The 57,671-nt window shown below is 32.9% G+C and carries 54 protein-coding genes (2 of these 54 cut by a window edge); 23 read left to right on the top strand and 31 right to left on the bottom strand.

Annotated elements, in window-relative coordinates; all coding sequences use genetic code 11:
- The 9 genes from rpsS to rpsL form a co-directional block, all read right to left on the bottom strand.
- A protein-coding gene (gene rpsS / locus ACFWU4_RS15500; RefSeq protein ID WP_008269180.1) for a 30S ribosomal protein S19 crosses the window boundary here: on the bottom strand, positions 1 to 208 show its 5' portion. Its footprint begins 71 nt before the window's first position; the window shows 208 of its 279 coding nt (coding positions 1-208); the start codon lies at positions 206 to 208; its stop codon lies beyond the left edge, outside the window.
- Between the two features lie 10 nt (positions 209 to 218).
- Positions 219 to 1,046 carry a 50S ribosomal protein L2 gene (gene rplB, locus ACFWU4_RS15495; protein WP_411129518.1) on the bottom strand — a complete coding sequence of 276 codons (828 nt, stop codon included), beginning with the start codon at positions 1,044 to 1,046 and terminating at the stop codon, positions 219 to 221.
- Positions 1,047 to 1,054: 8 nt separating this feature from the next.
- A complete protein-coding gene (rplW, locus tag ACFWU4_RS15490; RefSeq protein ID WP_411129516.1) occupies positions 1,055 to 1,345 on the bottom strand; it encodes a 50S ribosomal protein L23 in 291 nt (96 codons plus the stop codon).
- Positions 1,346 to 1,350: 5 nt separating this feature from the next.
- A complete protein-coding gene (rplD, locus tag ACFWU4_RS15485) occupies positions 1,351 to 1,980 on the bottom strand; it encodes a 50S ribosomal protein L4 (RefSeq protein WP_411129514.1) in 630 nt (209 codons plus the stop codon).
- Complete coding sequence (rplC, locus tag ACFWU4_RS15480; RefSeq protein ID WP_411129512.1) at positions 1,980 to 2,597, bottom strand: 50S ribosomal protein L3; 618 nt, start codon at positions 2,595 to 2,597, stop codon at positions 1,980 to 1,982. Before rplC ends, rplD begins: the two co-directional genes overlap by 1 nt.
- 121 nt (positions 2,598 to 2,718) lie before the next feature.
- A complete protein-coding gene (gene rpsJ, locus ACFWU4_RS15475) occupies positions 2,719 to 3,024 on the bottom strand; it encodes a 30S ribosomal protein S10 (protein ID WP_007650482.1) in 306 nt (101 codons plus the stop codon).
- A gap of 13 nt (positions 3,025 to 3,037) precedes the next feature.
- Positions 3,038 to 5,164 (bottom strand): elongation factor G, encoded by a 2,127-nt coding sequence (fusA, locus tag ACFWU4_RS15470; RefSeq protein WP_411129509.1) that lies wholly within the window; start codon positions 5,162 to 5,164, stop codon positions 3,038 to 3,040.
- A gap of 6 nt (positions 5,165 to 5,170) precedes the next feature.
- Positions 5,171 to 5,647 (bottom strand): 30S ribosomal protein S7, encoded by a 477-nt coding sequence (gene rpsG, locus ACFWU4_RS15465; RefSeq protein WP_186846742.1) that lies wholly within the window; start codon positions 5,645 to 5,647, stop codon positions 5,171 to 5,173.
- 22 nt (positions 5,648 to 5,669) lie between these two features.
- Positions 5,670 to 6,044 (bottom strand): 30S ribosomal protein S12, encoded by a 375-nt coding sequence (gene rpsL / locus ACFWU4_RS15460; RefSeq protein WP_008269190.1) that lies wholly within the window; start codon positions 6,042 to 6,044, stop codon positions 5,670 to 5,672.
- Positions 6,045 to 6,275: 231 nt separating this feature from the next.
- Between rpsL and ACFWU4_RS15455 the strand changes: the two genes are divergently transcribed.
- Both ACFWU4_RS15455 and rlmB read left to right on the top strand, forming a co-directional pair.
- Entirely contained in the window at positions 6,276 to 7,907 is a 1,632-nt protein-coding gene (locus ACFWU4_RS15455) for a POTRA domain-containing protein (protein WP_411129506.1), read from the top strand.
- Positions 7,908 to 7,932: 25 nt separating this feature from the next.
- Positions 7,933 to 8,667 (top strand): 23S rRNA (guanosine(2251)-2'-O)-methyltransferase RlmB, encoded by a 735-nt coding sequence (rlmB, locus tag ACFWU4_RS15450; RefSeq protein WP_411129504.1) that lies wholly within the window; start codon positions 7,933 to 7,935, stop codon positions 8,665 to 8,667.
- Positions 8,668 to 8,688: 21 nt separating this feature from the next.
- On the opposite strand, the gene ACFWU4_RS15445 is transcribed toward rlmB, so the two are convergent.
- Positions 8,689 to 9,441 (bottom strand): rhomboid family intramembrane serine protease, encoded by a 753-nt coding sequence (locus ACFWU4_RS15445; RefSeq protein ID WP_411129502.1) that lies wholly within the window; start codon positions 9,439 to 9,441, stop codon positions 8,689 to 8,691.
- A gap of 117 nt (positions 9,442 to 9,558) precedes the next feature.
- Between ACFWU4_RS15445 and ACFWU4_RS15440 the strand changes: the two genes are divergently transcribed.
- Positions 9,559 to 10,836 (top strand): replication-associated recombination protein A, encoded by a 1,278-nt coding sequence (locus ACFWU4_RS15440; RefSeq protein ID WP_411129500.1) that lies wholly within the window; start codon positions 9,559 to 9,561, stop codon positions 10,834 to 10,836.
- Positions 10,837 to 10,845: 9 nt separating this feature from the next.
- On the opposite strand, the gene ACFWU4_RS15435 is transcribed toward ACFWU4_RS15440, so the two are convergent.
- From ACFWU4_RS15435 to radC, 4 genes are read right to left on the bottom strand one after another with little or no spacing between them, the layout of a single operon-like run.
- The gene (locus ACFWU4_RS15435) at positions 10,846 to 11,673 is read right to left on the bottom strand and encodes a hypothetical protein (RefSeq protein WP_411129498.1); all 828 of its coding nucleotides are present in this window, start codon (positions 11,671 to 11,673) and stop codon (positions 10,846 to 10,848) included.
- A gap of 10 nt (positions 11,674 to 11,683) precedes the next feature.
- A complete protein-coding gene (locus ACFWU4_RS15430; RefSeq protein WP_411129496.1) occupies positions 11,684 to 12,367 on the bottom strand; it encodes a YjjG family noncanonical pyrimidine nucleotidase in 684 nt (227 codons plus the stop codon).
- Positions 12,367 to 13,662 (bottom strand): polysaccharide deacetylase family protein, encoded by a 1,296-nt coding sequence (locus ACFWU4_RS15425; RefSeq protein ID WP_411129494.1) that lies wholly within the window; start codon positions 13,660 to 13,662, stop codon positions 12,367 to 12,369. Before ACFWU4_RS15425 ends, ACFWU4_RS15430 begins: the two co-directional genes overlap by 1 nt.
- Positions 13,662 to 14,360 carry a RadC family protein gene (radC, locus tag ACFWU4_RS15420; protein ID WP_411129492.1) on the bottom strand — a complete coding sequence of 233 codons (699 nt, stop codon included), beginning with the start codon at positions 14,358 to 14,360 and terminating at the stop codon, positions 13,662 to 13,664. The genes ACFWU4_RS15425 and radC overlap by 1 nt, the downstream gene beginning before the upstream one ends.
- A gap of 62 nt (positions 14,361 to 14,422) precedes the next feature.
- Between radC and ACFWU4_RS15415 the strand changes: the two genes are divergently transcribed.
- From ACFWU4_RS15415 to ACFWU4_RS15365, 11 genes are all read left to right on the top strand, one after another.
- The gene (locus ACFWU4_RS15415; protein WP_411129490.1) at positions 14,423 to 14,866 is read left to right on the top strand and encodes a DUF1569 domain-containing protein; all 444 of its coding nucleotides are present in this window, start codon (positions 14,423 to 14,425) and stop codon (positions 14,864 to 14,866) included.
- On the top strand, positions 14,866 to 15,456 hold the full coding sequence (locus ACFWU4_RS15410; protein ID WP_411129488.1) for an FMN-binding negative transcriptional regulator: 591 nt from the start codon (positions 14,866 to 14,868) through the stop codon (positions 15,454 to 15,456). Before ACFWU4_RS15415 ends, ACFWU4_RS15410 begins: the two co-directional genes overlap by 1 nt.
- A 33-nt stretch (positions 15,457 to 15,489) precedes the next feature.
- Positions 15,490 to 16,377, top strand: a complete 888-nt coding sequence (locus tag ACFWU4_RS15405; RefSeq protein ID WP_411129486.1) for a dienelactone hydrolase family protein — start codon at positions 15,490 to 15,492, stop codon at positions 16,375 to 16,377.
- Between the two features lie 82 nt (positions 16,378 to 16,459).
- Positions 16,460 to 18,304, top strand: a complete 1,845-nt coding sequence (locus ACFWU4_RS15400) for a cystathionine beta-synthase (protein WP_411129485.1) — start codon at positions 16,460 to 16,462, stop codon at positions 18,302 to 18,304.
- 16 nt (positions 18,305 to 18,320) lie between these two features.
- Positions 18,321 to 19,526 (top strand): WG repeat-containing protein, encoded by a 1,206-nt coding sequence (locus ACFWU4_RS15395; protein ID WP_411129483.1) that lies wholly within the window; start codon positions 18,321 to 18,323, stop codon positions 19,524 to 19,526.
- Between the two features lie 71 nt (positions 19,527 to 19,597).
- Positions 19,598 to 21,433 carry a T9SS type A sorting domain-containing protein gene (locus ACFWU4_RS15390; RefSeq protein ID WP_411129481.1) on the top strand — a complete coding sequence of 612 codons (1,836 nt, stop codon included), beginning with the start codon at positions 19,598 to 19,600 and terminating at the stop codon, positions 21,431 to 21,433.
- Between the two features lie 46 nt (positions 21,434 to 21,479).
- A complete protein-coding gene (locus ACFWU4_RS15385; protein ID WP_411129479.1) occupies positions 21,480 to 21,782 on the top strand; it encodes an immunity 53 family protein in 303 nt (100 codons plus the stop codon).
- A gap of 39 nt (positions 21,783 to 21,821) precedes the next feature.
- Positions 21,822 to 22,211: a helix-turn-helix domain-containing protein gene (locus ACFWU4_RS15380; RefSeq protein ID WP_411129477.1), complete on the top strand. Its 390-nt coding sequence runs from the start codon at positions 21,822 to 21,824 to the stop codon at positions 22,209 to 22,211.
- A gap of 47 nt (positions 22,212 to 22,258) precedes the next feature.
- Positions 22,259 to 22,654, top strand: coding sequence for a VOC family protein (locus tag ACFWU4_RS15375; RefSeq protein ID WP_411129475.1), 396 nt, complete (start codon positions 22,259 to 22,261; stop codon positions 22,652 to 22,654).
- 12 nt (positions 22,655 to 22,666) lie between these two features.
- Positions 22,667 to 23,194: a VOC family protein gene (locus ACFWU4_RS15370; RefSeq protein WP_411129473.1), complete on the top strand. Its 528-nt coding sequence runs from the start codon at positions 22,667 to 22,669 to the stop codon at positions 23,192 to 23,194.
- Positions 23,195 to 23,325: 131 nt separating this feature from the next.
- Positions 23,326 to 24,354, top strand: a complete 1,029-nt coding sequence (locus tag ACFWU4_RS15365) for an N-acetylmuramoyl-L-alanine amidase family protein (protein WP_411129471.1) — start codon at positions 23,326 to 23,328, stop codon at positions 24,352 to 24,354.
- A 10-nt stretch (positions 24,355 to 24,364) separates the two neighbouring features.
- Here ACFWU4_RS15365 and ACFWU4_RS15360 read toward each other — a convergent pair whose 3' ends face one another.
- The 7 genes from ACFWU4_RS15360 to ACFWU4_RS15330 all read right to left on the bottom strand — a co-directional run bounded on the left by ACFWU4_RS15360 (position 24,365) and on the right by ACFWU4_RS15330 (position 32,981).
- The gene (locus ACFWU4_RS15360; protein WP_411129470.1) at positions 24,365 to 25,720 is read right to left on the bottom strand and encodes a UDP-N-acetylmuramate--L-alanine ligase; all 1,356 of its coding nucleotides are present in this window, start codon (positions 25,718 to 25,720) and stop codon (positions 24,365 to 24,367) included.
- Positions 25,721 to 25,913: 193 nt separating this feature from the next.
- Entirely contained in the window at positions 25,914 to 26,678 is a 765-nt protein-coding gene (locus tag ACFWU4_RS15355; RefSeq protein WP_411129468.1) for a carbonic anhydrase family protein, read from the bottom strand.
- Positions 26,679 to 26,795: 117 nt separating this feature from the next.
- On the bottom strand, positions 26,796 to 28,199 hold the full coding sequence (locus ACFWU4_RS15350; RefSeq protein ID WP_411129666.1) for a TolC family protein: 1,404 nt from the start codon (positions 28,197 to 28,199) through the stop codon (positions 26,796 to 26,798).
- A gap of 3 nt (positions 28,200 to 28,202) precedes the next feature.
- Positions 28,203 to 29,561 (bottom strand): HlyD family secretion protein, encoded by a 1,359-nt coding sequence (locus tag ACFWU4_RS15345; protein ID WP_411129466.1) that lies wholly within the window; start codon positions 29,559 to 29,561, stop codon positions 28,203 to 28,205.
- An 11-nt stretch (positions 29,562 to 29,572) separates the two neighbouring features.
- The gene (locus ACFWU4_RS15340; protein ID WP_411129464.1) at positions 29,573 to 31,231 is read right to left on the bottom strand and encodes a peptidase domain-containing ABC transporter; all 1,659 of its coding nucleotides are present in this window, start codon (positions 31,229 to 31,231) and stop codon (positions 29,573 to 29,575) included.
- Between the two features lie 5 nt (positions 31,232 to 31,236).
- Entirely contained in the window at positions 31,237 to 31,911 is a 675-nt protein-coding gene (locus tag ACFWU4_RS15335) for a TetR/AcrR family transcriptional regulator (RefSeq protein WP_411129462.1), read from the bottom strand.
- Between the two features lie 116 nt (positions 31,912 to 32,027).
- A complete protein-coding gene (locus ACFWU4_RS15330) occupies positions 32,028 to 32,981 on the bottom strand; it encodes a tetratricopeptide repeat protein (protein WP_411129460.1) in 954 nt (317 codons plus the stop codon).
- Positions 32,982 to 33,217: 236 nt separating this feature from the next.
- Between ACFWU4_RS15330 and ACFWU4_RS15325 the strand changes: the two genes are divergently transcribed.
- Both ACFWU4_RS15325 and ACFWU4_RS15320 read left to right on the top strand, forming a co-directional pair.
- Positions 33,218 to 39,283 carry an alpha-2-macroglobulin family protein gene (locus ACFWU4_RS15325; protein ID WP_411129458.1) on the top strand — a complete coding sequence of 2,022 codons (6,066 nt, stop codon included), beginning with the start codon at positions 33,218 to 33,220 and terminating at the stop codon, positions 39,281 to 39,283.
- A 98-nt stretch (positions 39,284 to 39,381) separates the two neighbouring features.
- Positions 39,382 to 39,753 carry a DoxX family membrane protein gene (locus tag ACFWU4_RS15320; RefSeq protein WP_411129456.1) on the top strand — a complete coding sequence of 124 codons (372 nt, stop codon included), beginning with the start codon at positions 39,382 to 39,384 and terminating at the stop codon, positions 39,751 to 39,753.
- A 64-nt stretch (positions 39,754 to 39,817) separates the two neighbouring features.
- On the opposite strand, the gene ACFWU4_RS15315 is transcribed toward ACFWU4_RS15320, so the two are convergent.
- From ACFWU4_RS15315 to ACFWU4_RS15285, 7 genes are all read right to left on the bottom strand, one after another.
- On the bottom strand, positions 39,818 to 41,779 hold the full coding sequence (locus ACFWU4_RS15315) for a hypothetical protein (protein WP_411129454.1): 1,962 nt from the start codon (positions 41,777 to 41,779) through the stop codon (positions 39,818 to 39,820).
- Positions 41,780 to 41,817: 38 nt separating this feature from the next.
- Positions 41,818 to 42,420, bottom strand: coding sequence for a DUF664 domain-containing protein (locus ACFWU4_RS15310; protein WP_411129452.1), 603 nt, complete (start codon positions 42,418 to 42,420; stop codon positions 41,818 to 41,820).
- 72 nt (positions 42,421 to 42,492) lie between these two features.
- Positions 42,493 to 43,014, bottom strand: a complete 522-nt coding sequence (locus ACFWU4_RS15305; RefSeq protein ID WP_411129450.1) for a DUF4136 domain-containing protein — start codon at positions 43,012 to 43,014, stop codon at positions 42,493 to 42,495.
- A 50-nt stretch (positions 43,015 to 43,064) separates the two neighbouring features.
- The gene (locus ACFWU4_RS15300) at positions 43,065 to 43,778 is read right to left on the bottom strand and encodes an ion transporter (RefSeq protein WP_411129448.1); all 714 of its coding nucleotides are present in this window, start codon (positions 43,776 to 43,778) and stop codon (positions 43,065 to 43,067) included.
- Positions 43,779 to 43,792: 14 nt separating this feature from the next.
- Positions 43,793 to 44,791, bottom strand: a complete 999-nt coding sequence (obgE, locus tag ACFWU4_RS15295) for a GTPase ObgE (protein WP_411129446.1) — start codon at positions 44,789 to 44,791, stop codon at positions 43,793 to 43,795.
- A 30-nt stretch (positions 44,792 to 44,821) separates the two neighbouring features.
- Positions 44,822 to 45,040 (bottom strand): PLDc N-terminal domain-containing protein, encoded by a 219-nt coding sequence (locus ACFWU4_RS15290; protein WP_411129444.1) that lies wholly within the window; start codon positions 45,038 to 45,040, stop codon positions 44,822 to 44,824.
- Positions 45,040 to 46,152, bottom strand: coding sequence for an adenylate kinase (locus tag ACFWU4_RS15285; RefSeq protein ID WP_411129442.1), 1,113 nt, complete (start codon positions 46,150 to 46,152; stop codon positions 45,040 to 45,042). The genes ACFWU4_RS15290 and ACFWU4_RS15285 overlap by 1 nt, the downstream gene beginning before the upstream one ends.
- 165 nt (positions 46,153 to 46,317) lie before the next feature.
- Between ACFWU4_RS15285 and ACFWU4_RS15280 the strand changes: the two genes are divergently transcribed.
- The 7 genes from ACFWU4_RS15280 to ACFWU4_RS15250 all read left to right on the top strand — a co-directional run bounded on the left by ACFWU4_RS15280 (position 46,318) and on the right by ACFWU4_RS15250 (position 53,707).
- On the top strand, positions 46,318 to 47,472 hold the full coding sequence (locus tag ACFWU4_RS15280) for a 5-(carboxyamino)imidazole ribonucleotide synthase (protein ID WP_411129440.1): 1,155 nt from the start codon (positions 46,318 to 46,320) through the stop codon (positions 47,470 to 47,472).
- A 3-nt stretch (positions 47,473 to 47,475) separates the two neighbouring features.
- On the top strand, positions 47,476 to 47,955 hold the full coding sequence (gene purE, locus ACFWU4_RS15275) for a 5-(carboxyamino)imidazole ribonucleotide mutase (protein ID WP_411129438.1): 480 nt from the start codon (positions 47,476 to 47,478) through the stop codon (positions 47,953 to 47,955).
- 182 nt (positions 47,956 to 48,137) lie between these two features.
- On the top strand, positions 48,138 to 50,171 hold the full coding sequence (locus ACFWU4_RS15270) for a M3 family metallopeptidase (RefSeq protein ID WP_411129436.1): 2,034 nt from the start codon (positions 48,138 to 48,140) through the stop codon (positions 50,169 to 50,171).
- Between the two features lie 95 nt (positions 50,172 to 50,266).
- The gene (locus ACFWU4_RS15265; RefSeq protein ID WP_411129434.1) at positions 50,267 to 50,770 is read left to right on the top strand and encodes a GbsR/MarR family transcriptional regulator; all 504 of its coding nucleotides are present in this window, start codon (positions 50,267 to 50,269) and stop codon (positions 50,768 to 50,770) included.
- A gap of 380 nt (positions 50,771 to 51,150) precedes the next feature.
- Complete coding sequence (locus ACFWU4_RS15260; RefSeq protein ID WP_411129432.1) at positions 51,151 to 51,585, top strand: hypothetical protein; 435 nt, start codon at positions 51,151 to 51,153, stop codon at positions 51,583 to 51,585.
- Positions 51,586 to 51,595: 10 nt separating this feature from the next.
- Positions 51,596 to 52,486 (top strand): SAM-dependent methyltransferase, encoded by an 891-nt coding sequence (locus ACFWU4_RS15255; protein ID WP_411129431.1) that lies wholly within the window; start codon positions 51,596 to 51,598, stop codon positions 52,484 to 52,486.
- A 51-nt stretch (positions 52,487 to 52,537) separates the two neighbouring features.
- Positions 52,538 to 53,707 (top strand): hypothetical protein, encoded by a 1,170-nt coding sequence (locus ACFWU4_RS15250; RefSeq protein ID WP_411129430.1) that lies wholly within the window; start codon positions 52,538 to 52,540, stop codon positions 53,705 to 53,707.
- Here the strand turns inward: ACFWU4_RS15250 and ACFWU4_RS15245 are convergent.
- The 3 genes in view from ACFWU4_RS15245 to ACFWU4_RS15235 are tightly spaced (at most 1 nt apart) and all read right to left on the bottom strand, a layout consistent with a single transcriptional unit that may run on beyond the window.
- The gene (locus tag ACFWU4_RS15245) at positions 53,704 to 55,461 is read right to left on the bottom strand and encodes a hypothetical protein (RefSeq protein WP_411129428.1); all 1,758 of its coding nucleotides are present in this window, start codon (positions 55,459 to 55,461) and stop codon (positions 53,704 to 53,706) included. The genes ACFWU4_RS15250 and ACFWU4_RS15245 overlap by 4 nt on opposite strands.
- Positions 55,454 to 56,692, bottom strand: coding sequence for a DUF4249 domain-containing protein (locus ACFWU4_RS15240; RefSeq protein WP_411129427.1), 1,239 nt, complete (start codon positions 56,690 to 56,692; stop codon positions 55,454 to 55,456). Before ACFWU4_RS15240 ends, ACFWU4_RS15245 begins: the two co-directional genes overlap by 8 nt.
- A 1-nt stretch (position 56,693) precedes the next feature.
- Positions 56,694 to 57,671: the end of a carboxypeptidase-like regulatory domain-containing protein gene (locus ACFWU4_RS15235; protein WP_411129425.1), read on the bottom strand. 1,797 nt of this gene lie beyond the right edge of the window; 978 of the gene's 2,775 nt are visible here — the last part of the coding sequence; its start codon lies off the right edge, out of view; it ends in the stop codon at positions 56,694 to 56,696.

Below are 57,671 nucleotides of genomic sequence, written 5' to 3'. Positions count from 1 at the left end.
TGTGACCTACCATGTTTTCAGTTACATAAACTGGAACAAACTGACGACCATTATGAACTGCTATAGTCTGACCAACGAAATCTGGAGAAATCATTGATGCCCTAGACCAAGTTTTAATAACTGTCTTTTTGTTTGAAGCTACATTTTCTGCAACTTTCTTCTCTAATTTATAATGGATATAAGGTCCTTTTTTTAATGAACGTGCCATACTATCTTAATTATTTCTTTCTACGTTCTACAATATACTTATTACTCGCTTTCGTCTTAGAACGTGTTCTATAACCTTTAGCAGGAATACCGTTTCTAGATCTTGGATGACCACCTGAAGATTTACCTTCACCACCACCCATTGGGTGATCAACTGGATTCATCACTACTGGTCTTACTCTTGGACGTCTTCCTAACCATCTACTTCTACCAGCTTTACCTGACACCAATAATTGGTGATCTGAATTAGAAATAACACCTATTGTAGCCATACATGTTACTAATACCAATCTAGTTTCACCAGATGGTAATTTAACCGTAGCAAACTTACCATCTCTTGCCATTAATTGAGCAAATGCCCCAGCACTACGCGCCATAACAGCACCTTGACCTGGACGTAACTCTATACAAGAAATAATAGTACCTAAAGGTATTTCACTTAATGGCATTGCATTTCCTATTTCTGGGGCAACACCACTTTCACCAGACACTATCGTTTGCCCTACTTGTAAACCATTCTGAGCGATAACGTAACGTTTCTCACCATCTTGGTAATTTAGTAGTGCAATAAATGCTGTTCTGTTTGGATCATATTCAATTGTCTTAACTTCCGCTGGAATCCCAGTTTTGTTACGTTTGAAATCGATAATACGATACTTCTTTTTATGACCTCCACCTAAATGGCGCATAGTCATTTTTCCTCGATTGTTTCTACCACCAGATCGTTTTTTCGGAACAAGTAAACTCTTTTCCGGCTTATCAGTAGTGATGGCATCGAATCCATTTACTACTCTAAATCGCTGAGCTGATGTGATTGGTTTTAATTTTCTTACTGACATAAGTCGAATTACATGTTAGCGTATAAATCTATTGTTTCACCTTCCGCCAGTTGTACAATTGCCTTTTTAACAGCATTTGTTTTACCATGTTGAACACCAGTTTTTGTAAACTTAGTCTTTCTATCTGGACGGACATTTATCGTACGAACTTTAGCTACAGAAACTCCATAAGCAGCCTCAACTGCCTTCTTGATTTCTACCTTGTTCGCCTTTGTATTCACTTCAAATGCATACGCATTTAACAACTCACTTTGCATCGTTGCCTTTTCAGTGATTATAGGTTTTATTAAGATACTCATCTGTTCTATTTACTTAAATTCGATTCAATTCCTTCTAATGCACTCTCAATAAGAATCACTTTATTAGCATTCATTATTTTGTAAGTACTTAATTCTGAAGCTGTTACAACTTCAGAACCTTTAAAATTGCGTGATGACAAATATACATTATTATTTGAGCCACCCAACACAATCAGAGATTTTTTGTTTTCTACTTCTAAAGCCTTTAAAACATTGATAAAATTTTTGGTTTTTGGAGCATCAAAATTGAAGTCTTCCAATACCATTATCGATTTATCATTTGCTTTAATACTTAGTGCAGATTTACGCGCTAATCGTTTTACGTTTTTATTTAATTTAAATCCGTAGTTTCTTGGTCTAGGACCAAACATACGACCACCACCTTTAAATACACCTGATTTAATAGAACCAGCACGTGCCGTACCTGTTCCTTTTTGTTTCTTAATCTTTCGTGTACTACCTGCGATCTCCGCTCTTTCTTTAGCCTTATGTGTTCCCTGTCTTTGATTTGCTAAGTATTGCTTAACATCTAAATAGACAGCATGATTATTAGGCTCTATAGCGTATACGTCTTTAGAAAGCTCTGCTTTTCTACCCGTATCTTTTCCGTTTATATCTAAAACTGCTACCTTCATTACTTCTCAATAATTACATAAGAGTTTTTGTGACCAGGAACGCATCCTTTAACAACAAGTAAGTTCTTTTCAGCAACTACTTTATATACTCTTAAATTTTGAACTTTTACAGTGTCACCACCCATTCTTCCTGCCATTTTCATTCCTTTAAAAACTCTTGCAGGATATGAAGCAGCACCAATAGAACCAGGAGCTCTTAAACGGTTATGTTGACCGTGCGTTGCTTGGCCTACACCGGCAAACCCATGACGTTTTACAACACCTTGAAAACCTTTACCTTTTGACGTTCCAACAATATCCACAAATTCTCCTTGCGTAAATTGCTCTACTGTGATTGCATCACCTAATTTGTACTCCGCATCAAAACCTTTAAATTCAACAACTTTGCGTTTTACAGAAGTTCCCGCTTTTTTAGCATGACCTAGATCAGCTTTAGTAGCGCTTTTTTCTGTCGCGTCATCGAAACCTAATTGAAGGGCAGAATAACCATCCACTTCTTCAGTTCTGACTTGGGTAACGATACATGGCCCAGCTTCGATTACTGTACAAGGAATATTCTTCCCGTTTTCATCGAAAATGCTGGTCATACCGATTTTTTTTCCAATTAACCCAGACATATTATTATTTATTGATTATTATTTATTGTTTAAAATTCAAGGCTGAAAATACATTTCAGCCTTGAATCGTATTTTTTCCGCTTTTCCCTCGACCGCATCGGTGGGACATGTTATGTTTTAATTACACCTTTATCTCAACTTCAACTCCACTTGGTAATTCAAGCTTCATTAATGCATCAATCGTCTTAGATGACGAAGAGTAAATATCTAGCAACCTCTTATAAGAGCTTAATTGAAATTGTTCTCTTGACTTCTTGTTTACGTGTGGTGAACGTAATACAGTGAAAATTTTCTTGTGAGTTGGTAATGGAATTGGCCCTGTTACAACTGCACCTGTACTCTTTACTGTTTTTACAATCTTATCAGCAGACTTATCAACTAAATTGTGATCGTAAGACTTTAATTTTATTCTAATTTTTTGACTCATTTTCTATTTAGTTTTAAGCTTCTACGCCTTTAGCTGCTGCAATTACTTCCTCAGAAATATTCTTAGGTGTCTCAGCATAATGTGAAAATTCCATTGTTGATGTTGCTCTACCAGATGATAATGTTCTTAATGTTGTTACATAACCAAACATTTCAGATAATGGAACAGTAGCTTTTACAGTTTTTGCACCAGCTCTATCACCCATGTCACTTACTTGACCTCTTCTTCTATTTAAATCACCAACGATATCACCCATATTTTCCTCAGGTGTAATAACCTCAAGTTTCATTATCGGCTCCATAATTACGGCTTTAGCTGCTTTTGCAACATTCTTAAAACCTAATTTAGCTGCTAATTCGAAAGATAATTGATCAGAATCCACATCATGATATGATCCATCTTTTAAAGTTATCTTCATAGCATCTACTTCGAAGCCAGCTAATGGTCCATTTACCATAGCCATCTTAAACCCTTTCTCTATTGAAGGAATAAATTCCTTAGGAACATTACCACCTTTAATAACAGATTCAAACTGAAGTCCTATTTGACCTTCATCTGCCGGTTCAATTGTAAATACAATATCTGCAAATTTACCACGACCACCAGATTGTTTTTTATAAACTTCTCTATGATCTGCTGAAGCTGTAATTGCTTCTTTATACTCAACTTGTGGTTGACCTTGGTTAACCTCAACTTTAAATTCTCTTTTAAGACGATCAACAATTACATCTAGGTGCAACTCACCCATTCCAGAAATAATAGTCTGGCCTGAAGCTTCGTCCGAACGTACAGTAAATGTAGGATCTTCCTCAGCTAATTTAGCTAAGCCCATACCCAATTTATCAACGTCTGCTTTTGTCTTAGGCTCAACCGCAATACCAATTACTGGATCAGGGAAGTCCATAGATTCTAAAACTATCGGATGCTTTTCAGATGTTAATGTATCCCCCGTCTTAATAGATTTAAATCCAACAGCAGCTCCAATATCACCAGCTTCAATAAAATCAATTGCATTTTGCTTATTAGCATGCATTTGGTAAATACGTGAAATACGCTCTTTTTTACCAGAACGATTATTCAACACGTACGAGCCTGCATCTAAACGACCAGAATAAGCTCTAAAGAATGCTAAACGCCCTACGAAAGGATCAGTAGCAATTTTAAATGCTAAAGCAGCGAAAGGCTCCTTTACATCTGGCTTACGAATTTCTTCTTGCTCTGTATCTGGATTCATACCTACGATACCTTCCTTATCTACTGGAGAAGGTAAGTAACGACATACAGCATCTAATAAAAATTGTACACCTTTATTTTTGAAAGCAGAACCACAAATCATAGGAATGATTGCCATATCCATTACAGCAGCTCTAAGTGCAGCGTGCACTTCTTCTTCTGTAATAGAATCCTCATCTTCCATGAACTTTTCTAATAAGTTCTCATCGTAACTTGCGACTTCTTCAATTAATAAAGCTCTATACTTTCTTGCTTCTTCCTTAAGCTCTTCAGGAATTTCTACAACATCAAAAGTCGCCCCTTGAGTTTCGTCATGCCATACAATAGCTCTATTCTTAACTAAATCTATAATACCTTTAAAATCTATCTCATCACCAATATTTAAAACGATTGGTACCGCGTTAGACTTTAACATGTCTTTCACTTGTTGACAAACACCTAAAAAGTTAGATCCTTGACGGTCCATTTTATTAACGAAACCAATTCTTGGTACTTTATAGTTATCAGCTAGTCTCCAGTTAGTCTCAGATTGTGGCTCAACACCATCAACTGCACTAAATAAAAATACTAAACCATCTAGTACACGTAATGAACGGTTTACCTCAACGGTAAAATCAACGTGACCAGGAGTATCAATAATATTAAAGTGGTATCCTTTAGTATCCTCAGTTGGTTTTCCATTTTCAATTGGAAACTCCCATGTACAAGTTGTCGCAGCAGAAGTAATAGTAATACCTCTTTCTTGTTCTTGCTCCATCCAATCCATTGTTGCAGCACCATCATGCACTTCACCAATTTTGTGAGAAACACCTGTATAATAAAGAATACGTTCTGTAGTAGTGGTTTTTCCTGCATCAATATGAGCAGCAATACCTATATTTCTTGTGAATTTTAAATCTCTTGCCATTTCTTATTAAAATCTAAAGTGAGAGAATGCTTTATTTGCTTCAGCCATTTTGTGAGTATCAACTCTTTTCTTAACGGCTGCACCTTCTTCTTTAGCAGCAGCTAATACTTCTGCAGCTAAACGTTGTGCCATAGATTTTTCATTTCTTTTACGTGAATAGCTAATTAACCATTTCATCGCAGTTGAAACCTTACGATCTGGACGAATTTGCATTGGAATTTGGAATGTAGCACCACCAACACGACGACTACGTACTTCTACGTGAGGCATCACATTAGATAAAGCATCTTTCCATACTTCTAACGCCGTTTTTTCTTCGTCATTCTTTTTCTCTTCAACAATATCAATTGCATCATAGAATACTTTAAAAGCTACAGACTTCTTACCATCCCACATCATCATGTTAACAAAACGTGTTACTAACTGATCATTAAATTTTGGATCTGGTAAAAGTGGTCTCTTTTTTGCTGCTCTTTTTCTCATGTCTTCTTCTTAAAGTTTTAAATTACTTCTTAGGGCGTTTTGCACCATACTTAGATCTACGTTGTGTGCGACCAGCAACACCTGCTGTATCTAATGCACCACGAACGATGTGATATCTAACTCCTGGTAAATCTTTTACCCTTCCACCTCTAACCAATACTATCGAGTGCTCTTGTAAATTGTGACCCTCTCCGCCAATGTATGCATTCACCTCGTTTCCGTTTGTTAAACGAACCCTTGCTACCTTACGCATTGCTGAGTTTGGTTTCTTAGGCGTCGTTGTATAAACACGAGTACATACACCACGTCTCTGAGGACACGAATCTAAAGCAGCCGATTTACTCTTCTTGGTTATTTTGGCTCTTCCTTTTCGTACTAATTGTGAAATTGTTGGCATATATTTCTATATAAAATTTTATTAACCCTCACTTTTGAGGGCTGCAAAGGTAGGAATTAATCTTAATTATTCAAATAGTTAAGAATTTATTTTTCAAAGAAATATAACTATTCATTTTATACATATATATATTGACCTATTTTTACGTTATCAATTGAGATTCTATATACAGATTTAATGCTTTTTTTTAAACGTTTTTTTTTCATCTCACTTTTGGTTTTTTGCAACCAATTGATTGGGCAATCACTAAACCTCAGCATAAAAGGCGAATCTGTTGGAAAAACAACTATTATCGATTCTATTAATTATTTAAAAGTATTTGATAATTATAAGAACCTAGAAACAGAATTAAAAACTATTCAAAATAAACTAACAAGACTAGGTTATATAGACACAAAAATAGAGCGTGTCGAAAAACAAAATGACTCCACATATAATGCACAATTGTTTTTAGGGGATAAAATTAATTCTATTCGAATTAATTATAATGATAACTTTAATTTGGAATTACTCAATTTTATTACTCACAAAAAAGGCAAAAACTTTTTTGAATTAGATATTTCGCAACTTGAAAATTCTCTAAACTCATTAAACTCTATGATAGCAGAACAAGGTGATCCTTTTTCTTCACTACAATTAATTAATATTTCTAAACTAAACTCTGATTTCATTTCGGCCGATTTAAAAATCACAGCTAACCAAAAAAGACGTATTGATAAAATTATTGTTAAGGGGTACGAGAAGTTTCCTAAATCTTATATTAAACGATTTATGAAACTGAAAACCGAAAAATCATTTAACTTAAATGCAATAAAAGATAAGGTTGAGTTATTGGAAGACGTACGTTTTGCAAATAAAATTAAAGACCCTGAAGTACTCTTTACAAAAGACTCTACCACACTATATTTATATTTAGAAAAGACAAAAACAAACAACTTTGATGGCTTTTTAGGTTTTGGAACAAATGAAAACACCAACAAGATCGATTTTGATGGCTATTTAGATTTAAGACTCATTAATAATCTCAATTTTGGAGAAACTTTAAATTTATTCTATAAAAGCGATGAGATTGATCAACAAACCTTCAGAGTAGATGCTGATTTACCTTATTTATTTAGTTCACCTATAGGACTTCAAGTTGGATTAAATATTTTTAGAAAGGATACAACATTTTCTAACGCAAGACAATACGTGAAAATAAATTATCAAATAAATGCTCAGAATAAAATCGGAATAGGCATTAATGCTACCACTTCTACAAATCTTTTAGAAAATGATACTGACATACTAAATGACTATACAACCAATTATTTTACTTTAAATTACAACTATATTAAAGCACAATTTTACGACCCTTTATTTCCAATAAACTTTTGGTTTAACTTATCATCAGGTTTTGGAGAGAGAGAAAATACTTTAGGTAATCAAAACCAAACAGTTTTTAATTTAGACACATACAAAATATTTAATCTCAATAATAAAAATAGTATTTACACAAGATTTAATGGAGCTATTTTAACTTCCGATAACTACCTCGACAACGAACTTTTTAGGTTTGGTGGTATCAATTCTATTAGAGGTTTTGAAGAAAACAGTTTAGTGGCCAATCTTTATGGCGTTATCAATACGGAGTATCGTTATCGCTTAAGCAATAGTATCTATATACATTCAGTTTTAGATGCTGCTTATTTTGAGAATCAAATTAATGATACCAAGGAAAAGCTTTTTGGCTTCGGTTTTGGCTTAGGGCTATTAACCAACGCAGGACTATTTAGACTTAATTATTCTAGCGGTAAAAGTGAAAATCGTCAATTTAAATTATCTGACTCCAAAGTTCATGTAAGTTTAACCGCTACTTTTTAATTCTGTTTCAATACCTTTGCCATATATGAAAAATGAGACCACAATTTTTGGAATACGCGCCATAATAGAGGCTATAAAATCTGGAGAAACTATAGATAAAATTTTTATGCAGAAAGGACTTTATGGTGAACTCTATAAGGAGTTAGAGCACCTTATAAGATCTGAAGGGGTTAATTCTTCTTATGTACCTGTCGAAAAATTGAATCGATTAACGCGCGGAAATCACCAAGGTGCTGTTGCCCAGATTTCACCAATAGAATTTCATAATATTGATGATTTAGTAATGCAAGTCATTGAATCTGGAAAAACCCCATTATTTCTTCTCTTAGATCAGTTAAGTGATGTTAGAAATTTTGGCGCTATTGTCCGTACTGCGGAATGTACTGGCGTTAATGGCATAATTATTCAGAAAAAAGGAGGAGCTCCGATTAATGGAGATACAATTAAAACTAGTGCAGGCGCTATTTTTAAATTACCCATATGTAAAGTAGACCATATTAAAGATGCTGTTTTTCATATGCAAGCATCTGGCATAAAAGTTGTTGCAGCTACAGAAAAGGCAAAAGACTTTGTTTACAATGTCTCTTTTAAAGAACCATGCGCTATAATTATGGGCTCAGAAGGAAGAGGTATAAATCCTTCGGTTTTAAAAGTTGTAGACGACCAAGCTAAACTTCCTATTTTAGGCGAGATTGAATCTTTAAATGTATCGGTTGCTTGTGGTGCATTTTTATATGAAGCTGTTAGACAACGTTCTTAATTTTGGATTAACTACTTTAAGTTAATCTTCATTCTTTTTAAATATATATTTGACTTTTGGCGTGATTAATTCTTCTATTTCAATTTCAGAATCTATATCGTCTTCCAATTCAGGGTCTAACTCTATAAAATTTCCATTTTCATCAAAATGTCGCATAAAAGGGTCGTCTTCTTCATTATACTCTGGTTGCTCCCATTTATAGCGTTCTGGTTGAGCTACTTGTTTTCTAAATATTAAAGCGAATACCAATCCGGTTATTAAGCCACCTAAATGTCCTTCCCAAGACATGCCTTCCTTAACTGGGAAAACATACCAAATTAAACTTCCATATAAAAATATCACCATTAATGAAAGGGCAATCAACCTATAGTGTTTAGCAAAAATACCTTTAAAGAATATAAAACTAACAAGAACGTATATTAACCCACTAGCTCCGATATGATTACCACTTCTTCCTATTATCCACGTTAGCACTCCTGATAATAAAATACCATAAATAATAACCTTCCATGCTATCTTATTATAAAAATAAAACAGTGCCAACGAGAGCACTAAAAGTGGAATAGAATTATTATATAAGTGATCAATGTCACCATGTAAAAACGGACTTGTAAAGATACCTAAAAGACCCTCTATTTTTTGAGGTCTAATACCAAAAGACTTTATTCCGTAATCTACCTCAACCTGATACCAAAATACAATCCATATGAAAAGTACCATCATCAATGGATAGATGATAATACGATTTGAATATTTGAATTGTTCTGTGGACATCTTTAAATTTAAAAAAGTTACTTCAAATTTATAACCAAAACCTAATATCATGAAATATTGTCATAAGTGCTTAAGAAAAGTCTAATCATTTTCATTATCGTTTTGTAATTTTAAACCATGAATATACCACTAGCAGAAAGACTGCGTCCAAAAACCCTTAATGACTATTTAAGTCAGCAACATTTAGTTGGTAAGGATGGAATGTTATATCAACAAATTAAGAGTGGAGTTATTCCATCTCTTATTCTTTGGGGACCGCCAGGAATAGGTAAGACTACCTTAGCAAACATTATAGCAAATGAATCTGAACGTCCTTTCTTTAAACTCAGCGCTATTAATTCTGGTGTTAAAGACATAAGAGATGTTATTGATAAAGCTAAAAAAAGTGGAGGCTTATTTACTGCTAAAAACCCTATTCTGTTTATAGATGAAATTCATCGTTTCAGTAAATCACAACAAGATTCTTTATTAGAGGCCGTAGAAAAGGGTTGGGTTACATTAATTGGTGCGACAACGGAAAACCCGAGTTTTGAAGTGATCTCCGCACTACTCTCAAGGTGCCAAGTCTATACTTTAAATGCATTTACTAAAGATGACTTAGAAGCGCTATTGCAGCGCGCTATGAGTGAGGACCGTGTTTTGTCAAAACTAAAAATTAAACTTAAAGAAACTGATGCACTACTAAGATTTTCAGGTGGAGATGCAAGAAAATTACTAAATATATTTGAATTACTTGTTACCTCTAATAATAAAGAACCAATAGTTATTACTAATGAACTTGTAACAAAACAAGTACAAAGCAACGCAGCCAGATATGACAAAACGGGTGAGCAACACTATGATATTATTTCTGCTTTCATAAAATCTATACGCGGAAGCGATCCGAATGCCGCAGTTTATTACTTAGCCCGTATGATTGAAGGTGGTGAAGATGTGAAATTTATTGCCAGACGTCTCCTTATTTTAGCGAGCGAAGATATTGGCAATGCCAACCCAACTGCCTTAGTGATTGCCACTAACACATTTCAAGCCGTGTCTGTAATCGGAAATCCAGAATCTCGTATTATCTTAAGTCAATGCTCAACTTATCTCGCAAGCTCACCAAAAAGCAACGCAGCTTATGAAGCCATTAATAAAGCTCAACAAATCGTTAAAGATACTGGTGATTTATCGGTGCCGTTAGCGATTAGAAACGCGCCAACGAAATTAATGAAAGAGTTAGGCTACGGTGATAAATATAAATATTCGCATAGTTATGAAAACAATTTTGCTGAACAAGAATTTCTACCAGACGAGATAGCAAACACCAAAATATACAATCCTGGAAATAATGCTAGAGAGCAAGCTCAGAGGAATTATCTAAAAGCATTATGGAAAAAGAAATACGGCTACTAACTTTTAGTATTAAAATTTAATATTTAGCCTCTTTTTGGTTGAAGAATCAGCATTGTTTTCTGAATAATACCAAATACCATCCTCCTTGAAAACTATTGCATTCTCTCCTTTTACTATATATACATCCTTAGCGCCAGATTTAAGTAAAACCATAACGATTTTTGGCTCAGAATCTACTATTTGATAACCATTAGAAATGGCCTGAGCATAATAAAGTTCTATGTCTCCATCTGAGGGTTTTTCTGTCTTCTTTATAAGAGTTTTTTTGTTTTCTGTATTTGCCGTCTTCTTATTTACGTCATCTTTTACACCGTCTAAAGCTTTGATATTAGAAATTGTTAGCTCTTTTTCGCCTTCTTTTTTTTGCTTTACCTGCTCCACAACCCCATTTTCTTTCAATGGAGCGTAATTGTAATTCATAAATTTAAAACTATCAAATGCCTTTCTTAAAGCTTCATTATATGCACTACTATAATTCTTAAATTTTGAATCACCTACTTTAGACGTCATAACAATATCACCAAAGCAATCTTCTAATGAGATTTCTAATTTTGTTTTTAAAAGTCCCCCTTTAGCATCTACTACATTTGCTCTTAGCGCTAAGCATTTGTTATTAATTAATTCTTCTGGGTAATCATCACCAATAAAATATGCTTCAAACCCATATTTATTAAATAGAAACTTGGTTATTGAATTTAATTGATAACGATCTTCACCTTTTGTGAAATCATAGTTTTTAGGTACAAGAACATACTTATAGTTATTTATATTTTTTTGCGCTAATCCATATAAACTTATTAGAATAAATGAAACTGTGAATACTATTTTTTTTAGCATGATTTATGATTTAAAGGTAATTTTCTAATGATTTCAATTTTGTAATTCTCTTGTAGTTATGTGAACTGTGTTCGTCTTTGTAATCAAAGTGTATTGCATCAATTCCCAAATTATCCGCACCCTCTATATCGGCCTCAAGACTATCACCTATCATAATACTTTCATTTGCATTCGCATTTGCTAAACTTAAAGCAAAGTTAAAGATTTTCGGATTTGGTTTCTTTACACCTACCATTTCAGAATTTGTAATGGTTTTGAAATAATGTATAATTTTAGAACTCTTCATTTTCTTTTCTTGAATCTCATCAAAGCCATTAGTTATAATATGCAAGCTATATTTTGATTTTAAGTAATCTAAAACCTCAAATGTATCTTCAAATAAATGATTAAAACTAGATAAATATTCTATATAATCTTCAGATAATCTATTTATCATACTATCCTCAACATTTATATTTAAAACATCAAAAGCTTTTTTCAACCTTCCATAACGTAATTCGGACTTAGTTACTTTTTCCTCACGATACAGTCTCCAATATTTTAAGTTTATAGGTTCATATACATTTAGAAATTCTCTTAAATCAATAGTCATACCATTTAATTCAAAAATCTTTTTAAAAGTTAATCCAGAGTTTTTATCAAAATCCCATAATGTATGGTCTAAATCAAAAAATACATGTTTTATTTTAGTCATTATTCAGCGGATTCTAATATTTGATTAAATAGTGTTCTAAAGCCTGTCCAATTATTAGAATCACTAAAAGTATAATTATGAAATATCGGAGTAAATGTACCATTTACTGCTTTTATTTCGTCAATTAGTTTTTGTAAATGTTCAGTTTTATCTAGCTCAGATTCATATTTTAACAAAGCAAAATCTAAACAGTGGTAAGGGTTAATTTTTAATGGGGTTTGCACTTCATAATCTAAATCATAAAATTGAAATGGGGTACACGTACCTGCTCTAAAACCTAAGGTATCAATATAGCCCATAGTAAAGTCTTGGTTAATTTCTAATTCAACCAAATTACGATAAGATTGTGGTAAATTTAATTTAGAAAATGAATGCCTAACCGCTTTTAGATCTGTATTTATTATTGCCTCCATTTTAACCTTTTCTTTCTTTAAAATAAAAATATCATCTAATGCAAAATAAGACGCCTTAATACCTACATTACAATAATCGGCTATTGATTTTATTAAAGACACAAATTGCTTTTTGTTTGTGTTTATATTTTTATCATATGTAGAATAATCTCCAATTAAAAATAACACTGTAAACTTAAAATTACTTTGTTTTTGCTTGGTGATTATCCATTTAAAAGTATCATATGGATCTCTTTTAAAACCCATTAAAACCGAATAACGCTGATACAATTGTCTTAATTTAAAACGTCTAAGATCATTTAAAGTTCCACCAATTGTGCGTAACAATCCTTTTTGTCTAAAATAGAAAGCCGTCGGCACATCAATTACAGGTTGTATTGCATATTTTCTTTTTGGGAAATCAAAATCGGGAAAACGCGCCTTTAAGACATCTCGAAGCTTAAAAGCCCAAATATCCACAACTGGCTGGTTTAAAAACTGATGATTATATGCTAAACTTTCTTTTGCTAAAAATCTACCATAATCGTCTTTAACATGAGGCATGTATTCCTCGTAACGACTCAATAGATAAAAAGAAGCGGCAAAAATATCAAATGGTAAATCACTACGATCTCCCGTAGCAAAAAAGCCCTTGGTGTTATCCCATTTTTGAACATTAATATCTATATCAGACAAACCATTCTCAAACAATAGTTCATTACTTCTTACGAACAACTCATTACTAAGAGGTTGTTTTGCATAAGACATCTTAAGACTATTGTGAGCAATAAAATCCTCTACCTTAGATGTAAAAGTTACATCTAAGTTTAAAATACGTCTACAAATATGCCTAAAGGTATATTTTAAACGCGGTGTAATTTTATGACTGTAGACTAATAGCATTATAAGATTTCTTGATCAGCAAAACTAAAATAAGTTTTCTCGGTTACAATAAGGTGATCTAAAACTTTAATATCTAAACTTTCCGCAGCAGATTTTAATTTCTGAGTGATATCTTTATCAGCCTGGCTCGGATTTAAGGTTCCTGACGGATGGTTATGACAAAGCACTAAAGCTGTGGCTCCAAACTCTAAGGCAGTTTTTAAAACCAATCTCACATCTACTAATGTACCTGTAATCCCACCTTTACTGAGTTGATTTTTTCTTATAACTTTATTTGAGTTATTAAGGTACAAAATCCAGAATTCTTCATGAGGTAATTCACCTAGAAGAGGTTGCATAATATCATAAACCGAGCGACTTGATGTAATTTTTTCTAAATCTAAACTTTCTTCCAATCGACGTCGTCTTCCTAACTCTAAAGCTGCTGTAATTGTAATTGCTTTAGCTTCACCTATACCCTTAAATGCCATAAGCTGTTTAATCGATAATTTTCCTAAAGCATTAAGATTATTATTAGCACTAGCCAAAATTCGTTTACTCAAATCCACAGCACTTTCTTCTCTATTACCCGAACCTATTAAAATGGCTACAAGTTCTGCATCACTTAATACAGACTTTCCTTTATCTCTAAGTTTTTCTCTAGGCTGATCATCTTGAGACCATTTTTTTATTGAAAATGAAGTCGGTTTTTCTGACATGGTTTAAAGATAAAAAATTGTAAATTTAAGCGACTAAATAAATCAATTAATTTAATCTAACTATGAAATCATTTTTTGAAGACGGAGTCTACGATGAGTTAGTATCAAGACTTAATAACTTAAACGAAGATATCTCAGCAAATTGGGGTAAAATGGATACAGGGCAAATGTTATATCATTGTCAAATGCCACTAAATATTATTTTAGAAAAAAAAGATTATGGCGTAAAACCTAATTGGTTAATTAACCTTTTGTTTAAAAAGTCAATGTATAGCAATAAACCATGGAGAAAGAACTTACCAACAGCTAAGGGCTTTGCTATAACTGACACAAAAGATTTTAAAACTGAAAAACACGCCATCTCAGAACTTCTTAATGAGTTAAATTCGCAACGATCTCGCAATGACTGGCAGCCACATCCTGCTTTTGGAAAATTAACTAAAGACCAATGGGGAAAAATGCAATACAAGCATCTAGACCATCACTTTAGACAGTTTGGAGTGTAATGAATTATCCTCCAAAAAAACATCAAGACGATGATATTAATCACATAATTGAGGTTATAAAATCGTATCCTTTAGCCACTGTCATCTCTGTAAAAGATGATGAGCCGTTAATAACACATTTACCTTTGGTTTACGAAAATGGAAAACTGATTGGTCATATAGATATTTATAATCCTCAAGCCAAACTATTAAAAGACAATAATAAGGTTACCATAATTTTTGCCGGACCGGAATGTTACATCTCACCAAGTGTCTATTCCACAACACAATTGCCAACATGGAATTATATTAAAGTACACCTAAAAGGAACTGTAAAAGCAATAGAAAGTAAAGCAGCACTTAAAGAATCTCTAATTACAATGACTGAGTTTTTAGAAGCACCAGAACATAAATACGTTTTAGAACCAGAAAATCCTAGATTAGACGCAAATCTCAAATATATTGAAATGTTTGAAATTACCATAACCGATTGGGAAGGGAAGTTTAAACTTTCGCAAGACAAAAAACCAAAGGATATTAATTTAGCTCGTAAAGAATTAATAAGAGCAAATCAAGAGAGTATTAAACAGTTTCTAGACAAAGTAATTTAAAAATTCGTAACTTATTACTCTAAAATTTTATTAATGAAAGACTTAAAAAAGGAAGATATCAATCAAGACGTATTCGATCTCTATGACGATTACGCACATAATAAACTCAATAGAAAACAGTTTGTTGAAAAACTAGGTTTATATGCTGTTGGCGGCTTAACTGTATCTTCATTATTGAGTTTTATGTCACCAAATTATGTAGATAGTTTATTAGTTCAACCCAATGATCCAACTATAGATTCTGGCTATATTAACTTTGAATCTTCAAAAGGTGGTGGTACTATAAAAGGTCTATTAGCACAACCAAAAGGTAACAAACTAAAATTACCTGGTGTTATTGTAGTTCATGAAAATAGAGGTCTCAATCCATATATAGAAGATGTTTGTCGTCGCACTGCAAAAGCTGATTTTATCTCTCTGGCACCTGATGCTCTAAGTCCTCTCGGTGGCTATCCTGGTAATGATGATGATGGTAGAACTATGCAGAAAAAAAGAGATAGAAATGAAATGCTAAAAGATTTTATCGCAGCATATCATCATCTTAAAAATCATGAAAATTGTGATGGTAATGTTGGTGTGGTTGGTTTTTGTTTTGGCGGTTGGATTTCTAACATGATGGCCGTTAACTTACCAGAGTTAGGTGCAGCAGTACCCTATTATGGCAGACAACCAGAAGCTGAAGACGCAGTGAAAATTAAAGCTCCGCTGTTACTTCAATATGGTGAATTAGACAAACGTGTTAATGCAGGTTGGCCAGCATTTGAAAAGATTCTAAAAGAAAACAAAATTGAACACCAAGCCTATATTTATCCTGAAGTAAATCATGGTTTTCATAACAATACAACTCCACGTTATGATAAAAAGGCTGCTAACTTGTCTTGGGAGCGTACTATTGCATTTTTTAAGAAACATTTAAAATAAAAATAGATTCCCAAAACGTCTTGTAAGGTTTTAAAGAAGCTACAACTAATGTATCTTTACAATCTATTAGTACGTAAATAAGATGCAAGACCAAAAACTACTGAGTTATATAAAAGATGTATTAGAAAATATGCCAGAAGATTGGCTAAAGCTAACTACTCATAGACTAGATATTTATAATGAGTCATTGGCAAAAACACAATTTATTGATCAGTTTGAAAGCTTATATAATAGCAACAATTCAGAGTCATCAGTACTTAATGAATTACCAACGGCTTACGATTATATTAGATTAGGTCACCCATTATCTTGTGTATTAGAATGGGCAATTGCCAAATTACATGGCTTAAAATCAGAAAACATTATTAGTTTTTCTTCTCAAACAGTCCCAGTTTTAGCAGTGCTTAGAACAAATTTATTAGCGAATAAAAAAACACGAATTGTTTTCACTGATGAATTACCAGAGTCTTTCGATACAGAACTGATAAAAAGCGTTTATGGCTATGATTTTGAGTTAAGGAAAGTTGGGAATGAGGGCACTATTTCAGAATTCAAAGGCACTACCATTTTCATTTCTCAAGAATATCAATTTAGCACTAATAACCTTAACCCAGCTATTGATTTTTATGTCAATCTTTATGATGGTCTTGGAAGTATTCTTATAGCAAATGCTGAAAAGAGTGACAATTATATCTCAGATATACAGCATGTGAGAAGAAGAGAGACGATTGCCATGACTCCTGCAAACTGTATTGTGGCTTTAGAGTCTTTAGTAAAACAATCTTCTTTTGAAACTCAAAATAATAAGATTGAAGCCAACAAAACAAGTGTTTTAGACGTTATTAAAACCGTAACTGACGTTACAACAAAACCATTAGTTGGCTCAAGTGGATTGTCTGTTCAGTATGCCATTATGATGGGATTAATCCATGATGCACAAGAGAATCACAGCCATAAAGCGATTAAATTTATTGTACCTACAAATTGTTATGGTGGTACTAACGACCAAGCACGACGAGTTGCTGAATGTTTAAACAATGTTGAAATTGTAGATTTAGCTGTGGATGGCGATAATGATATGGTAACGAGCTTAGAAACAGTTTTAGCTAAAGTTGCTAAGGAAGACGCTATTCCATATATCATTGCCGAAATCCCAACTAACCCAAGAGTTGAAGTTCCGGATTTGGAACAATTAAAAGCAGTTTTGAGCAAAAAACGTATAACTGCAAATGGTAACATAGCTATTGACCCTGTTTTTATCTTAGACCAAACATTTTGTCCTAATATTCACTTTCTAGGTGACGGTGAAATACTATCAACAGTAAGAACGATTTCTTATGCGAGTGGATCCAAGTTTCCTAGTGGTGGAAAATGCACAGCTGGTTATTGTGTAGGCAATAAAAAAGCGGAAAGCTTAATATCTAAAATAGAGCAGCATTTATTACTATCCGATAATGAAGCAACAGCCTTACAGTATGAGATTTTAGCAACCCAAATGCCTTCCATGAATCAAAGGATTACTAATGCATATATCAATACAAGAGCATTTGTTAGCTACATAAAGGAGATATTACCAGAAGCTAAAATCAATTTTGTTTCTGAAGAATTGGCTGCACAAGGCTTTACACCTTCAGTATTTTCATTAGATCTGCCAACAAAAGGAAATTCTCCTGAAGAAAAAGAAACTTACAAACGTAGTTTGAATCATAAGCTTATTACCTTAATGATTACAGAAATTCCAAATGAAAGTAAATATTGTGTAAGTTATGGACAATTACAGGGTTGTTATTGGACCATACCAGCAACATCAACACAAGGAACTACCAAAGAAGGTGATAAAGATTATATCGCTCGTGTTGCTTTATCCCCTAACATGGATTTAGAAAAGCATAAAGAAGTCTTTAATGCTTTTGCTAACCATATTTAGTTTTTAAAACACTATTATGAAAAAGCCACTATTGTCAATACTTTTTATTTTGTTTTTTTCGATTTCAAGTATAGCCCAAGAGTCTGAAAATAAGCTATTTAGATTTAAGACAAATAATCTTTTTGGATTTATAAACCAGAAAGGCGAGATCATTGTAGAACCTCAATATACAACCGTAGGCCTATTTAGCGAAGGCCTCTGTGCAGTCGTTAAAAGAGAAAATAATGAAAGTAAATTGGGATATATAGACTATCATGGAGAAGTAGTAATCCCATTGCAATACCAGCAATATTTATACTGGGGAAGTGATTTTTCCGATGGTAGAGCTGCTGTGCGTTTAGACGATAAATCTGGTTATATTAATACCAAAGGTGAAATTATATTTCAAGCAAGTTTATACAAAGCACATCCGTTTCATAATGGTTTCGCGGTTATTGAAAAAGACTATGGTATTAGGTCTGTTATTAATAAAGAGGGCAAAATTGTTTTCGATCCTATTGAAGCTTATAAACGGCAACGCGCTAATAAACCAGTAGGCAAAGAACTGTTATACTTAAATGACAAAGTCAATAATGGAGTCATCACATTTGCAGTAACCTTTGGCTCAAGCTATCCATCCACTCAAAAAATGGGATATTTTAAAATGAATGGGGAAATGGTGTTTCCATTAAACTATTTGACAGGTAATTATCAAGAAAATCTAGTACAAGTATATAACGCAGATAGAACTAAAGCAGGCTATTTAGATAAAAAAGGCAACACAGCTATTCCTTTAAAGTTTAAAACAGTTTCAGACTTTTATAATGGAAAAGCCCTCGTCAAAGATATAAATACTAATAAATATGGAATTATTGATAATAGAGGAAATTATATTATTCAACCAAACTATCGACATATCTCAAAATATTTTTACAAGAGTGACATAATTATGGTAAGAAATGATTCTGGTAAAACAGGCTATATTAATGCAAAAGGCGAACCTATCTCTGAATTTAAATATGAATATGGCCTAGATTTCTCAGAAGGTTTTGCATTTGTTTATTCTCGGGCAAATGGTTGTGAATTTATAGATAAAACAGGTGAATCTGCTTTTGATCTCGATTTCGATAGTCCTTCAAATTACCTAAATGCTAGTTTTAGTGGTGGCTTAGCCAAAATCCGTATGAATAAAAAGAATGCTTATATAAATACCAAAGGGGAAGTTGTATTCACCTACGAATAGATTCCCGCATTATTGATAAGGTTAAAAAGCTTGTATTAATTGGTCTACTAACCCTACTATTCAATAAATGTATGGCTCATGTAGTGGTTAATGAGGTTTTAAATTACGCTAAGAATGCTATATTCGGCGAAGTTTTATCCATTATATTTATGAAGCATTTTTATTTTCTATTAGCCTCAATGATTTTCTTTACAGGCTTTTCTCAAAGTCTACCTATTAATTTCGAAGGAGACATAACAACTTCTGATTTTGTGGATTTCGATGGCGGAACTGCCACAGTAACTGCAAACCCAAATATGTCTGGTATTAATACAAGTAGTACTGTAGCACAAATTGTAAGAGACGGAGGGGCAATTTTTTCTGGAAGCAAGATCCTATTAAGTAATAACCTTGATTTTTCTGTATTAACTAAAATATCAATGAAGGTATACACAACTGCGCCAATAGGAACAACAGTTAAATTTAAACTAGAAGGCTCAGGTCCATCTGCAGAATTTGATACATTCACCACAGTTTCTGGGACATGGGAAACACTCGAATGGATTTTTGTAGGAACCGCTAATAATTTAAATGAAATCGTATTTATGTTCGATTTTGGAAATGTCGGAGACGGCACAGCCAACTCAACTTTCTATTTCGATGACATAGAACAAATTTCAGGACCAGTTGCACCTGTACCTACATCCTTGCCTATTGATTTTGAAAACGGAATTGTAGCTACTGATTTCCTTAACAATGGTGGTGCAACAGCTAATATTATAGCGAATCCACAAATAGATGCTAGCAATAATAGCGCAACAGTTGGACAAATAATTCGCGATGGTGGAGACTTTTGGGCAGGAAGTAAAATATTTTTAGATAACACCATAGATTTAACAACTCAGTGGCATATCTCTATGAAATTGTTTACCAATGCTCCTGTAGGCACTCGCATAAAATTAGAATTAGAGAACGCAAGCGGCACGACCAATTTAGATTATATAACCACACTGTCTGGTCAATGGGAAACGGCAAGCTGGAATTTTGATGGCCAAGCTAATGATTATGATAGAATACAATTTATGTTCGATTTTGGAAATGTAGGAAATGGCACCTCAGCATCAACATTTTTGTTTGACGATATACAACAACTCACAGGACCTGCCATACCAGATCCTATACCAACCACAGTGCCTGTAGATTTTGAAAATAACAGTGTTGTTACTTCAGATTTTACTAATTTTTTCGGTGCAATAACAACCGTAATTCCTAATCCGCAGATAGATGCAAACAATCCAAGTGCTACAGTTGGGCAATTTGTTAGAAGTGGTGGTGCAGGTTTTATGCGAAGTAAGTTGATATTAACTAGTCCTATTGAAAATATGTCTACAGTAGGAACACTCTCTATGAAAGTATATACAGATGCTCCTGTAGGCACAACATTAAAATTTAAGTTAGAAAATATTGTTCCTAATGCTTTTGGTAAAGAAGAAGACGCATTCACAACTGTTTCGGGCGAATGGGCTACTTATACTTGGGATCTTTCTAATGCTGATAGCCCAATTTATGATGTTTTAACCTTAATGCTTGGCTACAATGGAGCAAATGATGCTTCTGCAAATGCTACATTTTTATTTGATGATATTCAAGTTGTATCAAATTCTCTGAGTGATGGCGAAGACCAAATACTAACATTAAAAAACGTTTCGATTTATCCAAATCCTTCTGATACTGTTTTGACTTTTAAATCTAAAGTTGAGATAATTGAATCAGTTACGCTTTATAATATTTTTGGAAAGAAAATAAATAGCTTCAATGCAGATAGTAAAGAATTATCAATTAATGTAGCTAATATAGAAGCAGGTATTTATCTTGCAAAAGTTCTAACAAAAGAAGGCTTGGGTAGTATAAAAGTGATCATTAATTAAGTACGCCCTATTTGTCTTTTTTTGTTAGCCCTTAAAAGCTATAAATATGGAAGTTTTAGAATGGATACAAAATTGGTTTCAAGCCAATTGTGATGGAGACTGGGAAAAAGGCGATGCCATACAAATTACCAATATAGACAGTCCTGCCGGTTGGGATGTAGAAATTGATATCTCTAAAACATCTATTGCTAACCTAGAAATAAAATGGGTTCTCAACGAAAACGGAAAACAAGATTGGTACGGAGTAAAAATTCAAAACCAAAGATTTAGAGCTGCTGGCGATGCCACAAAATTGACTTTTTTATTGGGTTTATTTAGAGAGATGATTGAGAAGATTGAGAATGAATAGATTAGGCATTCTCAAAAATTTCTGCGAACTTAGCTTTAAGTGAGTTACTACCAAGACAAAATAAAACAACTAAAAGAGAATCATTATTCTAATGACAAACAGATTGCATCTATTATTAGTGTTAAAAATTACATTGACACTCACTATGAAAATGACATCAACTTAGATATTTTATCTCACAATCAATTTATTTCTAAATTTCATTTATTGCGCTTATTTAAAAGATATTATGGTCTTACACCAAAACAATATCTAATTGATAAACGGATAGAGACATCTAAAACCCTTCTAAAAAAAGGAACTTCAGTAACAGAGACCTGCTTTGCCATTGGTTTTCAGAGTTTAGGTTCATTCAGCACATTATTTAAGTCTAGAACTGGTAAATCACCAAGTCAATATCAAAAAGAGCAACTTTCAAGAAGCAACTAAAATTTATTATCTTCAATTTTGAATAATGAACTATCACAATATGGATTATGAAAGTTACAATAATAAGTATTCCCGTTAGAGACCAAGAAATAGCACTAGAATTCTATACCAAAAAACTAGGTTTTATTAAAAAGAAGGATACACCATTAGATGGCGAAAATCGATGGATTACCCTTGTATCTAAGGATGCCCAAGATGGTCCAGAGCTCTTATTAGAACCCGCACCTAATCACTTTGAACCATCCAAAGTTTACCAAGATGCTTTAATGGAAGCAGGCATTCCATGGACCCAATTTGATGTAGATAGCGTAGATGATGAATATAAGCGTTTACTTGATCTTGGTGTGGAGTTTAGTATTAAACCGTCTATTTTTAGCACTGTAAAGTATGCTGTATTTAATGATACTTGCGGTAATAATATTCAGATTGTTGAAAACCTTTAAATCCATTATATTTTGAAAAAACCGATCATTATATTAATTATATCCCTTCTTTTTAATTGCGAAAACAAAACACTGAATAAAGAACTTGACGCGTTACGTTCTGAAAATACTGAATTAAAACAAACGGTTGAAAAAGCAAATACCTCAAAACAAATCACAACCTTTTTAACCTTTCAAAACCAAGATGCTGAACAAGCCATGAATTTTTATGTAAGTCTATTTGAAAATTCTAAAATCACCGAAGTAAATCGCTATGAATCAGAAGGCCCTGCACCTGAAGGCTCAATTATGATGGCACGTTTTGAGTTAAACGGAAGTCAATATGCGTGTAGTGATAGTTATATAAAACATGAGTGGAATTTTACTCCTGGTGTTTCCAATTTTATAGACTGTATATCTAAAGAAGAGCAGGAATTTCTTTTTACCAAACTATCTGAAAATGGCAAAGTTCTAATGCCATTGGGCAACTATGGCTTTAGCCAACAATTTGCCTTTATCGAAGACCAATTTGGTGTGTCTTGGCAGTTGAATTTGGATTGAATTTTATAATAGAGTATTAATCTTATTTCTGCAGTTAATTGCTCGTTCTTCGTAATTTTATAATAAATCATTGATATAAACAGTTATATAGCACTGGTAACACATTAGTTCTTTTATTAACATTAACCAGCATGCTAAAACATCTACTATATTTTTTTACACTTTGTACTATTACTGTAGCTTTAGGACAAACTACAAACCAATCAGTGGTAGCACAAAAAGGCGATGGTATTTTTTCGCTCCTGAGAGCACACGATATTCCGTACAGATATATTGATAGTTTTATACAATTAAATAAAGAAAAAATAACCTCTGGAAATCAACTCATTATTGGAAAATCTTATGTGTTACCGATAATTAAGTCGGACTCTGTAACAGCATCAATAAATCGTAAAATAGATAGTACTTCAATTAAACCAGAAATCAAAACTGAACTCTTATTTGGAGAAGATTACAAAAATTTTACTGTTAAAAATGACACGCTTAAAAATGCCGTCTATTATTTAATTGCTGGACATGGTGGACCTGATCCTGGTGCGGTAACAACTTATAATTCTAAATTAATTACTGAAGATGAGTATGCTTATGATGTCACCTTAAGATTGGCGCGAAAATTAATGGCTAAGGGAGCTACGGTCTACATTATTATAAAAGACAAGAACGATGGCATAAGAGACCAGCGCATTTTAGAAGTCGATTATGATGAAGTTTGTTACCCAAAAAAGGAAATTCCTAGAAGCCAAAAATTAAGATTACAACAACGAACAAAAGCTGTTAATAAGCTTTACTTAAAACATAAAGGAGCATATCAAAGACTAATTGTAACACATGTAGATAGCAGAAGTGTCGGAAAAAATATAGATGTATTCTTTTATCATCATAAGAATAGTAAAAATGGAAAACGCTTAGCTGATCATGTTCATACTACCTTTAAAGAAAAGTATGCCAAGCATCAACCCAATCGTATTTATTCTGGCACTGTAACTTCTAGAAGTGGATTATATTTAGTTAAAAACACATTGCCTCCCATGGTATATATTGAACTTGGAAATATTAGGAACTCAAAAGATCAAAAGCGTATTTTAAATTATGACAACCGAGAAGCCTTGGCTAATTGGATTCATTTAGGGCTTTTAGCCGATTATAGTGGTCGCAAGTGAATTACAAATATTAACTAAAAAGCTCCTTCACCTCATCAAAATCCAAACCACCATAATTACCAGAACTCATTAAGAGTAACGACTTGTTGTCAAAATTTTGCGAAAACAAGAAATTTTTAAAATCTTCTGGGTTGGTATAAATAATTAAATCATCACGTTCAAAAGCAGTAGCAATTTGCTCATGTGATACTTCTTTTAGCTTTTTAATTTCAACAGCACGAGGAGAATAAAAAACAACTGCTGTATCTGCGGCGGCTAATGCACCTTTATATTCTTTTAAAAATTCTGCATTAAGACTACTATAGGTATGCAATTCTAAACAAGCCACTAAAGTTCTATCATTATATTGTTCTTTAACAGCTTTAGTTGTGGCTTCTACTTTACTTGGTGAATGTGCAAAATCTTTGTAAGCAATACTTGTGTTGGACTCGGCAATTTTTTCTAAGCGTTTACTTGCTCCTTTAAAGGTAGAAATGGCTTCGTAGAAATCGTCTTCATCAATTCCCATGTGTTGGCAAATCCATTTAGCTCCAGCCAAGTTATTGAGGTTATGTGCTCCAAAGACTTCAATTGGCATTGGGCCTTCTGGAGTTTCTAATAATGTTTCTCCATTTTCTACGCTATACTCTGGAGTTTGGTAAGCAATCTTTCTAACCTGATTTTCTGAAACTTCTACTACGCGTTTTACTTCTAAATCTTCTTCGTTGTAATTGATGCTTCCACCAGTAACTATAGAATCTACAAAAATGCTAAACTGCTCAACATAGTTTTCATAGGTCGGAAATACATTAATATGATCCCAAGCAATTCCGCTCAACAAGGCAATATTAGGTTTGTATAGATGAAATTTCGGTCGCATATCTATTGGTGAACTCAAATACTCATCGCCTTCTAAGACCATAAAATCATTATGTTCAGTTAATTTTACCATCACATCAAAACCTTCGAGCTGTGCACCAACCATATAATCTACATCCCGATCGTGATAATGCATTACATGTAAAATCATAGAAGTAATCGTAGTCTTTCCGTGACTTCCACCAATAACAACTCGTGTTTTATGTTTGGCTTGTTCGTATAGAAATTCCGGATAACTATATATTTTTAAACCTAAATCTTGAGCTTTTAGCAATTCAGGGTTATCTGCTTTGGCATGCATACCTAAAACGATAGCATCTAAATCTGAAGTGATTTTCTCAGGATACCAACCAAAAGTTTCAGGTAGTAAACCTTTTGCTTCTAATCGCGATTTTGAAGGATCAAAAATAGTATCATCACTTCCTGTGACTTTATAACCTTTATTGTGAAGTGCTATGGCTAAATTGTGCATTGCTGCACCACCAATAGCTATAAAATGTACGTTCATGCAACAAATATAATAGAACTTAAACTTGATACCGATACTGAAGTTGAAAAATACTGCACAAGATTTAAGACTTTATTAAATCATAGCTATTACCTTATTACAATTACTGTCTGAGCATTATTTTACTAAAAAAGAAAAGGCAAAATTTCAAAAAACTTGAAATTTTGCCTTCTATAGAATAGTTACCCTTTAATTAATCAACATTAAAGTTAACCTTACCGCTTTCCATGTCGTAAACTGCAGAAACAATAATAATATTACCGTCATCCTCCATCTTAGCCATGGTAGGTGATTGTTCTCTAATATTCTTTACGGTACGCATGGCATTATTATTAATCACTGCATTAGTGAATTTAGCATTTTTTGAGTTTCGCTCTCCATCTAGCGCAGTTTCACCAACAGCTGGCTCAATCTCATCTATTAAATCAGCTAAGGAATTCATTCCGAGAGATTTTGCGTCAACTTTATCTATTGTAGATTTTACTGCACCACAAGCAGTGTGTCCCATAACAATTACGACCTTAGAACCTGCTACAGCAGTAGCATATTCCATAGAACCTACGATATCAGCATTTTCAATATTTCCGGCTACACGTGCCACAAAAATATCTCCAATACCCAAATCAAATACATCTTCTACAGGTACTCGACTGTCTACACAAGAAAGGACGATTGCTTTTGGAAATTGACCAATCATAGCCTTGCGTCGTTGGGCAGAATGATCGCGACGTGTGAGGTTATTATTTATAAAATTTTCATTTCCTTTTTTTAAACGACCAATTATTTCTTGCGGAGTCATTCCTGCCTGTTCTTCTGCAGTAAGAATACTTTTAACTTTGGTTTCTTCTACAGCTTCAGATGTAACATCAGTCTTTACTTCATCTTTTGCTTTTTGTTCACAAGATGTTAGCATAATTAGAGTAGAAATAGCAATTAAAGATAATTTTAAATACTTCATAATTTACTGTTTAAATAATAGTTAAAAACGTTAAACAAAAATAATGAATATTAAGCATTTACATGTCAATTTTCTATTAGTTTTAACACTATTTAAAGGCTAAAACTTAATAATAAACTACAAATCCGGATTCACAGCCAAACTATTAAAAAGCTTAGCTTTAGTACTAAAGAATTTATTCTGAATTTCTATAGCTTTTAATTGCCCATCTATCAATTTAGACTCTCTAGAATTTACTAAAAACAATGAGCTTTCGCCTAATTCAAACTTACGCTCTTCAGCTTGCAGCATTCGCATATAATCTGATACCATTTGGGTTGTAATTTCATTTTGAGCAACATAAGATTCTAGTTCTTGCTTTAATGCATTAATCTTATTTTGAAGATTAACACGTGTAGCATCCATTTCAAACTCTGTATCTTGCATCTTTAACCTCGCCAACTTTAAATCTCCACGCTCTTTTCTTAAAAATAAAGGGAAACTAACATTTAATCCTCCTTTATATTCGGCAGTATTAAACGTTCTGGCCACTTCTGGTGTTTCTGTAATAAAATTATATTCTACATCAATTCTTGGTAATAATCTATTAGCCTTAAGTTTTGTATCTACCTCTAAACCTTCTAACTTATACCCTAAAGACAATAATTTTGGATGCGCATCTAACACCACTTCATCACTTCTTAACTGGTTAATATTAAATGTAGCATCGACAATAGGTTCTGTATTAATATCTGGTATAACATCTGGTTGTAACTCTACGGGTACATTATTCTCTAACCATAAGAAATTAGATAGCTCTAAAGCCGCTTTCAACAGTTTTACTTTAGATTGCTCTAAACCTAGTTTTCTATTATTTACGGCTATACGTGCTTCAGTTTCATCAATTTCTGCATTTTCACCAACTTCAACACCTTTTTGCACACCTGTAAAACGTTGCTTTGCATTAACCAAGATATTCTCAAACAACTTTAATTCGTTATAAGCCTGCAACCATTTAAAGTAAACTAAAGATGCTTCGTATAAAATATTATTGACATATAAATCGCGATCTGCCTTGGCTTGTTCCCTAAAGAGTTTTGCCTGCTTTAAGGCAGCCATTCTATTATTAATTAGTAAACCTCTGCCTAATGGAACTGCAATACCAGCACTATATAAACCATCTTCTGGCACAAAAGCTTCAGGATTTAAAAACACCCCAGAATTTTCTTCAAAGGTTGCCTTTAATTCTACACCAAACCAAGTCGGCACTTTAAATGTTCCGTTTAATCTATCGAAGTATTCTGTATTCTTAAATTTCTTTCTATCATAATCGACTTCAATCTTAGGGTCAAAAGCACCACGAGATTTCATTAATTTCGCCTGACTTTCATCAATGACCAATTCCGCTTGCTTTACAATTGGATGAAATTTCTTTACAAAACCTAAATACTCATCAAAACGAAGCACGTTAGACAAATCTTCTGTTTGGGAAAACCCTAACCAACTGAAACCAATAATTAGTATGGTAAGTTTTAGTTTCATCATTTAATGCCCTTTTTTAGTTTTAGCCTTTACCGCTCCATCTGGTTGATAATAATTAGGTGGAAACCCATTAAGCTGTCTCCATAACTCAAACCAAATTGGTACATCTTCTAGTAATGCCATTGTGAATGCTCCAGAACCAGCTCTAATATCCTTAGGCCATTTATGATCTTCCTCATCTGGTGCTAAAAGCACTCTAAATTTGCCGTTATCACTTATAAAATTCTCTATAGCTACAACTTTAGCACCGTAAGTTCCGTAGGAAATATTTGGCCAACCACTAAATATAATTGCAGGCCAACCATCAAACTGTACTCTCACTTGCTCTCCGATATGAAGCAATGGTAAATCTATTGGCTCAACAAAGGTTTCTACAGCCAAATCTACTTCTGCAGGCATAATACCTACTAAAGCTTCTCCTTCTTTAAAGGTTTGACCTACTCCACCTCTTATAGCCTTATTAATGTACCCATCGTAAGGTGCTTTAATAAAACGTAAATCATTTCTTAATTGATAATTAGAGTAAGCGTTATCTAATTTAGAAACCTGAGCTTCTGTATCAAATTGACTAGATTCTGCGGTAAATTTATCGCTTTGCGCTTTTGAAATTTTATCTGCATAGGACGCATTAACTCTAGAAATTTCAAATCTAGCATTTAGGACTTCATTTTTGCTTGCCAACAGCTTATTTTCTTGTGAAATTAGTTTAGCCTCAGTTTCTTGAAGTTTTAATCGTGCATCTTCCACATCCTTCGTTGCTTTAAAACCTTCTTCTTTTAAAGTTGCTGTTCGGTCATATTTTGACTGGGCAATTTTAATATTAGTTTTTGCAGCTTCAAAGTCTATACTATCACTCTTTACCTTTAATTTAGATTGTAATAGTTTATTTTTAGCTTGTTCTAATTTTAAGTTTTGCTCATTATATAGTGCTCCTATCTGACGATTGAGAGCTTTTACTTTTTCTCCATACGAACCTACAGACTGTGCTTTTGCATCACGTTGTTCTGCCGTTCTTTCTACCAAATTAGGATCAAAATACTCACTCTTAATTTCAGAAATTTGCATTATTGTATCGCCTTTAGCAACAAAATTTCCTTCTCGTACAAACCACTTTTCTATTCTGCCTGGTATTGGTGACTGAATAGTTTGTGGTCTTTGATCTGGTGTTAACGTTGTCACCTGGCCTCTTCCAGTGATATTCTGAGTCCAAGGTAAGAACAAAATAATGACACCAAATATTGCAAACGCACCTAAGAAACGATTAAAATATTTGAAATATCTATCGTGAAACACTCGCTTTCCGGACTTAGATTTTGTTAAGTCTACAGATTTATTAAGTTGATTATGAGATATATTTAGCATGATTGATTCCTTTAAATAATTTCACCTTTTTTAAGCGTAATAACCTGTGTACAACTTTGTGACCAGTCATTACTAATACTTACCACAACTAATGCCCACGGATTTGATTCATCAGTTAAAAACTGAATAATTCTATTAACTTCCTCTGGCTCAAAATGCTCTAAAGGATCCTCCAAGATTAATAGTTTTGGTTTACTTACAATCGCTCTTGCTAAAACAATTTTCTTAGCAACTGTGAAAGAAGTTTGTTTTCCTTCAGGATATAAGACGGTGTTTAAACCCTGAACACTTTCTTTAATAAACTGATTTAAGCCTACTTTTTCAATTGCCCATAACAATTGATCTTCAGAAATATTAGGATTTCCAAAAGTTATATTTTCTTTAATGGTTCCTTCAAATGGTGTCTCGTCTGCCAAAGACAAGCCAAGATGCGATCTATAATGGTTTAGATTTATATTTCTTAATGAATATTCATCGATATAAACGCTACCTTTTGTTGGTTCTATAACACCTGCAATTAGACGCAGTAAACTAGATTTACCAGATCCACTCTCACCTCTAACTAATATTCTACTTTTTGGCTTAATTTTTAACGAAATTTGATTTAAAATACTTTGATCTCTTTGAGGAACGCTATAAGCCACATTGTCTAATTCTAAACTAAAATTATCTTTAAACTCTGGCTTATCACCGCCTTGCATCTCAATATCTTTATCCACAACTTGTCCCATCTTTTCTAGGGATGTTAAGACATCATAGAAAGACTCTAAACCTAGAATCAATTTTTCTACCGATGTAATGACTAATAAGATTATGATTTCTGCGGCAACAAATTGCCCAATATTCATTTCTTGATTTAATACCAACAAACCTCCTATTAGCAATAAACCAGCAGTAACAATAACCTTAAAACCAATCATTTGTATGAACTGAATGACTAGTATTTTAAAGTGGCTTTCTCTAGCTTTTAAATAGTCATTGACCAAATCATCATTTTTGTTAATTGCAAGCGTTGTTCTGCCCGATAATTTAAAACTGACGACAGCTCTAGCTACCTCTTGGATCCAATGTGCAACTTTATATTTATGCTTTGACTCCAATAAACTTGTATCCATACCTTTTTGGGCTGTAAACTTAAATACGACATAGATAAGTAATAGCAGTAAAATACCAAAAGCTATAAAAAATGGGTGATAAAACGATAGCAATATTAAAGCAAACAATATTTGTAATACTGCTGCAGGAATATCCACTAAAATCTTTGCCAATCCTTTTTGAATATTAAGCGTATCAAAGAAACGGTTGGCTAATTCTGGTGGGTAATAATTTCTTAACTCATTCATCTTTATTTTTGGAAAACGATATGTAAATTCAAAAGAAGCTCTAGTGAATATACGCTGTTGTATCGTCTCAATAATTCGCATTTGCATTAGTTGCAATATTCCTACAAATGCAACACCTAAGGTCACTAAAATGACTAATACTATCCAGGAAGTGCTTACTTGTGCTCCTTGTATTAAGTTAATAATTGCCTGTATACCTAATGGTAAAGTCAAGGCCAACAGTCCTGAAAAAACGGCATAATATATAACTTGTAATAAGTCTCTTTTTTCTAATTTTAAAAGACCAACAAGTCGCTCCCAAGGAGACATAATTTCTTTATTATTCATATGGTTTACTTACTAATTGCGTTAATAGTGAGTTGTTTAAAAAAGTCTGTCGGAGTAACACTATCGTTACAATCCGTAATTGAAATAAAATGTTCTTTTAAGAAGTGCTGATGCAAAGCACCTTCGACAATAGTACTTGCTAAACTCGATGCAAATTTATATTCAGAATTAATATTGATGATCATATCGCGCAAACGCTTAATCATACGTTTGTAAACCACAAAGTAACCTTCTTTATTTTCGGCATCTACTTCTTTTGTTAAATACGATTTAGAATACTCGTTAATGATTATTCTATTAAGAACTACTTCGTTAATATGAGAAAACGTTACATCCTCTTCAATTGTTTTAGTTACAACTTCTATGGCTTTAAATAATTGTGCTTCCGAATCGGGCATATTAAACGTGGCAAAAACCATTTGATACTCTATCCAAGCCCAATACCAAGATGTTAAGTATAAAAGTAATTTATGCTTACTTTCAAAATAACGATAAATAGAGCTTTCATTAGACCCAATCCTTGCTCCCAATTTCTTAAAAGTAAAACTATCAAAACCTATTTCGTCTATTAACAATATACTATGTTCAATGATACGTTTTCCTAAATTTGATGACTCTGGGTCTTTTATAAAGATCTTATCTGGAACAGAAATTTTTAAATTTGATAGTAAGTTTAGCATTTTAAAAATATTTGATTGCAAATATAATAGTATTACTATTAATTTGGTTTAATTAACAAATATTTAGTACCTAAAAAAACGTAATGATAACTATAAAAATAATTTATGATTCTATTCTAAAGCTTTGAAATAGAAGCTTTTTCCTTTTTAAAAACAGCAATTTTCGGTAAGTCCTTTATAGCCTTATCTATCCATTTTAGAGCTTCTGTCTTATTCTTTTTGTGCTTATAAATTTGAGCCATACGATAATAAGCCCATGCTTTTGGGACACCATCCTTAGAAGAATGATGAGATAAATAAGCTTTTAGACACTTCTCCCCTTTATCTAATTGTATATTATAATCGGCACAAACTTTACCTATTTGATAATGCATAGCATTACGTTGCAATTTGTTCTGAGCCGCCTCTAGATTACTAATTGCTTTTTCGGGTTTATTTTGCTTTTCATAAAAGGTAGTCAATTTATCATAGCATGTTACAGAACCACCAACCTTTATAGCAAGCCTATAATACTTCTCTGCAAGTTCTGGTTCATCATCATATTCATAGACATAGCCTTTCGCCAAATAACCATCTACCTTAGATAGGTTTTGGAGTTCATTAGCGTATTTTAAAGCTTTAGAATTACTACCTCCAACAATACCTGGTAACGACACATATAATTCTACTAGAGCCCAACGCGCATCAATGTGCTTAGGATCTAATTCTGCTGCTTTTAAAAATGCTTTTTTTACATCTCCAATAATACCTAACGCCTTAAGCTTACTTATACTTAAAGCCTTCATACCTAAAGCGCCACCATATTTGTATTGATAGTTTGCATTATTAGGTTCTTTTTTTGTTAAAGCTTCGTATTGCTCAATGGCACCATCCCACTTTTTTTGTTGCCCATAGGCATCACCTAATAACTCAATAGCCTCTTTATCATTAGGATTTGATTTTAAGAAAGTTAGCATTTCGCTCTGTGCCCTCTTAAACTGTTTGTTATTTATATAACTGATGGCATTCTCTTTCGGTGTTTGAGAAAAGCCGATTAAAGACATAAATAAAATCCAAATAAATCTGTACATCTATATTAGTATTGGTTTGCAAAAATACAATTTCAAAATTAGTGCCAAAATCCATTTTAATAACGTTAGTGTTAACTCACAAATTGCTTAACTTCACTCATCCAAATAAGATGTTTACCCTTTTTAGCTTTTTTTGGAATGCCTTTTGAAGGTATGTTTACATTGAAACAGAATCTGTTTAAATTTTAAACCTTAGACTTATTCGTAAAAAGAAAACCGCTTTTGCGGCAATGATTATGAAAAATTATATCTCAATACTAATGCTTATATGCTTTGCTTCTTTCTCTAATGCTCAGAATGACTTTGAAAGTCAATGGAAAAAAATAGCTAAATATGAAAATGATGGCTTAACACAAAGTGCGGCAGATCTTGTAGACTCTATTTATAAAGATGCCTCTAATTTAAATAATGAGGAACAGCAAATCAAAGCATTGCTCTATAAAAGCAAGTACATGCTAACACTCGAGGAAGATGCACAACTCAACATTGTAAATCTCTTTAAGTCTGAAATTGAAAAATCAGAGAGCTTAGTCACTAAACATTTATTAGAAAATATGCTAGCTACGATGTACTGGCAATATTTTCAGCAAAACAGATATCAATTTTATAACAGGACAAAAACCTCAAAAAAAATTAGTGAAGACTTTAGAACATGGGATTTAAAGACCTTGTTTAATGAAATTCACATCCATTACCAGCGCTCGTTAGAAAATGGCTTATTACTTCAACAAGAAGCGTTAGAAAACTACAAAGTTCTTCTAAAAGAAGCCAAAGATTCTAAGACGTATAGACCAACACTTTTCGATTTATTAAGTCATAATGCGTTACAATTTTATAAAACCGATGAAAATAGTATTACTCAACCTGCTTATAAGTTTAGTATAGACAAAGCTGAATATCTTGCAGATCATCTTACATTTTCTAATTTAGATATTGTTTCCAAAGATTCTACATCTTTACAGCTACATGCTCTAAAAATCTATCAAAATTTACTTAAAGCACATCATGTTGATGCGTCACCATATCCAACAATTGCAAATGATATTGAACGCTTAAAATTTGTATTACAATATTCTACTTTAGATAATAAAGAAACTTTATACTTAAATGCACTTAAGAAGGAAAGTGAAGAAAGAAAAAGCTATCCATTTTCATCTTTATATGACTTTGAAATTGCTTCACTCTATAAACAACAAGGTCAACGCTATACTAGTAATTCTAATCAAGGTGAGATAGACGAAACGCATCGCTGGAAACTTAAGGATGCTATTGCCGTTTGCGATGCCGTTATTTCTAAATATCCAAAAGGTGAAGGTACCAAAGATTGTGAGGCTTTAAAACAACAAATTCTTCAGCCAAACGTACGACTTCAAGGTGAAGAATATATTCCTAATAATTCAGCGTCTCGACTGTTAGTAAATTATAAGAATCTAACAACGCTCAACTTCAATATTTACAAGATAAATAAAAGTCAATTAGAGACTTTTAATAATTCTTACAACGCCCTTGACAAGGCAAAATTCTTTAAAGATCTTAGAATTACAAAGTCATTTTCTAGTGCTTTAAAAACGGAAGGAGATTATCAAAACCATAGTACTGAGATTATTGTACCAGCATTACCAAATGGCTTATATCTTATAAAAGCAGATACCAATACTGAGGACAATGTATTTGCTGCTGCACATATACAAGTTACTGACATGGCATTGGTACAAAGCAACCAAAATGATGTTGTTAATTACCAATTAATTGACAGAAACAATGGACAACCTATTATAAATGCTGATATAAAACTCACCTACAGAAATAATAGGAATAAGGTTTTTACTAAAAATTTAACGACAGATCGCTTTGGGAAATTCAAATTTAATAGAGATAAAAATTATTACCGTTCTGTAGAAATAAAAGCAACAACAAAAAATGAGGTTGGCTATTTTGGTAATTATAATATTGGCAGAACGTATAAAAATCGTGAGAATAAAGACACTAAATACAATGTATTCCTCTTTACTGATAGAAGCATTTACAGACCAGGACAAACCGTTTATTTTAAGGGTATTGCAACAGCAACAAAAGATGACAATACCCAAGTATTTGCAGACAATGCAGCTACTGTAAAACTAAAGAATGTAAATGGAGAGGACGTCAGCGAACTCTTATTACAAACCAATGAATTTGGTTCTGTTAGTGGAGAATTTATAATACCTAATGATGGATTAACTGGTAATTATACTATTGAGATGGTATGCGGAAGAAAAGGATACTCCTATTTCTCAGTTGAAGAATACAAACGCCCAAAATTTAAACCAGAGTTTCAACCTGTTACCGAAACTTATAAAGTTAATGATAGTATTACAGTAAACGGTATGGCAGTTGCATTTGCTGGCAGTAAGATTACAGATGCTAAAGTGGTGTATCGTGTAAAACGCCAAGTACAATATCCAAGTTGGTATTACTGGAGACGTCCTTACTTTAATTCTGAGCCACAAGAAATCACCTTTGGTGAGTCTAAAACAAATGCTAAAGGTGAATTTGAAGTCATATTTAAAGCCTTACCAGATGAAAGCGTTTCTAAGGATAATCTTCCTGTATTTAGATATGAGGTTACCGCAGATATCACTGATATAAATGGAGAAACACGAACTGCTACAACGACTGTAAATGTTGGTTATCATGCTATGACATTAAAAATAGTGGCGCCAGATGTTATTGATAAAACAAAAAAGGATATTGAAATTTCTTTGGCTTCTCAAAACCTAAACGGCGAATTTGCACCAGCAAAAGGCACACTAAAAGTCTATAAACTAAATGCTCCAAACCAAGTTTTAAGAGCAAGACCTTGGAATGCACCAGATTTTCAAGTCATTTCTAAAGAAGAATTTGCAAGGCTATTCCCGAATGAGCCTTATAACAACGAACATCTATTAACCAATTGGACCAAAGGCAAAGAAGTCTTTAAAGCGGATTTTGATACCGAAAAAGAAAAGACCATCGCTTTAAAAAAATTAAAAAGATGGACTTCTGGAAAGTATATTATTATAGCAGAAAGCAAAGACAAATTTGGACAAGACGTAAAGGATGAAGTTTACACATCGCTCTACAGCAAATCTGACAAAACTATTGCCGACAACCAATTATTTGAAGCGTCTTTAGATAAAGACAGTTACAAAGCTGGTGATGTTGCAAAGTTAACTATTGGTTCTGCTGCAAAAGATATTACAGTTACCGTAGAAATTGAAAAAGACAGAAAGATAATTGTGACGCAACTAGTTCGATTGAGTAACTCTAAACAAACCATTAGCATCCCAGTTTTAAAAGATGATATAGGTGGTTTTGAAGTCCATGCTAGTTTTGCGGCTTTCAACTCATATATACCACAAAGTTTCAGAGTCAACGTCCCTTATCCTAAAACTGATTTAGAAATAGAAACCACAACTTTTAGAGATAAGTTACAACCAGGACAAGACGAAACTTGGAGCTTTAAAATTAAAGGACCAAAAGGAGATAAATTATCTGCAGAACTTTTAGCAAGCATGTATGATGCGTCTTTAGATGAATTTAAAGCGCATAACTGGACGTTTAATCCTATTTACAGACCTTACTATTCTGCAAGCGTGAATAAAAATTATGCTCAAAGTTTTAGCCAAACTAACTTTAGACTGTTTAATCGCTTTAAATCTATCACTAATTATACTCAACAAAATTATGACCAGTTGAATTGGTTTGGATTTTATTTTGGAAATATATACAGAGAATACAGAAGAAAAAATAAATTATATGCACCTGAAGTAGCAATGGCTGTTGAAGATTCTACTGAATTAGAAGAATCTGTAGTTGTTGGCTACGGGACAAAGCCCAATGCTAATTTTACGCAAACATTATCTGGTCAAGTAGCTGGTTTAAAGATTTCCGAAAATGATAAAAGCCCGGGAAATAATGTTGAACAGGAAGAGATTCAGAAGAATTCTATCCAAATTAGAAAAAACCTAAACGAAACCGCATTCTTCTTTCCGCAATTGCAAACAGATGCAGAAGGTAATGTAAGTTTCAATTTTAAAGCACCTGAGGCTTTAACCAAATGGAAATTACAATTATTAGCACATACCAAAACTTTAGAAAGTGCCGTGACGCAATTAGAAGCTGTGACGCAAAAGGAACTTATGGTGATACCAAATGCTCCACGTTTTTTAAGAGAAGGTGATAAAATTAGAATCAGCACCAAGATTGCAAATCTTACTGATAAAGAGTTATCTGGTGTTGCACAATTATTATTAACAAATCCTATAACGGGTAAATCTATTGATGGAGAATTGTCTAACGCATATAACGACTTAGGTTTTAAGGTCGATGCTAAAGGTAATACGCAAGTCACGTGGAATTTAGAAATTCCAGAAGGTATACAAGCAGTACAATACAAAGTCATTGCTAAAGCTGGAGACTTTAGTGACGGTGAGCAAAATGCATTACCTGTTTTATCTAATAGAATGTTAGTGACTGAGACCTTACCAATGTGGATTCGTTCAAACGAAACAAAGACATTTACTTTAGATAAGTTAAAAGATAATACTTCTTCTACACTTACAAATCATAAGTTGACTTTAGAGATGACCTCTAATCCGGCTTGGTACGCAGTTCAGGCACTTCCATACTTAATGGAATATCCTTACGATTGTAATGAACAAACGTTTTCAAGATATTATGCAAATGCATTAGCGCAACACATTGTAAAATCTAATCCTAAGATTGAAGCAGTATTTAACCAATGGAAATCAACTGATGCTTTGTTGAGTAACCTAGAAAAGAATCAAGAGTTAAAATCTTTACTGATTCAAGAAACACCTTGGTTACGTGATGCACAGTCAGAAACAGAGCAGAAAAAGCGTATTGGCTTATTATTCGACCTCAACAAAATGACAAGTAAGTTGAATTCAGCTCAACGTAAATTAAAACAAAACCAGATGTCCTCAGGTGCATGGGCTTGGTTTAAAGGTGGTAGAGACAATCGTTATATCACACAGCATATTATTGCTGGTTTCGGTCATTTAAAACACCTTAATGTAACATCAAGCGCCGTTGAGAATTCAATGATTCAAAATGCATTGAGATACTTAGATTCTGAGTTTGTAAAAGAATATAAAAACCTAAAAAAGTACAATAAGGATATTGATTACGATAAAGATCATTTGTCTTACACCCAACTACATTATTTATATGTACGTAGTTTCTATCCTGAGTTAAAACCTACTAAAGAGGTTAAAGCCATTATGGATTATTACCAAAGTCAAATAAAACAATATTGGTTAAAGCGTTCACTGTATGCTAAAGGTTTAATGGCATTAAGTATGCACAGAATGGGTGATTCTAAAACTTCCGGGAAAATTCTAAAATCATTAAAGGAGAATAGCATTACTTCAAACGAATTGGGTATGTATTGGAAAGCGAACACCAACTCATGGAACTGGTATCAAGCACCTATTGAAACCCAAGCCTTGTTAATTGAGGCGTTTTCAGAAATTGAAAATGATGTTACAACCATTGATAATCTAAAAATTTGGTTACTAAAAAACAAGCAAACCAATCAGTGGAAAACGACTAAAGCAACTACTGAAGCTGTTTACGCCTTATTATTACAAGGGAGTGCTTGGTTAGATGTTACTGAAATGGTGGATGTAAAAGTTGGTAACGAAACTATATCTCCAGAGACTTTAGACGACGTAAAAGTTGAAGCTGGTACCGGCTATTATAAAACATCTTGGACAGGTTCTGAAATTAAACCCGAACAAGCCGATGTTACCATAACAAAAAAAGGAGATGGTATAGCTTGGGGCGCAATGTACTGGCAATATTTTGAAGACTTAGACAAAATTACCTCAGCAGAGACTCCTTTAAAGCTCAGCAAAATACTTTTCTTAAAAGCGAACACAGACAAGGGAGAGGAAATCTCAGAAATCACTTCAGAAACCAAATTAAAGGTTGGTGATTTAGTAAGAGTACGTATAGAATTGAATACAGATCGCTCAATGGAGTTTGTACATCTTAAGGATATGCGTGCCGCAGGATTTGAGCCCATTAATGTCTTATCGCAATACAAATGGCAAGATGGTTTAGGTTATTATGAAAGCACAAAAGATGCTGCAACTAACTTCTTTATAGACTATCTACCAAAAGGAGTTTATGTGTTTGAATACGACTTAAGAGTTAACAATGCTGGTGATATGAGTAATGGTATTAGTACTATACAAAGTATGTATGCACCAGAATTTAGTAGCCATAGTGATGGAATAAGAGTGTTTGTAGATTAAAAATGTTGTTAGTTAATGGTTGTAATGACGACAAAAGTCAGAACATGTACGAAAAATAATTTTGTACCTTGAAATCACTAACTAAAAAAATTAATATCATGAATTCAAAAGTTTTTATGGTTCTAAGAATCTTACTTGGAATCTTTGTACTCGTTTTTGGCGTAAACAAATTTGCTAACTTTTTACCAATGCCAGAATTAGCCGGTGATGCTGCTGCATATTTCGGAGCATTAGCTAATTCCAAAACTTTAATGCTTGTTGGCATCGTTGAGATCGTTGCAGGTTTAGCCTTAATATTAAACAAATATGGTGCTTTACTAGCACTAATATTAATGAGTATTTCTGTGAATGCAGTATTATTTCATGCGGTTTTAGATCCAGGAGGGATTGGTGGAGCTGCGGTATTATTAATTTTAAATATTGCAGTATTATTTGGTTATAAAGACCACTACAAAGCGCTATTGAGTTAAAAACTTTTTTTAAGCAACTAAAAAGAGGCTATTAAGCCTCTTTTTTTTTAGTTCTATATTAATTTTATCTATTGTAAGGATACTCACTAATCCAATGAAAACCTCTATTGGTTAGTAAAAAATCTTCTTCTTTCAGTTTTATTGATGAACCATAAATAGTATCACCTTTATTTATAAAATTAAAGTCTAATCCAGTACTATCCACTTTTGTGTAGTTTAATTCGAAGTTATTGTTATCATTACTCCAACTTGACATGGTCAATTTATTATTGAGACTATCTTGCGTGATACCAAAGTAAGCCTTCGAATTATTAAATTTCTTAATTTGTAAAGAACCTTCTCTTTGCACCACTATATTTTTCCAAAGTCTTTGGTCTTTGTAACTAGTAATTGTATCACCATTAATTACAAAATTAGTAACTTCATAAACACCGTATAAATCTGGTTTAGGTGCTTTTGATCCATACATTTTTTCAGAATCTAGTGTAGTTATAAATCCATAAATAAACACATAACCAAGCAGAAGTCCTTTAATACTTGTTAGGGCTATATTTATACCTTTATTTTTAATTGGTCGTGTTAATATGTCAATTGATGTGCTCACCTTAGTAAAGAAAAATGCTAATAATCTTTTTATGTCCTTAAACAATAAAAACAGAGTCATTAACACTAAATGTGTGGATAATATTTTTACAGGTACATCATAAAAATAGTTTACAGCCATAACATTCATTGCTGTCATCAAAGTAATAATGGCGCCAAATGTCATTGTTCGTCTAAAGAGTAATAAGCCTGCTAATATCTCGGCTATACCCATAAACATATTATATCCTTTAGAAAAGCCTAAAAAAGTCCAAGCTAATCCCATTGGTGAAGATTCTCCGTAAGTACTCATCATTCTATAAAAACCTGGTGAAGAGAATTGCAACTGAATCACCTTAACCATTCCATAACTAATAAGCATTAAACCGACGTAATAGCGAATACCAACAGTAAGCCAATAATACATTTTATCATAATCTCTTTGTTTTCTGTCTATAATAGACCAAACAACACATCCTATAAGCGCAATAATACATGCTGTAAATATTACTAAAAAGTCAAATAAGGTATCACCACTGCCTGTAATTTTAGAGGAAACTTCGCCTGCTAAACCATAAAAGTTAGAACCCAACCAAGTAATAAGCTGTTTAAACCACTCCGTAGGATAGGCAAATATTTTATCCCAAAATGGAAAGGCACCATTGTTTTGAAAAAGGATAATAAGTATAAAATAAATAAAAGAAAACCTAAACCCAATGCGTCTTAAAACTGACCATTTCTCTTCACTAGATAATGAAATATTGGTTAGAAATGAAAACACAAGTACCAATAAGAATACTAAAAATATCCACATTCCTGCATTAGGAAAAGCATTCTCTGCAGCGGCGACGCTCTTTTTAATACCATTACCCTCAATTAATAAAGAATAGTTACCATCTGTACTATCCTCATTGGTAGTAAAACTAAATTCTTTTACTTTATAAGTTTCTCCTTTAGAGACACCATTATTCCAATCAGGAATCTTGTTATCAATAACTTCACTTTCAAAACTAGCATTGTCAATTTCTATCTGTTGGTAAACCCCATTATCATCTTCTATGTAAAGTTCGAATTTATCAAAATAGAATTTACCATTATTAAAACTAATCATCCCAAAATTAAGACGCTCCGACTTTGAATCTAGACTTCCTTCAATGACATAAGAATTCCAAATACTAGACTTAATAGGTCTATTGCCCATATTATCAAAAAAACCTGTTGTTTTATCAGTATTATCGACGCGTGCCCAAATTCCGGCCCAAGCATCTTTATCTTCTGTTTCAACCTTAGCAGAAGCGACGACCTTAAATTTTTTAGTCGTATCTGTTTTAAACTCCAAATTCTGGCTAACAGAAACCCATTCTCTAGAGATCTCTTTTGTTACCTGATTACATGATAATAAACTGCCAATGAGCAGAATAAATAATAGACTTACTTTTTTCATAAATTGAAGATTGATTGGTGTAGTTTTTCTTTAATAAATTAATTCATCCGCTTTGAAATAAAAGCTAATTGACCCATATGATTTGCTTGGTGTTCCATAACATGAAACCAAGCCCAATGCATACTCATATTGTTAATCTTAGATTTAAACCATACATCGTCTTTAGTTTTTAATAATTGCTTTGTTTTTGCTCTTACCTCATCATAAATATCCATATAATATTTAATTGGCTTACCTTTAAGTTCTATCCGTGCTTTATCACCAAGATTGAGAGCAGTCTCCCACTTCGCTTTTTCAGCAGCATTAAAGCCTCTCCCTTCAAATGTATAGACTTGATAGTAGGCCTCTGTGGCAGCAAGATGATATATTATTGCACCAGGACGGTTTGCATTTCCGTCTAAAAGAAAATCAGTTGCTTCCTGATCTATACCTCTAACATATTGCTCTACACGGCCTTTTAAATTATCGAGCATTGAAATCATATTTCCTATATCGTTAGAATACCCTTGTGGTGCTTTTATTTCAACTTGGCTAAATAAACTTGGAGTAGATAATAATAGAACAAACACTATTATTTGAATCTGATTTTTAAGCACAGAATGGCGAGTTCTCTTAAGGAGATTGTTAATTCTTAATTTCATTAGATTGATTGTTTAGTTTATCGAAAATAAACCAATCAATCTATCAAAACTCAAGATTAACAGTGAATTAACTTATTTTTTTGGTGGATATTCTGAAAAAATATTTTCAATTAATTTTACAAATACAGCCTCACGCTTTTCTGGTTTTGCGTTGGGACTATACTTACTCTCACTAACAGCTTGCCAAAAAAGACGCTCATTTTGCTTTTTGTCCACAAAGTCAATTACAATTTCTCTTGTAGACTGATTACCACCTAAAGGAATACCTACTGATACTCCTCCAAAGCCTCCGCCTCCGCCTCCACCAACTCCAACTCCAACATTAGAATTGTTTTGGTTTTGAATATCTTGGCTTTGAATGTCAATAAAAAAATCTGGATTTTCAGATCGGGTTAAACCCATTGTTTCTAATTTTGTGTCAATTGCTCGCATGAGTCTTTTATTATCGAGCTGACTTAACCCAGTTTTCATATCATCAAAATAATTATACGATTTGTATTGGCTAAAATCAGTTGATTTCTCATAATCGTAATTAACAATTGCGCCGCAAGAAGACAACATAAATAGTATTAGTAAATATTTGGAGATACGCATAGTTTTTATTTTAAAGGTATTAAAAATATAATATGCTTTTAAAACTTTAACTATTCATCCTCGGAGTGAGGTTCTATAGCTTTAGTTAAAGACGAAGAAATAATGCCAGTTGGAATAGCTACAATTCCTAAACCGATTAATAATATGAAAAATGTAAATATTCTACCACCTACAGTTATTGGGTAGACATCTCCATAACCTACTGTAGTTAAGGTAACGATAGACCACCAAAGACTATCAAATATTGAAGAAAAATATTCTGGTTGCGCCTCGTTTTCAAAGTAATAAATACCAACTGCAGCAAAATAAATGAGCATTAGAGTAATAATCATAAACAATATTATTTGCTCCTTTGCGACCATCATAGCACTTGCAAAATGCTTCATTGCTTTATTATAACGCACCAATTTAAAAAGTCTAAATAATCTAAACATTCTTAATAAACGAAGTGATCGTAAGTCGATTCCAAATGTCAAATAGAAAGGAAGAATTGCTAGAAAATCTATAATTCCGAAAAAACTAAAAATAAATCTTAGCTTATTATCTGCTACATATATTCTTGCCAAATACTCAAAAGTAAATATGAGTACACAAAAAGCTTCAATAGAATTTAAAACTACTCTAGTCTGTGGTTTTAAATCTGGCAAAGTTTCAATAGAGAATGTAATTACCGAAAGAATAATTAAAAACTGAATAAATAACGCAAAACGTCTACTCTGTTTTGATTTATTTGCTTCAACTAAATTTTTTAAATAGTATTTCATAATAATGATTACTATTAATCATTTAGCATTTTCCATAGCTTATCTTTTAACTCTGTAAGTCCTTGTTGTGCTACAGAGGAAATAAAAAGGTAGTTAGAATCTAAATCCTTATCTAAAATCGTAGACATTTCAGACTTTAATTCATCATCTAACATATCTGACTTTGAAACAACGACAAAACGCTCCTTATCCAACATCTCTGGATTATAACGTCTTAATTCGTCTACCAAAATTTCGTACTGCTCAACGATATCTTTAGCGTCTGCCGGAATTAAAAATAGTAAGATAGAATTACGTTCTATATGTCTTAAAAAGTAATAGCCTAATCCTTTACCTTCTGCCGCACCTTCAATAATACCAGGTATATCGGCCATTACAAACGACTTATAATCGCGATATTCTACGATACCTAAATTTGGTTTTAGTGTCGTAAATTCATAATCTGCAATTTTAGGTTTTGCTGATGTTAATACAGATAGAAGCGTTGATTTTCCTGCATTTGGAAAACCTACCAAACCTACATCTGCTAAAATTTTTAATTCTAAAGTAATATAGCGTTCCTCTAAAGGAATACCAGGCTGTGCATATCTTGGTGTTTGATTAGTTGAACTTTTAAAGTGCCAATTTCCTCGTCCTCCCATACCACCTTCAGCAACAATTCTCTCTTCACCTTCTTCCGTAATCTCAAAAAGAATTTCGTTGGTCTCTGTATCTCTGACTACAGTTCCTAAAGGCACATCTAGGTATTCATCTACACCATCTCCGCCTGTACTTCTACCAGAACTACCATGTTCTCCATGCCCTGCTCTAATATGACGTTTAAATTTTAAGTGAATTAACGTCCAAAGATTAGAATTACCACGAAGAATAACATGACCTCCGCGACCACCATCACCACCATCAGGGCCACCTTTTTGTATATATTTTTCGCGATGTAAATGCGATGAGCCTTTACCGCCGTTACCCGAAGATACATGCATTTTTACGTAATCGACAAAATTTCCTTCAGTCATCTTATGGATTTAATAGTTTTTAGATTGCGATTAATTTATAATTTTAAGACGCTTAGATCGTCCTATTATAAAATATAAAATTGATCCTAAAATTGGTAGAAATAAAACGACCAAAATCCAAATGAGTTTGTCGTTATCTCTAAATTTATTTTTCAATATACTTACTAAAGCGAGAACAGGTAACAACAAAGCAAATAGGATAAAAATCAACCATATTACCAATGCATATCCTGGAGTTACGAAATCCATTACAACTTATCTATAACCGTACTTAAACGAATTGTTATATCATCAATACTACCTACTCCATCTACACCAAAATACTTATTTTGATCAGAATAGTAATCTTTTAAAATTGCAGTTTTCGTGTAGTATTCTTTAATTCGGTTTCTAATTATACTCTCATCTGCATCATCAGACCTTCCACTAGTTTCACCACGCTTTAATAAACGCTCAACTAATACCTCATCGTCTACTTCTAAGGCAACCATAGCATTAATTTGAGAATCCTTACTCGTCATTAGCTCATTTAATGCCTTAGCCTGAGCATTTGTCCTAGGAAAACCATCGAAAATAAATCCATTGGCATCTGCATTTTTCTCAACCTCTTTATTTAACATATCAATCGTTACTTGGTCTGGCACCAATTCGCCCTTATCCATATAGGACTTGGCCAACATACCTAAAGCAGTTTCATTTTTTATGTTATATCTAAAGACATCACCAGTAGAAATATGAACAAGATCATATTTTTCTTTTAAGAAGTTCGCTTGTGTTCCTTTTCCTGCTCCAGGAGGTCCAAATAGGACAATATTTGTCATGTGTTGCGTAGTTTTTAATTGATATACATCTGGTAAATCTCTTCCCAAACCATCATAATCTAACCCATAGCCTACTATGAATTTATTAGGAATCTCCATACCAACATAATGAAGTTTAAAATCTTTACTATAAGCCTCAGGTTTATAAAACAAAGTAGCAATAATCAATTGTTTTACATTCTCATTTTTAAAAATACGATGCACTTCTTCTAGCGTATTGCCTGAATCTATAATATCCTCTAAAATAACAACTGTTCTGCCAGTTAAGTCTTGAGTTAAACCAATTAAGCGCTGAATATCTTCTGTAGATTTAACACCTTCATAAGAAGCTAGTTTAATAAAAGTAACTTCGCACGGCTTAGGATATCTTTTAACAAAATCACTAACCAACATAAAAGAACCATTCAAAATACCAACAAAGACCGGTGTTTCATCGCCTAAATCCTTTGCAATACGCTCTACCATATTTTGCACAGTAGCTTGTATTTCTTGTTCTGAAATAAAAGGTTTAAAGTATAAATCGTGCAGCTTAATTGCCATCTTAATATTTTAGAAATGCAAAGATAATCAAATGATTATCGCTAGACGATTTTTGGTTTATGATTTTGGCACTTTGTATCAGAATTACATTATTTTTGTAAGACAAAAGCAGATAATTTAATCTTAAAAACGCGATTCTCTTTTTTGAGGAAACAACTAAATTCGATGAACTATTTTTCTTCTAATTTTAAACTTGGTATTCTTGGTGGTGGTCAATTAGGCAAAATGATACTTTATGATACACGTAAGTTTGATGTATACACCTGTGTTTTAGACCCTAGTAAAGACGCACCATCTCGTTTAGCATGTGATGAGTTTATGGTAGGTGATTTATTAGACTACGATACAGTCGTTGCCTTTGGAAAAAAAGTAGATGTGCTTACTATTGAAATAGAGAATGTAAATGTAGATGCTCTTGAAAAGCTGGAGGATGAAGGAGTAAAAGTGTTTCCATCCTCAAAAACGTTAAGAACAATTCAGAATAAAGGGACTCAAAAATTATTTTATCGCGATAATGACATTCCCACAGCCGATTTTGTGAGGTTTGCTTATACCTCCGAAATTGATGAAGCTGTAGATAATGGAGGCTTAAGTTATCCTTTTGTTTGGAAAAGTACACGATTTGGATATGATGGAATGGGTGTAAAGGTTGTTAGAGAGGCATCTGATTTACAACACCTACCAAACGTAGAATGCATCACAGAAGACTTGATACCTTTTAAAAATGAGTTGGCTGTTATAGTAGCCAGAAATACAAATGGAGATTTAAAAACCTATCCTGTAGTTGAGATGGAGTTTCATCCTGAAGCTAACCAAGTTGAATATGTCATTTGCCCTGCTAGAATACCCGATAACATTGCACAGAAAGCAGAGTTAGTTGCTTTAAAAACAGCAGAAGCTTTTAAACATGTTGGTTTATTAGCTGTTGAGATGTTTCAGACAGAAAATGATGAAATCATAGTTAATGAAGTTGCACCAAGACCTCATAATTCTGGGCATTATAGCATAGAAGGGAGTTATACTTCGCAATTTGAACAACACCTGAGATGTGTTTTAAACTTACCTTTAGGCAACACTGAAAGTAAAGTAGCAGGAGTTATGGTTAACTTAGTAGGTTCAGAGGGCCATACAGGTAATGTACTTTATAGAAATATTGAAGACATCTTAGCAATGGATGGAGTGACACCACACATTTACGGAAAGAAGCAAACACGACCTTTTAGAAAAATGGGACACGTTACGATAGTGAATGAAGATATAGATATAGCTCGCAAAGTTGCAGAAAAAGTAAAACAGACAATTGAAGTCATTAGTGAATAAATTATGAGTAAAGTAGGTGTAATAATGGGAAGTAAAAGCGATTTGCCAGTAATGCAAGACGCAATAGATGTTTTAAAAGGGTTTGATATTGAAGTAGAAGTTGATATTGTTTCAGCACATCGTACACCAGACAAATTATTTGATTATGGTAAAAATGCACATAAGAGAGGTATAAAAGTTATAGTTGCTGGTGCTGGTGGTGCTGCACATTTACCAGGTATGGTTGCGTCTTTATCTCCACTGCCTGTTATCGGAGTACCTGTTAAATCATCAAACTCTATTGATGGTTGGGATTCTGTTTTGTCAATTTTGCAAATGCCAGGTGGAGTACCGGTTGCTACGGTTGCCTTAAATGGAGCAAAAAATGCTGGTATTTTAGCTGCTCAAATTTTAGGTAGCGGAGACCAATGTGTTCTAGACAAAATAATTGTCTACAAAGAAGGATTGAAAGTTAAAGTTATAGATTCAGCAAAAAACCTTTAAAAAGCCTCAACTTTCGTTAAGGCTTTTTGCTATTAACCAATCCTTTAGAGGTATAATTTTATACTTCAAAATAATGTACAAAGATAGCAAATCATTGTTCTGGAAAAATTTAAACACATCTTAAAAATTAGTTAAAATTCAGATTATCAATATATTACGTAAGAAAAATTATACGATCAAAAATGACAATACTTAATAAATCTTTCAATACACCATACAACACTGCCCCTTTTTCAGAAATAAAAACATCGGACTATTTACCCGCTTTTAAAATAGCTATAGCTAAAGCTAAATCAGAAATTGATTCGATAGTAAACAATAATGAACCTCCAACTTTTGAAAATACTATTGAGGCTCTAGATTTTTCGGGTGAAGAGTTAGATCGTTTATCTAGTGTTTTTTTCAATTTAAACTCAGCTGAAACAAATGATGCTATTCAAAAAATTGCGCAAGAGGTATCTCCTTTACTTTCAGATTTTAGTAATGATGTAACGCTTAATGAAGATTTATTTAAGAGAGTTAAAAGTGTTTATGAGTCTAAAACTAAGTTAGATCTCACAACGGAGCAAGAAACACTTTTAGACAAAAAATATAAAGGTTTTTCTAGAAATGGTGCTAATTTATCGGAAGAGAAAAAGACGCAGCTTAGAGCAATTGATAAAGAATCGAGCCAATTAAAACTTACGTTTGGCGAACATCTTTTAGCCGAAACCAACAAATTTGAAATGCACCTAACAAATGCTTCTGATGTATCGGGTTTGCCAGAAGGAGCTAAAGAAGCAGCTAAACAACTCGCTGAAGCTAAAGGTAAAAATGGATGGTTAATCACATTAGATTATCCAAGTTATATTCCATTTATGACCTATGCTGATAATAGAATGCTACGCGAAAAATTATCTAAAGCGTTCGGAAGTAAAGGATTTAAAAATGATGAGTTAGACAACCAAGATATTGTACTTAAAATTGCTAAACTGCGATTTGAGCGTGCACAGTTATTAGGTTATAAAACACATGCGGATTTTGTTTTGGAAGAACGCATGGCGCAAACTCCTGAAAATGTCATTTCTTTTTTAAATGAATTGTTAGAAAAGGCCAAACCTGCTGCTGAAGAAGAATTTAAAAATTTAGAAGCATTTGCTAAAGATTTAGATGGCATAGACCAACTGCAGAAATGGGATTCTGGTTATTACTCAGAAAAGCTAAAGCAAAAATTATTTAGTTTAGATGATGAGCAATTAAAACCTTATTTTAAGTTAGAGAATGTTATCAATGGTTCATTTACAGTGGCTAATAAATTATTTGGTTTAGAATTTGAAGAAATAGATACAATAGACAAATACCATAAAGATGTACTAACTTATAAAGTTACAGATGCAGCTGGAGAATTGGTTTCTATTTTCTATGCCGACTTTTTCCCAAGAGCTGGTAAACGAAATGGAGCTTGGATGACATCTTATAAACCGCAAATGATAAAAGATGGACATAATCATCGTCCACATGTTTCAATAGTTTGCAACTTTACTAAACCAACAAAAAGTAAACCTTCATTGCTAACTTTTAATGAAGTAACTACTCTATTCCATGAGTTTGGACATGCCTTACACGGTATGCTCGCTAATACAACCTATCCTAGTTTATCTGGTACTAGTGTATTTTGGGATTTTGTAGAATTACCAAGTCAGATTTTAGAAAATTGGTGTTATGAAGAAGAAACCTTAAAACTCTTCGCTAAACATTATGAAACTGGTGAAATTATTCCAATGGAACTCATTGCAAAAATAAAAGCATCGTCAACCTTTCATGAAGGAATGCAAACCTTACGCCAACTAAGTTTTGGATTACTCGATATGTCGTGGCACGCTGGCGAGTCGCCAGAGACGATTAAATCTGTAAAGCAACAAGAAATTAAGGCTTTCGGTAAAACTAGTTTATATCCTGATATTGCTGAAAACTGTATGAGTACCGCATTTGCTCATATTTTTCAGGGCGGTTATTCTTCTGGTTATTACAGTTATAAATGGGCAGAAGTTTTAGATGCTGATGCTTTTGAATACTTTAAAGAAGAAGGGATATTTAATAAAACAGTTGCTGATAAGTTTAAAGCATTTGTATTATCACAAGGTGGTACAGAAAACCCTATGACTTTATATAAAAAATTTAGAGGGCAAGAACCAAAACCTGAAGCTTTGCTACGACGTGCTGGTCTCTTGAAATAAATCAATTAAAGGAGAACCTAAACTTTGTTCTCTTTTAATTTTAAATAAACTTTCAATATTTATTGAAAGTTTAAAATTTATTGTATATTTGCTATATGGAATATCAAGAAGCAAAAGAAAAATTTATTAGTACTTGGGGAAGTTTAGGCTCACTTTGGGGCATTAATAAAGCCATGGCACAAATACAAGCACTTCTTTTTATTTCTACCAAACCATTGTCAATGGAAGACATAATGGGAGAACTTAAAATATCGCGTGGAAACACGAGCATGAATTTAAGGCAGCTTATGGATTGGGGAATTGTAACTAAAGTTCTTATTTCTGGTGAGCGTAAGGAATTCTTTACAACGGAAAAAGATGTACAAGAATTGGCTAGAATCGTTGCTAAAGAGCGAAGTAGAAGAGAAATTAAACCCGTTATTAAAGTATTAGACGAAGTCTCTTCTATTAAAGATGATGGCACGCTAAAAACCAAGGAATTAATTAAACAAACCAAAGCTTTAAAAGATTTAACTGATGACTTAGACACATTAATGAATAAGCTGGTAAATCAAAAACAAAATTGGTTAACGAAAAGTGTATTTAAGCTAATTAAATAGCTTATATATTTTTTAAACTATACTTTCAATATTTTCTGAAAGTTTAAAATATTAAAAATAATGTATCAAATAAATAGTTGGTGTGTATTATTAACTGTCCTACTTCTTATTACTTTTTGGGGAGGAATTATTGCATTACCAGTTTTGGGAATAGTTCAAATAAGCCTTAGTCTTCGTATTGTATATGAGTTTAATAAATTAAATATATTGATTAAGCGCCTATTTCTAACCTATGTAATTATACTAATTGCAACAATCATATTCTTAAACTATCTCAAGAAAAATTACTTTGATGCACTTGAAATTCTATTTCACTGGATTTACATCTCGTTAATTTTAGGATTATTTCATTTATATATCACTTATAAAATTAAACAATCATGAAAACACAAATTCCAAATTGGCTCATCATTCTAGGAGGAATTGGCCAAATTTTCACAGCACTTATTTATCCATATATCAGACACAAAGTTTTTGATTGGTACAATGATGTGAAACAGCTAAAGCCTTTAAATCAGGAAATCGCAAAAACATATGGCAGATATATACAAGGGCTAAATTTTTCGTTCGGACTTATTGCTATTCTAATACCTAACGATATAAAAAATGGGTCAAATTTAGCAATAGCACTAACTGGATTAATTGCCATGTATTGGGTTGGTAAAGTTGCAACTCAAATTGCTTACTACCCAATGTATCAGATACCACAAAAGACCATTTTTAAAATTGGAAGTTATTTTATGAATTTCCTTTTTACACTCTTTGCAGTAGTCTATACTTGGTTACTCATTTCTAATATTAGCATTAATTTCTAAAATCGAAATCATGAAAACACAAACAATAACATTAAACGACTATTCAGAACAAAATAAAATAGAAATGGTAGACTTCTATAATGAGGCTACAGAAGATTATGAATTTTGGAGTAATGATTACAACATGCATTTTGGTTATTTTATTCCTTTAAAAACAAACCCATTCAAAAGAGATTCCATGCTTAATGAAATGAACACCCAGGTCATTAAGCGACTAAACATTGGAACGACAAAAAATAGGTTAATCGACTTAGGTTGTGGCATGGGAGGCACAATGCGACATGCATTAAAGCTATATAAAAATGTGATTGCTTATGGAGTGACTTTATCTGGTTTTCAGGTACAACAAGGCAATGAGTTACTCAAAGGCAAGAATGGTATTATTCTAAAAGAAAACTATAATAATACCTCTTTTCAGTCTAATTCTTTTGACTCTGCAGTGGCTATTGAAAGTTTTTGCCATTCTGGTCATGATGCAAACTCATTAAAAGAAGCACACCGTATTTTAAAACCTGGTGGACGATTAGTTATCGCTGATGCATTTCTAAAAAAAGAAGAAAGCGAACTCTGTAAAGGTGGAAAATATTCTTACAATAAACTCTGTAACCATTGGAGTTTAGAGAAACTTGAAACACATACATTTATTAAGAAAAAGCTAGAAGAACTCGAATTTAATAACATTAAAATTGAAGATGCGTCATTTAGAGTTGCTCCTTCCGTATTACATGTGCCATTTGCAATAACAGGATTTATTCTAAAAAAACTTTTAAGTTTTAAAACACTAAAACGAGAAAGTCTACATAACTTAAAAGGTTCATTCTATGCATTACTAACCGGTCTACATATGAAGAGTTTTGGTTACTATATAATAAGTGCTACAAAATCTGATAAAAAAAATTAATTGATTAACTTGTAGCATACATAGTTAATCATTGTAAATATGCTAAAATCGATGTTTAAACAAATACTTGTATTTACATTATTACTCGTAACAGTATCGTGCTCCGACGATGACAAAATTGTAGAACAAGTCATCACTTGCGATGATGGTATTAGAAATGGAGACGAGAATGGTATTGATTGTGGTGGTATTTGTTTTGCAAATTGTCTTGACGAAAATGCTTTAGAAGGCTTTTTAGTAACACGTCGTATTTTGAGTGCTGATATTGAATATAAATTAACGGGTCCGTACATTGTTAGAGATGGTGCCGAATTAGAAATCGAAGCAGGAACTGTTATAAAAGCGGTGCCAAATAGTGACGCCTATATTGCCGTTGCACAAGGCGGAAAATTATTTGTACTAGGTAACGCCAATGCTCCTGTAGTAATTACTTCAGATAGTGATAACCCACAACCCGGAGATTGGGGCGGAGTAATAATATGTGGACAAGCACCAACTAATAATGGAATAAATGCAAGATCTGATCTTGGAGATATCTTTTATGGCGGCACAAATACTGGTACATCCTCGGGTAATATTCGATATTTAAGATTAGAATATACAGGTGCGCTTTTTAGAAATGAATTTCGATTTAATGCCTTAACATTCTATGGTGTAGGCTCATTTACAGACATTCAAAATATACAAGCCTATGAAAGTTTAGGAAATGGTTTTGAAATTTTTGGTGGCAATATAACAGCTACTAATCTAGTCTCATTAAATGTTAATCAGTTTGGTGTAAAAGCTTCGGGAGGTTGGAATGGTTCTGGAACATCATGGTTTTTATCTAACCAAACAAATGTTGGAATATACATGGGAAATAACGCTTTAGACTTTACTGCAGAACCAATGTCTAATGTTATTATTGAAAATGTTTCGATAATTGATACTTTTTCTAATAGTGGACTTTTTTATACTGATGGTGGAGGAAATTTTGAATTAAATAATATATACATTGCACAGGTAGGATTAGGAATTAATATAGATACTAATTTTGAATCGATAATGGTTGATGATGGTAACTTAGTTATAAATAATATTGAATTTGATAATCCCACACCAAACTTTATGGAAACAAATTACACAGGATCTGCTTCATTCTATTCACAAGGAATTACAAATGGTTCTGGTAATAGAAATACTTTACCATTTTGGGCCGAAGGTTGGACGATTGGTTTTTAATTGACTTTAAAATATTTTTTTATTGATACTGGTATTCCATTGGTAGACATTCCTTCCAACTTTACTTCATAAGTACCACTAACATCAGAGGTATAAAAAATAATTTCTTTTCGAGTTTCTTTAGACATTTCTAAATTAGGAATCCACAATAATTGCTGTCTATAATCTGGTAATCTTGAGTCCTTATTTTTTTCAGTGTATTGCTGTTTGTAATAGTTCTTTTTTATCTCGGGTTTTAAGACTTCTACTTTTTGTAAACCACTATTTTCAATGAATAAATTACTATCTAATTCATCTTTAGAACTTATAATAATAGCCCCTTGAAAAACCTCTAGATCAATCACAAATTGATCTCTATACACCTTTATTTCAGAGATTGCAGTAGCATCATAATCCATAATTAAACTATGATTATCAATCATAATACCATCTAATATTACAAGTGGTTTAATCCCAGATTTTGTGTCAAATTCATAGCCTTGAACTTCAAAAACTTCTCCGTCTTCATCATCTTTTCTTATTGATGTAGTCTTTATAAACTCTTTGACGGTTTCCTTTATAGTCTTAAATCTAGTATAGTCATCTAAATTATAGGCTACAAACTCACGGTTTTTAAAAAAGTTCTTTGAAGAAGACAAAAACAGTGAATCAGATCTAAATTCAAAATAGGCACTTTCAATTTGATTATATACGCTTTGATCTATTATATTTTGCTTCCATTCTGGTTGTAAGTTTAAGACTTCAAATTCAAATTCAGATATATTAAGATTTGTTTTAGGTATAAGTTCAATCTTGTAATCATCCGTATTTGCATTTAATACTTGCATGTATACTTCTTTAGAATAATAATAGCCATCGATATAAAAATAAAAGAAGCCCTTCGAATTTACTTCAGCGATTCTAAGTATTTTATTTTCTTCACCTATCGATATGGCAACTTTGAGTTGTTTTACTGAAGCGTTATCATTAGAGGTGATTTTACCCTTAAACAATTCTCCTCTTAACTCTGGTAGTTTTGCATCCGAATTTAAAATAGTCAGTTCTGTTGTCGACACCTGCATAGCATTAAAATAATCAACAGACTTGATGCGATCTGGTGATGGAATACCTGTTTTTCTTTTAACACTAACTGAATACGTACCAGACAGATCCTTAATTGATTGAGAAAAAGATCTGAGTTGCATAATCACTTTTTCTCTTTTCTTAAAATCTTGATTATTAAATTTTAAATCTATAACTGAATTATTGTTCTCATTTATTAATGCCGTGATTGAATCATTACTAACTTCCGTTTTTTGAGTACTAGGAATGCTCCGACTTTTAATATTAGCTTGATACGGATTTATAATACTAATATCTGCGACACCCAAAAGACTTCGGTCAGCATTACGCATCCAATTTGTATAGGCGATTAATTTATAATTTCCGGATTGTACATCTACAGGCAAAAAATAATCGGAATATCCTCTCCCCTTTTCAAGTTTTATTTTATGTTTAAAAACACGCGTTCCATTTTTACCTACAAGCTCTACATAAGCCATCTGACTTAATTGACTGAAGTTTTTAGCAGTCGTATCAAAACAATATAAAGAATAGTATAAATACTCACCCGTAAAGATAAGTGATGCATTAATATCGATATAAATAGATTCATTTGGAGCTAAATCATCAGCATCGACTTTTTGCCCAATAGCTGAATTACAGACCAATAAGGCTATTAAAAACAGGCAATATTTAATCAATCTACTATTCAATCCAAAAATCTGGTATTATGTTACTTCCTAAAGTTGTACAATCTCCACACTCTGGTAAAACCATAATATATTCTCCTTCTCCAGGTTGTGGATTTGTATTAAAATCATAAAACCTCATCTTATTTTCTCTAATTATATTGACCAAATTACGAGTTCCAATAGTACCAGATGAGGATGGTTTTTGAAATAGGCATTGAATAATATGCGGAGGTAAGTCTTCACCAGGAAAAAAATCATCCCAACTGAAGAACAATCGTTCTTCTGCAACTGTCGAAACTTCAAAAAAGCCAGCTACATTTTCATTAGGATTAGTTACCGACGTCACATTACCTGCTAAAAAGCCTGGCTGATCCTCAGAAAAAACTGTTGTAGAAGATTGCGTTAGACCTTTTAAAATATCATAATAAGCAAAGGTCTCTGGTGACTGTACATATTGTCTTACTAAAATACTATAGCGATAAGTGAGTATATAATCATCCCTATTTATAAATCTAACACTGTAATTTTGAAGTCTATCTTCTGCGAGTGCAAGTGTACTAAATACATTTATGGCTGTAGATTTGTTTGTACCATAACAGGTACGTTCTTCTTGCTCCCTAAGAATAACTGGTATCGAATATTCATTTAGACCTTCAATTTCAAAAACAGCATCGAAGGGACTCCATAAAGGTGCAATAATTTTAAAGGTCTCAATAAAATCGTGTCTGTAATACTTTGAAGATCCTGTTGGGTCAAAACTATTAATATCAATTGAAATACCTTCCTCACCATCATCATTTATTATTCTGTTTGCAGCCATATCATCAATACTTGTGCTAGCTACAGGAAGTTCCATAGGTCTTGATGCATACTCCCTTCCAGACTCGGTCATAATATGAAGTGTATATGCCTTATCCAATTGAGCTGCAAACGCTTGTATCGACTTATAGACACCAGGCTCCGTTTCTTCAAAACCAAAATCAAAACCATCATCAGTTCTAATACTAACTGTTGCGCCAGTTTCTAAAGGTGGTTCTTCATCTTCAAATCTATATGATCTGGTTAGATAAATTTCTTGTCGTTTTAGTTCATTCGTTACAATAGCGTTTATAACTAAAACATCTTCAAAACTGTCTACCGCACCTTCATAAGGCTCTATGCAAGATTGATTGCATATTAAAATACCAAAAATCATAACTATACCGAATAGGTAGTTATTAATTGATATAAATACGTTATTAATCCTTTTCATTTTAAAAACTAATATTATATGTTATTGAAGGTACAGGTATATTAAAGATTGAACTTTGCAACGCTTTTATGTCACCATCTTCGTTTACAAAAAATACCGAATATGGATTGTTTCTACCTAAAGCATTATAAACCGATAAACTCCAGTAACTATGTGCCAACTTATTTTTCTTATGATTACCTTCAAAATTAAAGCCTAGATCGAGTCTGTAATAATCTGGTATTCTAAATTGATTTCTATCACTATATTGAACAAACTCACCGCCATTAAATTGGAAATTTCCAGTTGGAAAGGTAACTGGTCGACCTGTTTGATATAAAAAATTACTCGATATACTTATACGTTGCGATAACTTATAATTAAGAACCAAACTAACATCATGAGGCTTATCGTAATTAGATGGGAAAAACTGACCATCGTTAACACGTTCTTCTAAAAACTGACTATCTAATTTAAAAAATGATCTAGAATAAGTATATCCAAGCCATCCTGTTAAATCGCCAAGATTCTTTTTTAATAAAAGCTCTACACCATATGCTCTACCAGAGCCTTGTAAAACTTCAGTCTCAACAGCTTCGTTTAATTGAATATCAGCACCTGTTTTAAAATCTAAGGTATTTTTTTGCCATTTATAAAATCCCTCTAAACTGAGTTCGTAGGCGTTGATATTAAGGTTCTTGTATAAACCCAAAGATACTTGAGTTGCTTGTTGTGGCTCAATAAAATTATCTGACAACTTCCATATATCTATAGGAGAAACAGTCGTATTATTAGATAAGGTATGGATATATTGAAACGTATTGTTTGCACTCGCTTTTATAGATAAATCCTCAGACAGCAAATATCTTGCTGCTAATCTAAATTCTGGTCCACCATAAGTTTTAATAATTTCATTCTTAGCATACCTTACAGTATCAATTACAGTACTTTCAGAGCGCGGAGTTCCTTCTGCATATACTCTTTTTTCTGCTTCCCCTAA

It is taken from the genome of Winogradskyella sp. PE311, assembly GCF_046545555.1.
Classification (GTDB): Bacteria; Bacteroidota; Bacteroidia; order Flavobacteriales; family Flavobacteriaceae; genus Winogradskyella.
This window is presented reverse-complemented; position numbering and strand designations above follow the sequence as displayed.

Coding starts and splice junctions, on each gene's coding strand:
- rplB (WP_411129518.1), bottom strand. CDS start 1,046: ATGTCAGTAAGAAAATTAAAACCAATCACATCAGCTCAGCGATTTAGA.
- rplW (WP_411129516.1), bottom strand. CDS start 1,345: ATGAGTATCTTAATAAAACCTATAATCACTGAAAAGGCAACGATGCAA.
- rplD (WP_411129514.1), bottom strand. CDS start 1,980: ATGAAGGTAGCAGTTTTAGATATAAACGGAAAAGATACGGGTAGAAAA.
- rplC (WP_411129512.1), bottom strand. CDS start 2,597: ATGTCTGGGTTAATTGGAAAAAAAATCGGTATGACCAGCATTTTCGAT.
- rpsJ (WP_007650482.1), bottom strand. CDS start 3,024: ATGAGTCAAAAAATTAGAATAAAATTAAAGTCTTACGATCACAATTTA.
- fusA (WP_411129509.1), bottom strand. CDS start 5,164: ATGGCAAGAGATTTAAAATTCACAAGAAATATAGGTATTGCTGCTCAT.
- rpsG (WP_186846742.1), bottom strand. CDS start 5,647: ATGAGAAAAAGAGCAGCAAAAAAGAGACCACTTTTACCAGATCCAAAA.
- rpsL (WP_008269190.1), bottom strand. CDS start 6,044: ATGCCAACAATTTCACAATTAGTACGAAAAGGAAGAGCCAAAATAACC.
- rlmB (WP_411129504.1), top strand. CDS start 7,933: ATGAAAAATGAGACCACAATTTTTGGAATACGCGCCATAATAGAGGCT.
- ACFWU4_RS15445 (WP_411129502.1), bottom strand. CDS start 9,441: ATGTCCACAGAACAATTCAAATATTCAAATCGTATTATCATCTATCCA.
- ACFWU4_RS15440 (WP_411129500.1), top strand. CDS start 9,559: ATGAATATACCACTAGCAGAAAGACTGCGTCCAAAAACCCTTAATGAC.
- ACFWU4_RS15435 (WP_411129498.1), bottom strand. CDS start 11,673: ATGCTAAAAAAAATAGTATTCACAGTTTCATTTATTCTAATAAGTTTA.
- ACFWU4_RS15430 (WP_411129496.1), bottom strand. CDS start 12,367: ATGACTAAAATAAAACATGTATTTTTTGATTTAGACCATACATTATGG.
- ACFWU4_RS15425 (WP_411129494.1), bottom strand. CDS start 13,662: ATGCTATTAGTCTACAGTCATAAAATTACACCGCGTTTAAAATATACC.
- radC (WP_411129492.1), bottom strand. CDS start 14,360: ATGTCAGAAAAACCGACTTCATTTTCAATAAAAAAATGGTCTCAAGAT.
- ACFWU4_RS15415 (WP_411129490.1), top strand. CDS start 14,423: ATGAAATCATTTTTTGAAGACGGAGTCTACGATGAGTTAGTATCAAGA.
- ACFWU4_RS15410 (WP_411129488.1), top strand. CDS start 14,866: ATGAATTATCCTCCAAAAAAACATCAAGACGATGATATTAATCACATA.
- ACFWU4_RS15405 (WP_411129486.1), top strand. CDS start 15,490: ATGAAAGACTTAAAAAAGGAAGATATCAATCAAGACGTATTCGATCTC.
- ACFWU4_RS15400 (WP_411129485.1), top strand. CDS start 16,460: ATGCAAGACCAAAAACTACTGAGTTATATAAAAGATGTATTAGAAAAT.
- ACFWU4_RS15395 (WP_411129483.1), top strand. CDS start 18,321: ATGAAAAAGCCACTATTGTCAATACTTTTTATTTTGTTTTTTTCGATT.
- ACFWU4_RS15390 (WP_411129481.1), top strand. CDS start 19,598: ATGGCTCATGTAGTGGTTAATGAGGTTTTAAATTACGCTAAGAATGCT.
- ACFWU4_RS15385 (WP_411129479.1), top strand. CDS start 21,480: ATGGAAGTTTTAGAATGGATACAAAATTGGTTTCAAGCCAATTGTGAT.
- ACFWU4_RS15375 (WP_411129475.1), top strand. CDS start 22,259: ATGAAAGTTACAATAATAAGTATTCCCGTTAGAGACCAAGAAATAGCA.
- ACFWU4_RS15365 (WP_411129471.1), top strand. CDS start 23,326: ATGCTAAAACATCTACTATATTTTTTTACACTTTGTACTATTACTGTA.
- ACFWU4_RS15360 (WP_411129470.1), bottom strand. CDS start 25,720: ATGAACGTACATTTTATAGCTATTGGTGGTGCAGCAATGCACAATTTA.
- ACFWU4_RS15355 (WP_411129468.1), bottom strand. CDS start 26,678: ATGAAGTATTTAAAATTATCTTTAATTGCTATTTCTACTCTAATTATG.
- ACFWU4_RS15350 (WP_411129666.1), bottom strand. CDS start 28,199: ATGAAACTAAAACTTACCATACTAATTATTGGTTTCAGTTGGTTAGGG.
- ACFWU4_RS15345 (WP_411129466.1), bottom strand. CDS start 29,561: ATGCTAAATATATCTCATAATCAACTTAATAAATCTGTAGACTTAACA.
- ACFWU4_RS15340 (WP_411129464.1), bottom strand. CDS start 31,231: ATGAATAATAAAGAAATTATGTCTCCTTGGGAGCGACTTGTTGGTCTT.
- ACFWU4_RS15335 (WP_411129462.1), bottom strand. CDS start 31,911: ATGCTAAACTTACTATCAAATTTAAAAATTTCTGTTCCAGATAAGATC.
- ACFWU4_RS15330 (WP_411129460.1), bottom strand. CDS start 32,981: ATGTACAGATTTATTTGGATTTTATTTATGTCTTTAATCGGCTTTTCT.
- ACFWU4_RS15325 (WP_411129458.1), top strand. CDS start 33,218: ATGAAAAATTATATCTCAATACTAATGCTTATATGCTTTGCTTCTTTC.
- ACFWU4_RS15320 (WP_411129456.1), top strand. CDS start 39,382: ATGAATTCAAAAGTTTTTATGGTTCTAAGAATCTTACTTGGAATCTTT.
- ACFWU4_RS15315 (WP_411129454.1), bottom strand. CDS start 41,779: ATGAAAAAAGTAAGTCTATTATTTATTCTGCTCATTGGCAGTTTATTA.
- ACFWU4_RS15310 (WP_411129452.1), bottom strand. CDS start 42,420: ATGAAATTAAGAATTAACAATCTCCTTAAGAGAACTCGCCATTCTGTG.
- ACFWU4_RS15305 (WP_411129450.1), bottom strand. CDS start 43,014: ATGCGTATCTCCAAATATTTACTAATACTATTTATGTTGTCTTCTTGC.
- ACFWU4_RS15300 (WP_411129448.1), bottom strand. CDS start 43,778: ATGAAATACTATTTAAAAAATTTAGTTGAAGCAAATAAATCAAAACAG.
- obgE (WP_411129446.1), bottom strand. CDS start 44,791: ATGACTGAAGGAAATTTTGTCGATTACGTAAAAATGCATGTATCTTCG.
- ACFWU4_RS15290 (WP_411129444.1), bottom strand. CDS start 45,040: ATGGATTTCGTAACTCCAGGATATGCATTGGTAATATGGTTGATTTTT.
- ACFWU4_RS15285 (WP_411129442.1), bottom strand. CDS start 46,152: ATGGCAATTAAGCTGCACGATTTATACTTTAAACCTTTTATTTCAGAA.
- ACFWU4_RS15280 (WP_411129440.1), top strand. CDS start 46,318: ATGAACTATTTTTCTTCTAATTTTAAACTTGGTATTCTTGGTGGTGGT.
- purE (WP_411129438.1), top strand. CDS start 47,476: ATGAGTAAAGTAGGTGTAATAATGGGAAGTAAAAGCGATTTGCCAGTA.
- ACFWU4_RS15270 (WP_411129436.1), top strand. CDS start 48,138: ATGACAATACTTAATAAATCTTTCAATACACCATACAACACTGCCCCT.
- ACFWU4_RS15265 (WP_411129434.1), top strand. CDS start 50,267: ATGGAATATCAAGAAGCAAAAGAAAAATTTATTAGTACTTGGGGAAGT.
- ACFWU4_RS15260 (WP_411129432.1), top strand. CDS start 51,151: ATGAAAACACAAATTCCAAATTGGCTCATCATTCTAGGAGGAATTGGC.
- ACFWU4_RS15255 (WP_411129431.1), top strand. CDS start 51,596: ATGAAAACACAAACAATAACATTAAACGACTATTCAGAACAAAATAAA.
- ACFWU4_RS15250 (WP_411129430.1), top strand. CDS start 52,538: ATGTTTAAACAAATACTTGTATTTACATTATTACTCGTAACAGTATCG.
- ACFWU4_RS15240 (WP_411129427.1), bottom strand. CDS start 56,692: ATGAAAAGGATTAATAACGTATTTATATCAATTAATAACTACCTATTC.